The organism is Micrococcus sp. TA1 (genome assembly GCF_014199555.1).
In the GTDB taxonomy this organism is placed as follows: Bacteria; Actinomycetota; Actinomycetes; order Actinomycetales; family Micrococcaceae; genus Citricoccus.
In genome coordinates, this window is the sequence record NZ_JACHNW010000002.1 from 112,971 (window position 1) to 170,641 (window position 57,671).

General features: G+C 66.1%; 42 protein-coding genes and 1 pseudogene (2 of these 43 cut by a window edge). 22 read left to right on the top strand and 21 right to left on the bottom strand.

What is annotated here, in order from left to right; all coding sequences use genetic code 11:
- On the top strand, nt 1-942 hold the 3' portion of the coding sequence (locus tag GGQ69_RS11900; RefSeq protein WP_255459685.1) for an MFS transporter. Its footprint begins 336 nt before the window's first position; only the last 942 of its 1,278 coding nucleotides appear in the window; its start codon lies off the left edge, out of view; the stop codon is at nt 940-942.
- A 118-nt stretch (nt 943-1,060) separates the two neighbouring features.
- The gene (locus tag GGQ69_RS11905) at nt 1,061-1,750 is read left to right on the top strand and encodes an SDR family NAD(P)-dependent oxidoreductase (RefSeq protein ID WP_183528819.1); all 690 of its coding nucleotides are present in this window, start codon (nt 1,061-1,063) and stop codon (nt 1,748-1,750) included.
- A 14-nt stretch (nt 1,751-1,764) separates the two neighbouring features.
- Here the strand turns inward: GGQ69_RS11905 and GGQ69_RS11910 are convergent, their stop codons facing one another.
- The 13 genes from GGQ69_RS11910 to GGQ69_RS11970 all read right to left on the bottom strand — a co-directional run bounded on the left by GGQ69_RS11910 (nt 1,765) and on the right by GGQ69_RS11970 (nt 18,414).
- Nucleotides 1,765-2,886 (bottom strand): Gfo/Idh/MocA family protein, encoded by a 1,122-nt coding sequence (locus GGQ69_RS11910; protein ID WP_183528821.1) that lies wholly within the window; start codon nt 2,884-2,886, stop codon nt 1,765-1,767.
- Between the two features lie 107 nt (nt 2,887-2,993).
- The gene (locus GGQ69_RS11915; protein ID WP_183528823.1) at nt 2,994-4,448 is read right to left on the bottom strand and encodes an MFS transporter; all 1,455 of its coding nucleotides are present in this window, start codon (nt 4,446-4,448) and stop codon (nt 2,994-2,996) included.
- Between the two features lie 226 nt (nt 4,449-4,674).
- Nucleotides 4,675-5,433: an IclR family transcriptional regulator gene (locus tag GGQ69_RS11920; RefSeq protein WP_183528825.1), complete on the bottom strand. Its 759-nt coding sequence runs from the start codon at nt 5,431-5,433 to the stop codon at nt 4,675-4,677.
- Between the two features lie 83 nt (nt 5,434-5,516).
- Entirely contained in the window at nt 5,517-7,274 is a 1,758-nt protein-coding gene (locus GGQ69_RS11925) for an FAD-dependent oxidoreductase (protein WP_183528827.1), read from the bottom strand.
- On the bottom strand, nt 7,271-8,416 hold the full coding sequence (locus GGQ69_RS11930) for an alcohol dehydrogenase catalytic domain-containing protein (RefSeq protein WP_183528829.1): 1,146 nt from the start codon (nt 8,414-8,416) through the stop codon (nt 7,271-7,273). The genes GGQ69_RS11925 and GGQ69_RS11930 overlap by 4 nt, the downstream gene beginning before the upstream one ends.
- 35 nt (nt 8,417-8,451) lie before the next feature.
- The gene (locus GGQ69_RS11935) at nt 8,452-8,772 is read right to left on the bottom strand and encodes a YciI family protein (protein WP_183528831.1); all 321 of its coding nucleotides are present in this window, start codon (nt 8,770-8,772) and stop codon (nt 8,452-8,454) included.
- Between the two features lie 344 nt (nt 8,773-9,116).
- On the bottom strand, nt 9,117-10,190 hold the full coding sequence (locus GGQ69_RS11940; protein WP_183528833.1) for a DMT family transporter: 1,074 nt from the start codon (nt 10,188-10,190) through the stop codon (nt 9,117-9,119).
- An 18-nt stretch (nt 10,191-10,208) separates the two neighbouring features.
- The gene (locus GGQ69_RS11945; RefSeq protein ID WP_183528835.1) at nt 10,209-11,231 is read right to left on the bottom strand and encodes a shikimate dehydrogenase; all 1,023 of its coding nucleotides are present in this window, start codon (nt 11,229-11,231) and stop codon (nt 10,209-10,211) included.
- Complete coding sequence (locus GGQ69_RS11950; RefSeq protein WP_183528837.1) at nt 11,228-13,042, bottom strand: FAD-dependent oxidoreductase; 1,815 nt, start codon at nt 13,040-13,042, stop codon at nt 11,228-11,230. The genes GGQ69_RS11945 and GGQ69_RS11950 overlap by 4 nt, the downstream gene beginning before the upstream one ends.
- 46 nt (nt 13,043-13,088) lie before the next feature.
- A complete protein-coding gene (locus tag GGQ69_RS11955; RefSeq protein ID WP_183528839.1) occupies nt 13,089-14,939 on the bottom strand; it encodes an FAD-dependent oxidoreductase in 1,851 nt (616 codons plus the stop codon).
- 157 nt (nt 14,940-15,096) lie between these two features.
- The gene (locus GGQ69_RS11960) at nt 15,097-15,990 is read right to left on the bottom strand and encodes an aldo/keto reductase (RefSeq protein ID WP_183528841.1); all 894 of its coding nucleotides are present in this window, start codon (nt 15,988-15,990) and stop codon (nt 15,097-15,099) included.
- Nucleotides 15,987-16,838, bottom strand: coding sequence for a sugar phosphate isomerase/epimerase (locus tag GGQ69_RS11965; protein WP_183528844.1), 852 nt, complete (start codon nt 16,836-16,838; stop codon nt 15,987-15,989). Before GGQ69_RS11965 ends, GGQ69_RS11960 begins: the two co-directional genes overlap by 4 nt.
- A gap of 112 nt (nt 16,839-16,950) precedes the next feature.
- Complete coding sequence (locus GGQ69_RS11970) at nt 16,951-18,414, bottom strand: L-lactate permease (protein ID WP_255459688.1); 1,464 nt, start codon at nt 18,412-18,414, stop codon at nt 16,951-16,953.
- Nucleotides 18,415-18,632: 218 nt separating this feature from the next.
- Between GGQ69_RS11970 and GGQ69_RS11975 the strand changes: the two genes are divergently transcribed.
- The gene (locus GGQ69_RS11975; RefSeq protein WP_183528848.1) at nt 18,633-19,253 is read left to right on the top strand and encodes a recombinase family protein; all 621 of its coding nucleotides are present in this window, start codon (nt 18,633-18,635) and stop codon (nt 19,251-19,253) included.
- A 100-nt stretch (nt 19,254-19,353) separates the two neighbouring features.
- On the opposite strand, the gene GGQ69_RS11980 is transcribed toward GGQ69_RS11975, so the two are convergent.
- A complete protein-coding gene (locus GGQ69_RS11980; protein ID WP_183528850.1) occupies nt 19,354-19,944 on the bottom strand; it encodes a hypothetical protein in 591 nt (196 codons plus the stop codon).
- Complete coding sequence (locus tag GGQ69_RS11985) at nt 19,937-21,820, bottom strand: DUF262 domain-containing protein (RefSeq protein WP_183528852.1); 1,884 nt, start codon at nt 21,818-21,820, stop codon at nt 19,937-19,939. Before GGQ69_RS11985 ends, GGQ69_RS11980 begins: the two co-directional genes overlap by 8 nt.
- A 603-nt stretch (nt 21,821-22,423) precedes the next feature.
- On the opposite strand from GGQ69_RS11985, the gene GGQ69_RS11990 reads away from it, so the two are divergent.
- Entirely contained in the window at nt 22,424-23,413 is a 990-nt protein-coding gene (locus GGQ69_RS11990; RefSeq protein ID WP_183528854.1) for an HNH endonuclease signature motif containing protein, read from the top strand.
- Between the two features lie 65 nt (nt 23,414-23,478).
- Here the strand turns inward: GGQ69_RS11990 and GGQ69_RS11995 are convergent, their stop codons facing one another.
- Nucleotides 23,479-24,000, bottom strand: coding sequence for a hypothetical protein (locus tag GGQ69_RS11995; protein ID WP_183528856.1), 522 nt, complete (start codon nt 23,998-24,000; stop codon nt 23,479-23,481).
- A 252-nt stretch (nt 24,001-24,252) separates the two neighbouring features.
- On the opposite strand from GGQ69_RS11995, the gene GGQ69_RS12000 reads away from it, so the two are divergent.
- On the top strand, nt 24,253-25,194 hold the full coding sequence (locus GGQ69_RS12000; protein ID WP_183528858.1) for a ribonuclease HI: 942 nt from the start codon (nt 24,253-24,255) through the stop codon (nt 25,192-25,194).
- Nucleotides 25,195-25,303: 109 nt separating this feature from the next.
- Here the strand turns inward: GGQ69_RS12000 and GGQ69_RS16720 are convergent, their stop codons facing one another.
- Nucleotides 25,304-28,828 (bottom strand): bifunctional RecB family nuclease/DEAD/DEAH box helicase, encoded by a 3,525-nt coding sequence (locus tag GGQ69_RS16720; protein ID WP_183528860.1) that lies wholly within the window; start codon nt 28,826-28,828, stop codon nt 25,304-25,306.
- Between the two features lie 251 nt (nt 28,829-29,079).
- Between GGQ69_RS16720 and GGQ69_RS12010 the strand changes: the two genes are divergently transcribed.
- The 3 genes from GGQ69_RS12010 to GGQ69_RS12020 all read left to right on the top strand — a co-directional run bounded on the left by GGQ69_RS12010 (nt 29,080) and on the right by GGQ69_RS12020 (nt 36,820).
- Nucleotides 29,080-30,177, top strand: coding sequence for a DUF3320 domain-containing protein (locus tag GGQ69_RS12010; RefSeq protein ID WP_183528862.1), 1,098 nt, complete (start codon nt 29,080-29,082; stop codon nt 30,175-30,177).
- Nucleotides 30,178-30,302: 125 nt separating this feature from the next.
- Nucleotides 30,303-33,386, top strand: a complete 3,084-nt coding sequence (locus tag GGQ69_RS12015; protein WP_183528864.1) for a helicase-related protein — start codon at nt 30,303-30,305, stop codon at nt 33,384-33,386.
- Nucleotides 33,383-36,820, top strand: coding sequence for a type ISP restriction/modification enzyme (locus GGQ69_RS12020; protein WP_183528867.1), 3,438 nt, complete (start codon nt 33,383-33,385; stop codon nt 36,818-36,820). Before GGQ69_RS12015 ends, GGQ69_RS12020 begins: the two co-directional genes overlap by 4 nt.
- A 91-nt stretch (nt 36,821-36,911) precedes the next feature.
- Here GGQ69_RS12020 and GGQ69_RS12025 read toward each other — a convergent pair whose 3' ends face one another.
- On the bottom strand, nt 36,912-39,155 hold the full coding sequence (locus GGQ69_RS12025) for a hypothetical protein (RefSeq protein ID WP_183528869.1): 2,244 nt from the start codon (nt 39,153-39,155) through the stop codon (nt 36,912-36,914).
- 226 nt (nt 39,156-39,381) lie between these two features.
- Here GGQ69_RS12025 and GGQ69_RS12030 point away from each other — a divergent pair, with 226 nt between their 5' ends.
- From GGQ69_RS12030 to GGQ69_RS12065, 8 genes are all read left to right on the top strand, one after another.
- Nucleotides 39,382-40,428 (top strand): YhcG family protein, encoded by a 1,047-nt coding sequence (locus GGQ69_RS12030; protein ID WP_183528871.1) that lies wholly within the window; start codon nt 39,382-39,384, stop codon nt 40,426-40,428.
- Between the two features lie 186 nt (nt 40,429-40,614).
- On the top strand, nt 40,615-41,622 hold the full coding sequence (locus GGQ69_RS12035; protein WP_183528873.1) for a nucleotidyltransferase: 1,008 nt from the start codon (nt 40,615-40,617) through the stop codon (nt 41,620-41,622).
- On the top strand, nt 41,619-43,085 hold the full coding sequence (locus GGQ69_RS12040) for a ThiF family adenylyltransferase (RefSeq protein ID WP_183528875.1): 1,467 nt from the start codon (nt 41,619-41,621) through the stop codon (nt 43,083-43,085). The genes GGQ69_RS12035 and GGQ69_RS12040 overlap by 4 nt, the downstream gene beginning before the upstream one ends.
- Nucleotides 43,082-44,884, top strand: coding sequence for an SAVED domain-containing protein (locus GGQ69_RS16895; RefSeq protein WP_183528877.1), 1,803 nt, complete (start codon nt 43,082-43,084; stop codon nt 44,882-44,884). The genes GGQ69_RS12040 and GGQ69_RS16895 overlap by 4 nt, the downstream gene beginning before the upstream one ends.
- A 462-nt stretch (nt 44,885-45,346) precedes the next feature.
- Entirely contained in the window at nt 45,347-46,360 is a 1,014-nt protein-coding gene (locus tag GGQ69_RS12050; RefSeq protein ID WP_370577174.1) for an EcsC family protein, read from the top strand.
- A 136-nt stretch (nt 46,361-46,496) separates the two neighbouring features.
- Nucleotides 46,497-47,501 carry an HNH endonuclease gene (locus tag GGQ69_RS12055; protein WP_183528879.1) on the top strand — a complete coding sequence of 335 codons (1,005 nt, stop codon included), beginning with the start codon at nt 46,497-46,499 and terminating at the stop codon, nt 47,499-47,501.
- A gap of 276 nt (nt 47,502-47,777) precedes the next feature.
- Nucleotides 47,778-48,353: a recombinase family protein gene (locus GGQ69_RS12060; RefSeq protein WP_183528881.1), complete on the top strand. Its 576-nt coding sequence runs from the start codon at nt 47,778-47,780 to the stop codon at nt 48,351-48,353.
- 185 nt (nt 48,354-48,538) lie between these two features.
- Nucleotides 48,539-48,832 carry a hypothetical protein gene (locus GGQ69_RS12065; RefSeq protein WP_183528883.1) on the top strand — a complete coding sequence of 98 codons (294 nt, stop codon included), beginning with the start codon at nt 48,539-48,541 and terminating at the stop codon, nt 48,830-48,832.
- A 53-nt stretch (nt 48,833-48,885) separates the two neighbouring features.
- Here the strand turns inward: GGQ69_RS12065 and GGQ69_RS16265 are convergent.
- Nucleotides 48,886-49,131: pseudogene (locus GGQ69_RS16265) on the bottom strand (transposase); the annotation flags it as partial.
- 143 nt (nt 49,132-49,274) lie between these two features.
- Between GGQ69_RS16265 and GGQ69_RS12075 the strand changes: the two are divergent.
- Both GGQ69_RS12075 and GGQ69_RS12080 read left to right on the top strand, forming a co-directional pair.
- The gene (locus tag GGQ69_RS12075; RefSeq protein ID WP_183528885.1) at nt 49,275-49,949 is read left to right on the top strand and encodes a GntR family transcriptional regulator; all 675 of its coding nucleotides are present in this window, start codon (nt 49,275-49,277) and stop codon (nt 49,947-49,949) included.
- Nucleotides 49,946-51,223 (top strand): MFS transporter, encoded by a 1,278-nt coding sequence (locus GGQ69_RS12080; protein ID WP_370577175.1) that lies wholly within the window; start codon nt 49,946-49,948, stop codon nt 51,221-51,223. Before GGQ69_RS12075 ends, GGQ69_RS12080 begins: the two co-directional genes overlap by 4 nt.
- 48 nt (nt 51,224-51,271) lie before the next feature.
- On the opposite strand, the gene GGQ69_RS12085 is transcribed toward GGQ69_RS12080, so the two are convergent.
- The gene (locus tag GGQ69_RS12085) at nt 51,272-51,697 is read right to left on the bottom strand and encodes an integrase core domain-containing protein (protein ID WP_370577176.1); all 426 of its coding nucleotides are present in this window, start codon (nt 51,695-51,697) and stop codon (nt 51,272-51,274) included.
- Nucleotides 51,698-52,030: 333 nt separating this feature from the next.
- Here GGQ69_RS12085 and GGQ69_RS12090 point away from each other — a divergent pair, with 333 nt between their 5' ends.
- From GGQ69_RS12090 to GGQ69_RS12105, 4 genes are all read left to right on the top strand, one after another.
- The gene (locus tag GGQ69_RS12090; RefSeq protein ID WP_183528888.1) at nt 52,031-53,272 is read left to right on the top strand and encodes a UPF0158 family protein; all 1,242 of its coding nucleotides are present in this window, start codon (nt 52,031-52,033) and stop codon (nt 53,270-53,272) included.
- Nucleotides 53,273-53,466: 194 nt separating this feature from the next.
- Nucleotides 53,467-54,039, top strand: a complete 573-nt coding sequence (locus GGQ69_RS12095; protein WP_183528890.1) for a recombinase family protein — start codon at nt 53,467-53,469, stop codon at nt 54,037-54,039.
- A 393-nt stretch (nt 54,040-54,432) separates the two neighbouring features.
- Nucleotides 54,433-54,846 (top strand): restriction endonuclease, encoded by a 414-nt coding sequence (locus tag GGQ69_RS12100; protein ID WP_255459727.1) that lies wholly within the window; start codon nt 54,433-54,435, stop codon nt 54,844-54,846.
- Nucleotides 54,847-55,403: 557 nt separating this feature from the next.
- Nucleotides 55,404-56,237: an IS5 family transposase gene (locus GGQ69_RS12105; protein ID WP_183528892.1), complete on the top strand. Its 834-nt coding sequence runs from the start codon at nt 55,404-55,406 to the stop codon at nt 56,235-56,237.
- Between the two features lie 87 nt (nt 56,238-56,324).
- Here the strand turns inward: GGQ69_RS12105 and GGQ69_RS12110 are convergent, their stop codons facing one another.
- On the bottom strand, nt 56,325-57,671 hold the 3' portion of the coding sequence (locus tag GGQ69_RS12110; protein ID WP_183528894.1) for a tripartite tricarboxylate transporter permease. 279 nt of this gene lie beyond the right edge of the window; only the last 1,347 of its 1,626 coding nucleotides appear in the window; the start codon falls outside the window, past its right edge — the gene reads right to left on this strand; its stop codon occupies nt 56,325-56,327.

Consider the following 57,671-nt stretch of genomic DNA (forward strand, 5'->3'; position numbering starts at 1 on the left):
GAGTCCCCCGGGGCCGCATCGCTGTCCATGGAGCACGCCCCGGAAGGCCGGCGCGGCTTCTTCGCCTCGTTCACCATGTCCGGAATTATGTTCGGCATCGTGCTAGCCACCCTCGTGTTCATCCCGGTGGCAGCCATGGACGATGAGGCGTTGATGTCTTGGGGCTGGCGCGTCCCGTTCTGGATCTCCATTGTCCTGACCGTCCTCGCCTTCGTCATCCGCCGCACCCTGGAAGAGCCAGAGGTCTTCGAGGAGGTCAAGGATGCTGACGAAGTCGTCAAGGTCCCCATCGTGGAACTGTTCCGCAACCACTGGACTTCAGTGGTGCGCGTGATGTTCGCCGCCACGTTCGCCATGATGAACACCGTGGTCAATGTCTTCGGTCTGGCCTATGCGGTGGAGTACAACGGCATCGAGCGCACTACTATGCTGCTGGCCATCGCGGCGGGTAACTTCGCGGCCGTCCTCACCCAGCCCTTCTACGGGTGGCTCGCGGACCGAATCGGCCGCAAACCCGTCTTCATCGGCGGCGCACTCGGCGCAGGCGTAATGATGTTCGTGTTCTTCAACGCGATCGGCACCGGGAACGTCGCCATGGTCTTCGTCTCCGCGGTCATCCTGTTCGGCGTCTTCTACGCGGCCCCGAACGGCTCATACATGGCCAGCTTCCCGGAGCAGTTCCCGGCCCGGGTGCGCTACTCCGGCATGGCGATCGGCCTCATGCTGGGCCTGTTGGTCTCCGGTTTTGCCCCTGCCCTGGCCCAGTGGATGACCAGCGGCGATTCCGCCAACTGGGGCCCCGTTGCCTGGATGTGTTGCGGTTTCGCGGTGCTCTCGGCCGTGGCCTTCGCCACCGGCCCGGAGACGTACAAGGTTCCTCTGCCGTTCCTTGGACTGAAGAAGCGCGAACTAGCCGATCTCCAGGCCAAGGGCATCTACTGAAATTCCCCGACCCGCAGGAGGGGTAGGGGTTCCCATCCGAGGAGCAGGGGCCGGCCGGGTACGTCCCGGTCGGCCCCTGCGGCCTCCATCCATCACTACTCTGGAGGGTTCCACGACCATGCCTGAACAAGCCCCGAGACGGGCCCTGATTACCGGCGGTGCCAGTGGCATCGGCGCCGCGACGGCCGAGCGGCTCCGCGCGGACGGACTGGTAGTTCTCACCGCCGACCTGGCCCCGGGAGCCGACTTCCGCGTAGACGTTAGCAGCGAGGACTCCGTGAGGCAGCTCGCCCGGGAATGCGGCCCGGTCGATGTCTTGGTCAATTGCGCCGGGACCGTGGGCCCCGGAGCGGACGTCGTGGACACCGACGTCGCGGCCTGGCGCCGGACCTTCGCCGTCAACGTGGACGGGACGTTCCTGATGTGCCGAGCATTCGTACCATCGATGGCCGAACGGGGCTGGGGCCGCATCGTGAACCTCTCCAGCATCGCCGCCAAGGACGGCAACCCGCGCCAGGCCGCCTACTCGGCATCGAAAGCGGCGGTGATCGCCCTGACGAAATCATTGGGCAAGGAGCTCGCCACTACCGGAGTACTCGTCAACGTCGTCGCCCCGGCGGCGGTGAAGACGCCCATGAACGCGGAGACTGCACCGGAAATCCTCGCTCGCTCTCAGGAGATGACGCCTATGAACCGGTTCGGCACCGCCGTCGAGATCGCAGAGCTCATTGCCTGGCTCAGTTCCGAGAAGGTGTCCTTCTCCACCGGAGCGGTCTACGACGCCTCCGGGGGGCGCGCCACTTACTGAGCTGCCCAGTAGCCTCAGAACCTGATCGGACGCCCCGTCCGGGAGGATTCATAGACGGCCAGCAGGATGCGCAGCGACTTGGTGGCCTCCTCGCCGGTGACGGCGGGATCCGCGCCGGTGCGCACCGCGTCCACGAAGTCGGCCACCTGGACCCGGTGCCAGGGGAGCAGCGCTCCGTTAATGGTGGCCAGGTCGGCGTTGGGCGCCAGCGACGACGGCCAAGTCTCCGAGGCGCCAACGCTGTCACCGGTGGCCCAGATGTCCACGCGGCCGTCGGTGCCCTCCGGGAACTCCGTCAGCTGGGCCGTGGCACCGCTGGAGCCCGTGACCCTGATCTGCACTCCAAGGGAGGGGGTCACCGCGGTGGATGCCTGCAGGGTGGCGATCGCCCCGGACGCGAACCGCAGGGTGGCCACCGCGGAGTCCTCCACCTCGATGTGCTCGCCGTGGACGTATGTCGCAGTGTGGCCGTGGACCTCCACCACGTCTCCCATGAACCACTGCAGCAGGTCGATGTAGTGGATGCCCTGGGTCATCAGCACCCCGCCACCGTCGCTGGCCCAGGTGCCGCGCCAGGGGGTGGCGGAGTAGTACTCGGATTCGCGGTGCAGCATGACCGAGCAGTGGCCCAGGATCGGGGTGCCGATCGTGCCGTCGTCGATTGCCGCACGGATCCGTTGGGCGGCGGGCCAGAAACGGCGCTGGAACAGCACGCCGAAGGTCACGCCGGCCTCCCGGCAGGTGGTCACCATGCGCTCGGCGGCGGCGAGGTCGATCGCGATCGGCTTCTCGCACAACACGTGCACGCCGGCAGCGGCAGCCTCGGCGACCACAGCCTCGTGGGTGGGATGCGGGGTGCAGACGGACACAACATCGAGCCCTCGCCCGTCCACGCCCCGCCAGGCCAGCATGTCCGTCACCGAGCCGAACGCGTGGTCGATCTCGTTCGCGATGGCCAGCTGCTGCGCACGCTCGGCATCGATGTCACATAAGGCCACCACCTCCACGTCATGCAGCGCCCGGTAGGCCTCCAGGTGGTTGCGAAAAATCGCGCCGCCGCCGGCGATGCCTACGCGCAAAAGCCCGGTGGCCCCCGGGACGGGATGGGTGGCCTCGGGGGCGGTGGTCGTCGTCATTGATCATGCTCCTCGTGCTTGTGATGGTGGACGTGGGACGCCACCGTGCCGGGAAAATCGGCACGGTGGCAGCCGCGGGCACTGCATTCGGCGGGGTGGCGCCGGCTCTACTGCTTACCGAGCAGTTCGGGGTGCTCCTGGAACGCGCTCCGGGCCCGGGCCGGGCCGAGCTCGGCGGTGGGCACTTTATACGTCTCCCGGGCGGTGGCAATCGCGAGGCAGGAGATTCCCACGGCTAGGGTGACGAACACGGCGACCGGGATCCAGCCCAGGGCTCCCGGCTGGGCGAGGACGGCGGCGATGGTGGGGGCGAAACCAGTGAGGATCAGGCCGATCTGATTGCCCATGGCCATTCCGGTGTAGCGCACCGGGGCGGCGAACATCTCGGGGAAGAACGCCGGCCAGACGCCGTTCCAGCAGGAGTAGAAAATGGACTGGTTAATAAAGGCGAACACGAAGATCAAAATCAGGTCCTGCTCACCGATGGCCCAGAAGAAGCCCCAGATGGAAGCCACGCAGCCGACGGCGCCGATGAACAGGGTGGCCTTGCGACCGATCCGGTCCGCCATCCGGGCGGCCAGCGGGATGCTGACCATGGACAGGCCAACAGTGATGACGTTGATAGTGAGCATCGCAGTTCGGTCAATGCCATGGACGTTGACGGCATACTGCAGTCCATACACGGTCACGATCGTCTGGATGACCGAGAAGAGCGTGATGAACACGATGCGCACGACGTCCTGCCACTGCGTCCTCAGGACCAGCAGGGCGGGCACGTCGGTGCTTGTGCGGTCGATGGCCGCCTCGGCGAGGTATTCACGATGGGCACCGGGCTCGCCGCTGGTTACCATGCCCTCGACCTGCTCCTCGAAGACGGGCGTCTCCTCGAGCTTGGTGCGCACCCAGTAGGCGACGACCAGAACGACCACGGAGACCAGGAAGGGCACCCGCCACCCCCAGCTGGTGAACTGGTCATCGGGCAGCAGGGCGATGGGGATGAAGACCAGGTTGGATAGCACCATGCCGGAGGCGTAGCCCATCATCACGGAGCTGGAGAACTCGGCCCGACGGCGTTGGGGTGCATGCTCCAGCGTCATCGTGGCGGCGCCGGCGGCCTCGGCCCCAGCGGAGAAACCCTGGGCCAGGCGGCACAGCAGCAGCAAAGCAGTGGCCCAGACTCCCACCGCGTCGTAAGTCGGTAGCAGGCCGATGGCCGTCGAGGCCACACCCATGATGACCAACGTGATCATCAACGCGGTGCGACGCCCGATCCGGTCCCCGACGTGCCCCATGACCAGCCCACCGATCGGCCGGGCCAGGTAACCGGCGCCGAACGTCGCCATCGCGGCCACCGTCGCGACCACGGGGTCACCCTCGGGGAAGAACAGGCGGTTGAAGATCAGCGCCGCGGCCGTTCCGTAGATGAAGAAGTCGTAGTACTCCAAGGTGGAACCGAGCCACGAGGCCAGGGCGGCCTTACGCGCCTGTGGCGTAGCCTTGCGCGCGTCCAGCGCGTGAGTGCCGGCCACGTCTCCGGTCGCCGGGAGGGTGGGATCAGCCATGGCCGTCTCCTTGGATGTCTAGGGATTCCAGATGCCCGTGGTTCACTGCCAGTCCGGAACTTTCGGCCTCAGTGTGATGAGCGTTACGAATCATCGTGAGCCACGCGGTGCACGTCTCGCGCCCCGAATCCCATTGAATGAAATCCGCGCGATGTGCTCTGGCGTCAGCTCAGCTCGGTTGCCCACCAGTCCTCGGGCCATTCTCATGGCGTCCGGATCGGTTGGCTCAGAAGGCGTCTGGCTCCGCAAACTTGCCCTGTGATCCCATCTGCCGGGACAGCCCCCGCGCGGCGGCCAGCAGCACGGGCACCTGCACCTTGAGGTCGATCTGGTCCACGGCCGAGACGATCGAGATGGCTCCGAGGACCCGGCCTCCGGGGCCGAGCACGGGTGCAGCAGTCCCGGAGGAGCCTGGGACCAGGACCCCTCGCATATGCACGTAACCGTCCATCCGCGCCTGGGCAAGCCGACGGCGCAAGCCTTCCTCGGTGAGCCCCGAATTACGGGTGACCGGATCCCAGGGTTCGCTGAGGAACCGTTCCTGCATGTGGCGCGGGGAAAACGCCAGGATGGCCAGGCCAGGAGCGGTCGAGAGAACGGGCAGCCGACCGGCGACCTTGGTCAGGTCTGTCGGTACGTCCTGGCTGATGAGCCGCTCCAGGTAGATGATGGTGCGGTCCTCGGGGTCCAAGATGGCCAGGCTGGTGTTCTGGCGCTGGGTGACGTGCACGGCCTCCATGAAAGGCAGCGCCTGCTGACCGAACTCCTGGTAAGACGAGCTGCGCTGGGCCAGCTCCCATAGCACCAGTCCGATGCGGAACTTCCCCTGCGGTGTGCGCCGTAGCAGTCCATGGGTGGTCATGTCCCCCGCCAACCGGTGGGCGGTGGAAAGGGACAAGTCCGCTCGGGCAGCCACCTCGGTGGCCGTCAGTTCCGCATGATCCATGTCGAAGGCGTTCAGGATCCTCACCAGCCGCTCGACCACGGACTCCCCGGAACGCGAGTTCGCCATGATCCCACCATAGTCCGATCGACCCAGCGACATTCACCGGCGCCCGCCCGGTCTGCTCAACCGGCAGACGCCAAGTCGCGGCCCGCGGGGATGGTGTCCGCGGCCGGGGGCTGGACTGGACCAGTCCCGCTGACGATGTGAGTGCCCACCGCAAAGGCGCGGGTAATGGCCGAGCCGATCGTGGCCCCGCCGCCAGGATACGCATCCCTGAATACGGTGGCTGAGCAGTTCCCCGCTGCGTAGAGTCCTCCGAGCGGCTCATCCCGCCAGTCCAGAACCTGACCATCCAGGTCCGTGCGCAATCCACCGGCCGTCCCAAGGGCCCCCGGATGCAACTGCACCGCGTAGAACGGGGCGGTCTCTACCGGGGCCAGGCACGGGTTGGGGGTGTTCGCCGGGTCGCCGAGGTGACGGTCCTGGTCGGTGGCCCCGCGACCGAAGTCGGGATCCTCACCGGTGCGGGCATGCTCGTTGAACCGCCGGAGGGTGTCGACCAGGCCGTTTGGGTCCACGCCGATCCGGTCCGCCAGCCCCGTGACGGTGTCGGCCTGCACCATCCAGGCGGGGGCGTCGGCAGGGCTGGAGAACACCGGGTGTCCGGCCACCGGGTACTTCGCGGCGTACCGGGAGTCCACCACCAGATACGCCGGGATGTTGGCGAAGTCGCCCGAAACCGGATCGACGTTCCCGAACACCCGCGAGAAGTCGTGGTAGTTCAGGGCCTCATTGACGAACCGCCGGCCGGCTCGGTTGACCACGACGCTGCCGGGCAGCGTGGCCTCGACGTTGCCCATCCTGCCGCTGGGCCGGCCGCCGTACTCGGCGCCGTGGGCGGTGAGCACCGGTACACCCCAGATGTCCTGGGTCTCGGCGATCGATGCCCCAGCGGCCAAGCCCAGCCTGAGTCCGTCGCCCTCGTTGGACGGCGCCGAGATGGGCACGATCGGAAAGCGCAGTAGCGTGCCGGTCAGTTGCGGGGACCATTCGAAGCCGCCCGAGGCGATGACGAGGGATCGGGTGCGCACCGTCACCTCATCGCCCACGGTCAGCATCCAGCGGTCGCCCTGGGGCGGCAGATCGGCACCGTCCTCTGCCAGGGAGCCGGCTCCGCCGTGAACGATCCGTTCCAGTCCCGTGGCCGGGGAGGGCGCGGAGATCACGACGCCGGCCTCCCAGGCCGAGGCGATCAGTGCACCGGCCAGCGCCCCGCCCATGGTGCGGATCCCGCGCTGGGCGCGGGCCGCGAGCAGCGCCGGGTCCGGGGCGCCGCCGTGCAGCCGGTCGCGTTCGTCCATGGTGATCCGCGGCAGATAGGTCGGCGGGCGCAGGGCCTGGGCCAGGCCGGGGACTATGGAGGGGTCGAATTCCTGGTGGTCCAGTCCACGACCGCCCGGAGTGGCCCCGGGCCATTCCATGTGATAATCCGGGCGGGCCAGCGGGGCGTACTCCACACGGGTGTAGTCGTCGAGGAAGCGGATCGCCGCGGCGGAGGTCTTCAGGTACCAGGCGATCTCGTGGTCGCTGAGGCGTCCGCGGGTGGCGGCCCGGAGGTAGGCCGCTGCGTCCCGGGCCGTGTCGGTGAAGCCTCGGCTGGGCATGAGGTGGTTGTTCGGCGCCCACATCACGCCGCCGCCGGCGGCGGTGGTGCCTCCGAGCTGTTTGTCCTTCTCCACTATCAGTACCGACTGCCCGGCGTGGGCGGCCACGAGGGCGGCCGTGATCCCGGCGCAACCGGAGCCGATGACCACCACGTCATAACGGTCCGCCAGGTGATGTGCTGGAGTCAGGAGGGTGCGGGTCCGGGGATCCGTCATGCTACTGCTCCTTCGTTGTGGTGGGTGGAGGCTGCGAGAGCGCCTGCGGAGGCAGCTGATCCGGTGGCACCGGCGGCGACGGCGGCGCCTGACCTGTCGTCTGGGGCGTCGGGGAAGTCGATGGCGGCCTTGCCGACCCCGGCGTCCGGGTCGGCAAGTGCGGCGAAGGCCCGGTCGAGCTCATGGAAGCCGAAGCGGTGGGTGATCATCGGGGCGATGACCTGCTGGTATCGGTCCAGCAGATCCAGGGCTTGGCCGATGAGGTTCTGAGAGTTGCGCGAGCCCAGGAGGTCGAGCTCCTTGACCGGCACGGTCCGCAAGGTCAGGCGCAACTCCGCGTCGGAGATCCCCACGCACACCACCCGACCGGCGGTAGCGACCAGGTCCACTCCGGTGGCTACCGAGGCCGGAGCGCCGGTGGCGTCGATGACCAAGGAGGGGCCGTTGCCGTTCGTGAGCGTGGCCAGCCCGGCCTGCTGGGCCGCCGTCGGGAAATTCCCGGGGCTCACCTCCAGGGCGCGATCCGCCCCCATGCCCAGCGCCAGGGCCAACCGGGTTGGATTGACGTCCGCCACGGTGACGTCACAGCCCAGGTCCTTGAGGTAGACCGTGGCGAGCAGGCCGATGGGGCCGGCTCCCGAGACGAGGACCTTCTCTCCGGCCTGCGCCCGACCGCGCTGCACGGCTTGCATCGCGATGGAGATCGGCTCGGACAACGGGGCCAGGCCCAGGTCGACACGGTCCGGGACGCGGTACAGCTTCTCGAGCGGCACGGCCTGCGCGGTGACAAGCGATCCGTCCTCATAGCAGCCATACACGCTCATATGGCGACAAGCGTTGACCCGTCCAACGGAACAGGCATAGCAGGTACCGCAGTAGGACATCGGGCTGATGGCCACCCGGTCCCCGACTCGCCACACGCCGCCCTTGTCCGCGGGGTCCAGCGCCTGGATGGTGCCGGCTGCCTCGTGGCCCTGGATAATGGGCAACTCGGTGGCGTAGTCATCGTCCCAGATGTGCAGGTCGGTGCCACAGAGCGTGACGGCGTGCATGGCGATGACCGCGGTGCCCGGTGCCGGTGTTGGATCGGCAACGTCCCGGTACTCGATGACGCGGCGGGAGGTGGTGACGGCTTGCTGCATGGTGATGGTCTTCCTGATTTTCGGGAGGGGACGGGTCAGGCGGCCTGGGCCGGGTGGCCCTCGGTGCCCGCGGCACCAACCACGCCGAAGGCGAGGTTCCACTGGCGAACCAGACGCTCGGCAATGAAACCCCCGACCTGGAAGGGATCCCCGTCCATCAGCGCTTCCACGTCCGCCACCGAGTCACCGGTGATGACCAGCAGGGCACCCAGCGGGTCGCACTCCGTGAGGCGACCCGAGGCCAGCAGCCGACCCTGCTCGTGCAGGCTGGCCAGGAAGTCCACATGGGCGGAACGGGCCCGCGTCATCGGTTCGGTCTCAGGAACATAGGCGTAGGTAACGGCGTAGAGGGCCATGAGAAACGTCCTTTCGAGGCTCCCGGGTTCTTGAGGGCCCGAGGGTGAAGTGGGTCACCGCCATGATGGTCGGTCGCGCGCACGCCCAGCAGGGCACTTCCCATTCAATGGGCACCGACGGACACGTCCGGTGGGTCCCAGCACGGCAGCAGCGATCCCGGAGGGCTCGGGAGCCGGCACGGCCGCACATGCACGTAGCGGTGTGCCGTCGGGCTTGAGGGAGGCGCCGGCGCCGCGTAGTTCCTACGCGCTCAGGTCGGCGGCTGTGGTCTCATCCACATCCGGTTCGGCCAGTGAACACTCTTGAACGGCGCAGGATGCGGGATACCCGATGGACGGCGTATTCACCGGACGCGGAGATCGCCCTCCTCGGCAATACCACCGTGCGCGTTCTTCACCGCAGCACCTCTCCCGCCCCGGCCGAGCAGGATTATCCGGAGGTTTCCGGCGGAGGCGAGGACGAGAGCCATGATCGTCAGCGCCCCGCCAGTCACGGTCTGCCAGCCGACGAGCACTCCCGGGGTGGGCCACAGGCTGTCCATCACCAGCGCTCCGCTGACCTGTCCGGCCACCAGGCCGAGCGTGTAGAGCAGTGACCCGATGGTCTGGGTCAGCAGCGCCCCGCCGATCACGACCAGCGACCCCAGCAGCCCTCCCGTGTAGTACCACCAATCCCCCGGGCCCAGTGGCAGCCGGACCAGACCCCCGGCCGCTATGGCCGGCCAGGCCACGATCACCAGCGCCAGGGTGCCGGTCAGGTAGTTAAAGAGCACCAGCGGTTCCGGACGTCCCACGGCGGCACTCACTACGCCGTTCATGGCCATCTGAGCCGGCTGGACCAGTCCGCCGGTGAACACGATCAGCAACGGCACGATCAGGCCCAACAGGCCGGTCGTCCCGGCATCGTCCGACACCCACCCGGAACCGCCGTCGACGCGGCCGCCGGCGTCAAAGCGGACCGACAGCGCGAGAAGGACTCCTGCACAGGCAACGAGTATGCCCAGCAACCGGGCCGCTCCGAGCCGCGTCCGGCCTGCCGGGACCCAGCCCGCTGAATCTAGGACCGCTGAGGCGACCATCTGCCCGCCGATGAACACCAGGGAGAAGACGGCGACCCCGATGAGGTCTACCGAGGCGCCCTGGCCAAACACCGCATAGGCACCCAACAAGCCGCTAAACATGAACACCGCTGGGTACCGACCCTTGAGGCCTCCGGACACCATGCGGGCGACCCCTTGACGATTGGCCCGGGTGGCCACGTTGACCCCGATCATCAGGGCCAGGCCGGACCCGAAGGTCACGGCCGCGGCCAGCGCCGCGTCACCCAGCTCGAGCTTCAGGGCGCCCGTCACCCGGGCTTGGATTGCGATCGCCCATCCTCCGGCCAGCGCCAGGATCAGCGAGGCGGACCTTCCCACGCGGGTCTCCTTCGGTATCTATGACAGCTGATGGATGTCGGCGGCGGTTCTGGCGCCGGCTCGCCTGGCCGGCAAGCGCAGGGCACCCCATCCTGCCCCCTCACCCGTGCTGGGCGCTGCCTCCACCGTGCCTGCCGGTCCCCGAAGGCCAGAATCAGTCTGCTGGGCGGCCACCATCTCCAGGAAGTGGCGGCGCATGCGGTCGGCGTCGGCCGGGCGCCCGGTCACCAGCCGGAAGGCGTCCACGGCCTGGCCCACCGCCATGGTGCCGCCGTCCACCACGTCGCAGCCCCGGGCCCGCGCGGTGACGACCAGCTCGGTGTCCACCGGCAGGTAGACCACGTCCGAGACCCACATCCCCGGCCGCAGCCACTCCGCCGCCACCGGCATCCCGGGGTGCAGGTGCATGCCCACGGGCGTGCAGTGCGCGAATCCGGTGGCCCCCGCCAGCGCATCCTGCAGCTCGCCGTGGGACCGGGAGGTCACCCGCTGGCCCGGGAACTGCGCCTGCAGGTCACCGGCCCGGGCGGCGGCCCGGTCGGTGTCGAGGTCGATCAGCACCAGCTCTGCGGCTCCGGCACGCAGCAGGGCGTAGGCCACGGCCGAGCCGGCACCGCCGACGCCGAGCTGCACCACCGCGGCCAGGTCGGCCTCCGGCAGCGTGGCCCGCAGGCCGGTGATGTACCCGGAGAAGTCCGTGTTGTGGCCCACCGAGCGCCCATCGGAGAAGACGACGGTGTTCACGGCCCCGAGGTTGCGGGCGTCCTCGTCCACCTCGTCCAGGTGGGCCATGATCGTCTGCTTGAACGGGTGGGTGACGTTGAACGCGTTGAAGCCCAGCCGGCGGCCGTACTCCAGCAGCCTCGGCGCCTCCCGCTGCGCCTCCTCCCCGGTGTACCCGAGGGCGGCGACGTCCACGGGCCGGTAGAGGTAGTGCAGTCCCTGTTCGCGCCCCTCCCTCTCGTGCATCGGCGGGGTCAGCGACGCGGTGATCCCGTCACCGATGAGTCCGACCAGGTAGGACTCTGCGACTGTGCTCATGCTGTTTCCTTCTGGCCGGAGTACCGCAAGGCCGGGGGCGTGGGCCGATCGGCGTCCTCCGCGGCGTCCGGGCCGGCGGCACCGGTACGGCGGGCGGCGGCGTGTCGGGCGGCCACCCAACCGAACGTCATCCCCGAACCCACCTGTGAGCCGGCTCCGGGATACTCCGAACCCATGACCGAGGCGGCATCGTTGCCGGCGGCGTACAGTCCCGGGATGGCGTCCCCCTCCCCGTCGAGCACCTGGGCTTCCGAATTGACGCGGATGCCGAAGGAGGTGGCCAGCGGTGTCGGGTAGACGGCCATGGCGTAGTACGGCGCCCGCTGGACCGGGCCGATGTTGGGGTTGGGCTCATTCTTGGGATCACCGGCCACCCGACCGAACAGCAGCTCGCCCTTGTGGAAGTCCTCGTCCACGCCGGTCTCGGCAAAACCGTTGTAGCGTCGGACGGTCTCCTCAAGTCCCTCAGGGTCCACGCCGATCTGCTCGGCCAGACCCCGCAGGGTGACGTCCTTGACCAGGTAACCCTCGTCCACGTAGCGCTGCAGGGCGAACTCCGGCAGGTGCGGCATGGTAATCATTCCCAGGCCGTACTTGGCGAGCGTCGCGGCGTCCACCACGAGCCATGCCGGGATGGTCGGGACGGACCGATGGGAGTCATACATGGCCCTCACGAACCGGTGGTAGGACACGGACTCGTCCACGAACCGTCGGCCGGCCGCGTTGACGGCGATCAGTCCGGGCTTGGCGCGGTCCCAGATGTGCGGGAAGACCACGGTGGACCCGTCCCGTCGCCGGCCGATCGAGGACGGGAACCACAGTGCGTTCTCGCCGTTGTCGTTGCCGAGGGCGGCGCCCACGGCCTCGGCCAGCGCCAGGGTGTCCCCGGTAGCACCCTCCCCGGCCCGGGAGTACTGCGGTGTGGGCGTTGGTAGGTACCTCTGGCGCAATTCGGGGTTCTGGGCGAAGCCGCCGGCGGCGAGGACCACGCCCCGACGGGCGCGGATCCGCCGGGGCAGTCCGCGGTGTTCGACCACGGCGCCCGCCACCTCGCCGGAATCGCGCACCAGTTCAATGGTGCGGGCGTTGACCCACAGCTCCCCGCCGCGGTCCTTGAGCTCGTAGAGCATCCGCGCGGTCAGCGCGTTGCCCATGACCAGCCGGGTGCCACGCGGGTACCGGAGCCTGTCCGTGGCCCAGCGCAGGCCCAGGCCCAGCGCGGTGGTGACGGCCTTCGCCGTCTTTCCGGCCTCCTTCGAGAACAGTCCCAGCAGGGTGTTCACCTCCGGCCGGCGCAGCATCATGGTCCCGCCCATCAGCGCGAACTCCGGCACAGGCCGACGCATCCGTGAGAAGTCTGCCGGACCCAACTTGCGGCCGTCGAACGGCTCGGGTTCCAGGGCACGGCCGGTCTTGCCGGTGTCCGGCAACTCGGAGTGGTAGTCCACCACGTTCGGCGAGCGGAGGAACCGCACCCCCAGCCCCTCCATGTACTTCAGCATCTCCGGACCGTTGTCCACGTAGGCCTGGCGCATCTCCTTGGGGGACTTGTCCCCCACCACGGCGTCGAGGTAGGCCTCCACCTTCTCCGCGTCATTGATGATCCCGTCCTCGCGCTGGAAGTGGTTGTTGGGGATCCAGCAGGTGCCGGCGGAGTATGCGGTGGTGCCACCGATGTAATCGGTCTTCTCCAGCACCAGCACGTCCAGGCCCTCGGCGACACCGGTCAGCGCGGCCGACAAGCCTGCCGCCCCGGAACCGAGTACCAACAGGTCAACCTCGTGGTCCCAACCTGCTCGACCCTCGGTCATCGTGTCCATAGCACTGCTCATCTCGTATTGCTCCCGCTCGTCATCGTCAGTACGTGTGCTCTTGCACTCGGTCTGGACAGGTTGGTGCTTGTGTGCCGTCGTCCTCGTACTCGGTCACGCCAGCCAGGTCGCGGCCGGCGATGTAGCCGAAGGCCATGGCCGGGCCGAGGTTGATGCCGCCGGAGGGGTAGTTGCCGCGCATGATCGAGGCGTGGTCGTTGCCCGCGGTGTACAGTCCCGGGACCGGGCGACCGGCGGTGTCGACGACGCGGGCTCGGGTATCCGCGGCGATCCCGGCGAAGGTGCCGAAGGAGCCCGGGCGCACGTGTACCGCGTAGAAGGGACCCTTCTTGATCGGTGCCAGCGAGGGGTTGGGCCCGACCTTCGGGTCGCCACCGTAGCGGTTGAAGGGTGTGGCGCCGCGCTGGAACTGCGGGTCCTCGCCGCGGCGGGCGTTCTCGTTGAACTCGCGCACGGTCTCGACGAGGCCGGTGGGATCGATCCCGCACTTGCCGGCGAGCTCCTCGAGGGTGTCTGCCTTGATGAGGTATCCGGCCTTGATGTAGGGCAGCAACGGCATGGGGATCGGCTTGGCGAAGCCCAGCGGGTACTTGCGGACGAAGGTGGAGTCGGCGATCTGCCAGGACTCCACCGGCTCGCCGTCCGGGGTGGCCTGCAGCAGGCCGTCCACGTAGTCGAAGTAGCCGTTGGCCTCGTTGACGAACCGCCGGCCGTCGCGGCGCACGCCGATGGATCCTGGCTTGGCGCGGTCCATGATGTGCGGGAAGGCGCCCTGGCTCCCGTTCGGGAACGGGACCAGGGACACGGGGCACCAGGCGGCCGGGGAACGCATGTCCGTGTCGAACACGCCGCCGGCGCCCAAGGCCAGGTCCAGGCCGTCGCCGGCGGCCTCCTCCGGGGCCAGGGACCAGTGTTCGTTGCCGGTCGGAGCCTTGGGGAACAGTTGGCGTCGGCGTTCGACGTCGTGCGGGAACCCGCCGGTGGCCAGCACCACGCCGCGGGACGCGCGGACGTAGCGGCCGCCGTCGGGACCGCCCACCAGGGCGCCGGTCACCCGGCCCTCGGTGTTGCGGACCAGCTGTTGGACCGGCGCGTTCACCCGGATGTCCACGCCGAGGTCATCGGCGGATTTCATGAGGCGGCCGGTCAGGGCGGTGCCGTTGACCAAGTGCATGGAGCGGCCCTTGCGCACCATGTCCCACACATGCGGGATGACGCGCCCGGCGGCATAGGCCCATCCCTTCGGGGACCACTGGGAGGCCGAGAGCATGGTGGTGAGGTCCTTGCCGGCCATGATGCCCATGCCGAAGAACGACGTGGGGTAGTACTGTCGACGCATCTTCTTCAGCAGCTCGGGGCGGAACTCGTAGGCATTGACCGGTTTCGGGCCCACCGAGCGGTTGCCAGTGCCGGCTCCGGGCAGGTGGCCGTAGATGTCGTTGATCTTCGCGCCCGTGACGAACTGCATGGCGGTCTTGGTGTGGAAGAAGCCGACCATGTGGGGCACGGCTTCCAGGAAGGCGTCGATCTTCTCAGCCGCGGCCGGGGTGTACCGCTCCCCCAGCACGCCCCGAAGGTAGGTGCGGAATTGCTCTCGGTCCTCGTTCACGCCCTCGGCGCGGGCCAGGGCGGTGCCGGGTGTCCAGGCCCAGCCACCGGACCAGCTGGTGGCTCCGCCGCAGACGGACGCCTTTTCGGCCACCATGACGTTCAGGCCGTGGTAGGCGGCGGTCACGGCGGCCGAGAGGCCGCCGGCTCCGGAGCCGGCCACGAGGACGTCCACGTCCTCCACGGGGACGCCGTTGGCCAGCACCTCGTCCTCGTTCAGGGGCCGCGGGGCGGCGCTGTCCTGCGGTGTCGTCGTCTCCGGGGTCATCGGATCACTCTCGCTTCTGTCGTCTCAGTCGTTTCGCCCGGTCGGTGCCGGGCCCGGGGCATGCCTGGCAGGTCCGTGGTGGCAGAGCCCGCCCGGGCACCGGGCGGGTCAGGAGTGCCCGCACGCCTGGCCGGGGTGGGCGGCGTGGTATCGGTGGTCAGCGGCCGTGCTCGTCGGGGTCCAGCCGCGGTCCGGCACCGGTGTCCAAGCTGTCCAGGGCCTGCATCTCTGCCTCGGTTAGCTCGAACCCGAACACGTCCAGGTTGCTGCGCTGCCGGCCGGCGTCGGCGGACTTGGGCACGGCCACGCGGCCGGACTGCACGTGCCAGCGCAGCAGCGCCTGGGCCGGTGTGATGCCGAGGCGCTCCGCTGGCCCGGTGACCTCGGGCAGGTCGAACAGCTCGCCGCCGCGGCCCAGGGGGCTGTAGGCGACGGTGAGCACGCCGGCATTCCGGTTGGCGGCCAGGACGTGGGGTTGTGCCACGTACGGGTCTACCTGGACCTGGTTCACGGCCGGCACGAGCCCGTCGTCCCGAAGCGTCCGAAGGTGGTGCGGGGTGAAGTTCGAGACGCCCCAGGCCCGAAGCAGCCCGCTCCCCGTGAGCTCGGCCAGAGCCTGTGAGGTCTGCCGGAAGGTTCCCTCCGACTCGGCGCGATGCGGGTTCGGCCAGTGGATGAGGTAGAGGTCCAGGTAGTCCAGGCCCATGCGTTCCAGGGTGGCCTCGAGTCCGGCCCGTACGGTGGCGGTGTCTCCAAAGGTGGCGTTGGTCAGCTTGGAGGTCACGAAGATCTCGGCGCGGGCCAGTCCGCTCTCGCGGACCCCGGCCCCGACCGCGTCCTCGTTACCGTACATCTCCGCGGTGTCCACGTGGCGGTATCCCAGCTGCAGGGCCTGCACGACGGCGGCACGGGCCTCCGTACCCACCAGCGGCCAGGTGCCCAGGCCGATGCGAGGCACGTGCACGGCGTCGGGACCCTGGGGGTCTGGCAGCCCGGTGCCGGACAGGGCGACGGTGGGGGCAGGGGTGGTTGTGGTGATCGGGACGGTCATCGGGCCGCCTCCTCGACGGCGAGCAGGGATCGGGTGGCTCGCATCAGGTGTTGGATCCAGGCGGGCCCGCCCAGGCGCTTGACGGCCTCGTCGTTCGGCACCTCCACGGAGACGGGCAGCAGTGTTCCGGTCCGGGGCGTGTCCGCCAGGCCGGCCTCGATGGCGGCGAGCATGCCGGACAGGTCGAGGTCGCCCTCTCCGGGGGCCAGCCGTGCCGATCGTGACTCGTGCACCAGGCCCTGGCGGTCGGTGGGGCGCACAGCGGGGGCATCGCAGAACTGCACCAGGGGCGCACGGCCCGCGGCGGCGGCCAGCTCCTCCGGCGTCCCGCCGAAGCGGGCCACGTGCAGGGTGTCCACGAGGAGGTCACAACCAGTCTGGACCGCGATTTCGTCTGCGAGGGGGATGGAGTTCACCACCTGGTAGCTAATGGCTTCGAGAGCTGGGGTGATGCCATAGGCCCGTCCGTCCTCGGCCATCTGTGCCAAGGTGTCACGGGCCCGGGAGAGGTCCGTGTCGGCGCAGGCCACGGTCAGCGAGTCGGCTTCCAAGGCCTGTCCGGCCTCGAACATGCGCATCCAGGCCTCACGCTGGTCCGAGCCGTCCAGAAGCAGGAACTCGATGTCCTTGACCACCACGCCGGTGTCGGCCATCCGCGCGAGCGTCTCCGCCAGCAGCGCTGATCCTGGCTGCACGTCGTAGGAGGCCTCCTGGTCGGTCACGGGCCGGACCCGGACGCCGACGAAATCGAAGCCCGCGTCGGCGGCGTACTGCACAAGCTCGGGCGGGGAAGCCGACAGCAGGGAGAGCTGGGCGAGACCGATCAGTCGGCCATCGGATGCAGGCATCTGCGGTATCCGTTCTTCCGGGACGTGAGCGAGGTGACGCCTCTCATGTAACCCGCTTCACAACTGGCACATCACCCGAGATCCCATTGATCGGGATGGAGTGAAAACACGGTCACCCTGGTTGGGCTCCTGGCAGCCAGAGCATGTTGCCGATACCCCACAGCACCAGGCACACCAGCACGAACGGCAGGGTCCGGGCGATCAGGGCCCCGCGGGTCAGGGGCGGTCCCGGGGTGCCCTCCCGTTGGAAGGGGCCGGCGATCCGGTAGGCGAGTTCGACGCGCGCCGGGCTGGCCAGGCAAGCAAGGCCGGCGGCCACGTTCTGCGAGGCCATCATCCACAGCGGATCTGCCCCCAGGACCCTGGCGGCCGCGTCCTGGGTGCCACCGAACATGGCGTTGGCCCCAGTGCCCGAGGCCGTGATGTACCCGCCCAACCCGCCGAGCAATGGCACCAGGAGCAGGTAGCCCTGCCCCAGCCCGGTCAGTGCCGTGGCCAGCGCCTGGGCCAGTCCACCGGCGGAGACCGCGGTGCCCAACACCAGGTACAGACCGGTCGGCACCGCCACCTGCAGCCACATCCGGCGGATCTCTCGGGGCAGGAGCCACCGGTGGTCCCGGTCCATGGACAGCACGACGATGCCGACCAGGGCACCGGTGATGGACCACAATGCCGGTGAGCCCAGCACCGCGCCGAACCCCCCGAGCGGCAGCAGTCCCTCCAAGAGCTGTCCGGTGATGGTGCCCAGCAGCAACACCAGGTACGGCACCAGGGCGCGGGCCGGGATGGGCCCCATCCGGCCCCGGTTGATCACCCCGGCCCAGCCCGCGGACATCACCAGGGTTGCCACCGCACCGGCCACGGCCGTGCCGAAGGCCAGATTGGCGGCCAGCACAAGTACGGACAGCACCACGCCCGAGGCCAGTCCCGTGCCGATCCAGGCGAGGTAGTCAACCGGTCGGGGCCGGGAGCCGCCGGCGGTTGTGGGCAGTCCCCGTCCGGCGATGACCGCGGCCACGGCGCCCGAGCCCAGGAAGGCGATCACGTTCAACACCCCGGAGGCCACGCCCAGATCCTGCAGGGTGACGCCGGCGATCTGGGAGCCCAGTAGCGTGCCAGGACCCATCGATCCCCAGGGGCCCACCATCAGGGCCACCAGTGAGAGCGAGGCGGCCCGCAACGGAGTGAACCCTAGGGACAGCAGCAATGGCAGTCCGATGATCACGGAGACCCCGAATCCGGTGACCGTCTCCATGAACGGCACCACCCCGTGCGCCATGAGCAGCGCCGAGGCCACCGTGGGACCACCGCCGGCCGAGAGCCACCGGGCCAGCTTCTCCTGGGCGCCGGTGCGGTCCATGACGCGGGAGAGCAGGATTCCGCCAGCGATGATCGCCAGCACCTCCACCAGGGTCCAGACGCTCTCGCCCAAGGCCGAGGACAGCTCCGCCACCGGGGTGGAGAACCAGGCCATACCGATCAGCACGGCCGAGACCAGCCCGGCCCCCGGTGCCACCCACGACGGAGCCGGCACGAGCAGCAGGGCCAAGGTCAGCACAATGGGCAGAGCCGCCATGAGTACATCCAACGGCGGCCCACCTCCACACTTCTGTCAGGTTCTCGTCACCGAAAGATGCTACGTGCTGTGGACCCGTCCCAGTTCCTTGGAACTGGGACACTCCCCCGTTGCACTGCCCAAGGACCACGACACGCCATGAATTTCCGTCCCAGAACTGAACCCAAAACGACATCCCAGCACGCTCGTACAAAGTTGACTTTCGGTACAGTGTGGCCATGGAGATTGGGTACGCGCGGGTCTCGACCACGAAACAGGACCTCGACCGGCAGATCGATGCCCTGCGCCAGGAGGGCATCGCGGCCAAGCGGATCTACGTCGACAAGAAATCCGGGGCCAACACCAACCGCCCCGGGCTCCACGCCGCCCTGGACCAGGCCCGGGAGGGCGACGTGATCGTGGTGCACACCCTGGACCGGCTGGGCCGCACCGTGCGGGACACCCTGAATCTCATCCACGACCTGGCCGAGCGCGGCGTGGGCGTGCGGAACCTGGCCGACCCGATCCGGGTCGACTCCTCCAACCCCGAGGACCCGATGTCGCAACTGGCCGTGGTGATGCTCGCCCTGTTCGGCCAGATGGAACGCACCTACGCCATCGAACGCGCCGCCCACGCCCGAGCCGTGGCCACTGCCAAGGGCCGGCGCGTGGGCCGACCCAGCGTGGTCGACCCCAGCAAACTGGCCTATGCCGAGCACCTGCGCCACGAGGGCCACACCATCGCCCAGATCGTGGAGAAAACCGGCATCACCCGCACCACCCTGTACCGGCACTTACCGCCCCGCCCGCCGCAGCCCCTCACTGCCGAGGACCAACACCACAGCCACGCCGACAGGTGAAAGTGTGCACGGTGAGGGATCCTCTAACGTGCTTGCTGTGACTCCCGGGACGAACAGCTAGCCCGGCACGGCTGACGCGGGGTGTGTAGCCGATCGGCATTCACCTGGCCGCCGGAAGGAGGGCTTCGTCGTAGACGGCGTGATGGAGTGACCACCCCTGGGCCAAGTTGTAGCGCACCACCGTCACGTTTCTCAGGGTGTCTTCGCCACGGAATACGTAGGCGTCCAACCAGAGGTCGGTAAGTCCCGGTGGCAGTTGCATCTCGGTTGAAGGCAAGGCCTCGGCGAGGGTGGAGTACAGGAAGTCGTCTTCCCTTCCCAATCCCCAGAGATAGAGGTGGGTTTCGTCGGCGCGCACTGCGCGTAGTTTTGCGAGGTTCGGTTCCATCCAGGGTTCTGCGAGGCGTTTCGATAGTTGCCCTGTGAGGTCGTCCAGGCTGAGGGAGCCGTTTCGGTCAGTAGGTTTCCCTCCACGCCAGGCACGCCTTTCGGCGCCGATCTCCTTGGATGCCTCGCCCGCTGTGACTTCAAGGGCTGCCCGGCGATCGTCCGGGTAGGTCCAGAGTCCGTCGACCATGCCGTCGCCACCGCCGGCATCTGCGTGTTCCACGGTGATCCCGAGAACTTGGCCGACGACGGCGAAGGCGATGGCTTCATCACTCCGGGGTGGTTTTCCGCGCGGGTTACCCATGGGTGGTCTTTGTCCTTGGTCCCGGATGGGGCCAGACCAGGCAGAGTAGTTCGGTGAGTTTGACCGATCGGGCGCGGATAGCGTCTTCGGTCCAGCCGGTGGGGTGCTCGTCGATGATGTCCCGGCTCAGGAGCAGCACGCTGTACTTGTTGAGCAGGGAGCGTTTCCCGAGCCCCCGGTTCTCGCCCGTGGTCTTGAGTTGGGCGGTCTCGGTGTCCGTCCATGGCCGATGGGACAGGGTGCCGTTGAGTTCCGAGGTGACCAGAGTGAGATTGCCGAGGGTGTTGACAAGTTTGTCCCGCGCCGCGGCTTCCTCGGCGGGGCGCCTGGGCTCGGGATCCCAGTGGCTCCGCCAGGCTTGCGGCATGACGTGCTCCACGGACAGCTTGGGTGGGACCGTGACCGCTTCGTGGCGCTGGGTACGCATCTGGAGCTCGATGGCCTCCAGGACTACCCGGAGCCGGGACTGCCGGACGTTGCCGTAGAGCCTGGTCGTCGGCAGCCCTTCCAGCATGTCCGTATCGGTGGGCCATTGGCGCGCGTCGGAGGACTGCGCGGCCAGGTAGTCCCGTACAGCGATTCCTACGTCCTCGACGGGGGTTCCCTCGAGCGTCGACAGGATGGCAACCATCATCTTGTTGACGTCCTTCATGGTGCTGCGCAGCAGAGTGCGCCGCACCACCCAACTTTCAAGGGCGCCCAGGGCAATAGCGATTTGATCACCGGGCACCTTGTGGTTCTTCGACAGCATCCACAGCAGCAGTGGAGTGGTCGAAGCCAGCTCCAGGGCTTCGACCACGCGCCCGTAAAACTTTCCCTCAATAGTGTCCTTGGACAACTGGGCGAAGTTTCGGAAGGTGTCGGCGTCCTGGCGGAGCTCCCCGAGCAGCTTCTCCGCCGATGCGGCATCAGTCATCAGTGGCTTCGCATAGGAAACAAACACACGGAAGACCTCGTCGGTCAGGACCTCTTCACGCCGGCGCATCGTCAACCAGTACTGCAGGAAGATATCGATCCGGGACCGGGTGTGCCGTCCCTGGGTAATCTCACCTCTCCACCAGGTCTCGTCGAAGTCGGTCCAGTACTGCTCCGGCCAAGACTCCACGTCGGCGTGGACCTGCTCGCCGCTCTGGAAGATCCAGTTCTTGATCAGGTCGGCTTTTAGGAGGGGCGTACCCCGGTCGTTGAGGGTCTCGAAGATGACCTGGTCGTCGTCATGACCAGCCAAGTTGATCGCGACAACATACAGCCGAGACTGGACCACATCGGCCAAGGCAGAGGCGCGTGCTTTCTCGTCGCCGACAACCTTCTCGTCCTCGTCCACAACACCGTCAAGCCACTTTCCGACTTCGGTACGGAAGAAGCTATGCGCCTCAACGATCCGATGCTCACCCGGCGGGGGGTCGTCGCCGTCCATGGCGGACTCGAATGCCGCCCGGTCCGTACGCGACGGCCAAAGCTTGAACCGTTCCGGCTTGCCGGCAAACCGCTTGGCCTGGTTGAGGATCAGTTCCTCGATGGCCTCGGCTTCATCCTCGTGGCCGCGCTCCAGGATGGCTTCGTGAACGGCGTCGAGCATGATCTGTAATGTGGTGCTGCGTTGCTGGCCATCGATGACCGACTGGCGCGTCACATCACCGGCGACCGCAGACTTAAGTTTGAACACCACCGCCCCCAGGAAGTGACCACCCAGTTCTTCGAGTGCGGTTTCGTCGCCTCCGGCGTGGACAACCTTTTCGGCTACGCGTCGCACGTCCTGCCACAGGGGTTGCCATTGTTCGTCCCGCGTCCAGACATAGGGACGCTGAAACGCCGGAATCTCGTAGTGCACGGTCGTTCCGAACAACTCGCGCGGATTCAGTGCATCAGCCTTCATTGGCAGGTCCCCCTCGGCCGTAACATTCAATCAGACTAGTCAGAGCGTACGGCGCGGCCGGGCATGTCAACGGAAGGGACTGCATCCCCTTCGAGGAAGCAGAAGAGCCGTTCGAGCTCCCGCAGACTACTGCGGTCACCTCGGTCATTTTTTGCATGCTTCGCTCCTATCACTGACTTCTATCACTTAGTGCGGTCCGATGGTGGCTGGATTGATCTTCAGGGCGTCGAAGCCAAAAGGTCCTCGATCGGACCAGCAACTCAGCGGGACACTAAAGTGGCACGGCTCAGGAGAGGCCATCCCCGGGTTCGAAGTACTACGGGTCTCCGCTCGCTTTCGCGCAGTGATGGAGCTGCAGCGCGGACTCAGTCCTCGAACGAGTCTCTGGGAGATCTGGCGCTTCACGAGCAGCTCTTCTTCGTGTGTGTGGCCACTTCAGACGCCGAATCGACCTTCTCCGCAAGCTGCTTATCCCGTCCGTGCCAACGGTCAGAATGAGTACTCAAGACGCGGACGGCCGGGGCATCCCTCAGGATGGGGAAGTCCGCCGTTGTCGCTCACGTGCCCGTCTTGGCCTGATTCGCTTCCCTCGAGAGGATCACCATGTCTGCCTTCCTGCTCACCGTCAGTAACAGCTGGCTACGTCAAGAATCCCTCCGTCGAGATCTCCTCCTCCGGAACACTGCGAACTTCGAACGTGGAGAGGAGTTGGCATCGTTCCCATGGACCGTGCGGCACGAGGCTGAGATGACCGCAGGTGACGTCGTCTACCTCCTTCTCCAAGGAACGGGTTCTCGAGGCATCATTGCCAGCGGCCGGGTCATCAGCGGCGATCTGAAGACGGAGAATCACTGGCATCAGCCGGGAGACGAGGTCACCACCGTGGACATCCACTGGGATACGACTGTCCTGCCGGACGAGGCTTTGGGCACCGAGTTCCTCCGGGACAAGTACCCGCGGACGAACTGGACTCCCCGAGCCAACAGCACGGAGGTTGCCGCCCGTGAAGAGGACGACCTCGCCGAAGAATGGTCAACCCGACTCATCCGATTGGGCCATCGGGTCCACCGAACACGACGGCGCCGTCGTTCCATGGACCTCGCCCGGAAGACGCCTAAGACTTACGACACCTCAGTCGTCATTGCCAGGAGTCACATGCGGGCCTATCGCTGGGACCTCCTGAATATCCACCCACCCTTCTGCGCCTACTGCGGCATCGAGGACGTCAACGTCCTCGATGCTGTTCACCTGGTGCCCCTCGCGCTCGGCGGGGAGTCTACGCCGGCGAACGGTCGGCTGCTTTGCGCCAACCACCACAGGGCTTTCGTCCAGGGCACCCTGAAGTGGGACGGGGATTGTTTCGTCGTATCGGCTCCGTGGATCCAAGTCCCCCCGCCGGAGGCAGACACCTACATGGCGGGGCAGGTCACCATCGCCTTGGGCTGCATCATGCAGGAACGAGGCGATGACCCACTGAACAGGTCCGACATCCCGGTCCCACTGACGCTGAGCGCGTTCGTGGATCTCTGCTGCGAGTTGAAGCTGAGCCCGCCTGATGTCCTGGATCAGGCCTTGGGGGTCATCATTGACTGAGCCCGCCGAGGCCCGGGACGGTGGCCACGTCGAGAGTCGGCGACGGTGCGCGGCCATCCTTGGCGTCACCGTCCGTAAATGTGCAGCGCCGCCCCGTAGCCCATCGGAAGACCCTGGCCGATCGCCCAGCTGGACAGGACCTCGATGATGGCCGCGGTCGTCATCTCCTGCACTGGGGCCGTGCCGGTGTCGGGGGTATTGACCGCGGCATCAGCTTCCTTGCCCATCCCGATCCGCCAGTTGTACGTCCCATCGAGCTGCAGCGCCGCCAACTCGAGGTGATAGATGCCCTTCTCGATCAGCATGGTCTGGGCGTAGCGGGTCACCGGCTGGTCGTCTTCAAGATGCAGGGTGTCACCCGGTGACTGGAGTGCCTTCACCAGATTCACGATCTGCTCGGGGCCCTCCAGAAGAGTCCAGCCGCTGAAGCGGCCATCGATCTTGGTCTCCCACCACAACTGGGTAGGACCACTGGCCTGGGTCATGACCTCGACCCGCTCCCGGGGAAGCCCTCCATCGATGGCGTCGATCTCGACCGATCCCGCCGTGGCTTCCTGTCCCACTTCAATAACTGATGACCTCACCATGCTGAACCTCCAAAACCTCGCGCTGACTACGGACCATAGGAGTGCAGGCTAAGGGCGGCCGCGGACGCGCTAAGCGCATTTCCAGCGACCCCGGAGCAGGCACAACCCTCGACGCACCCCTTCGCTTCACCGGTCTATCGTGTCCGACCCTGTCCCTACCCTGACGAACACCGATGCAGAACCGACAGGAGGCACCGGAAGCAATAACCCGTATCCATCCCCGTCCGCACCGTCTCACCAGGAGGTCCTCCCATGACGCACCCCAAGCCCTGTCCCCCCGCCCGCCGGCTGCAGAACAGCATCGACGCCGCGGCGAACCGCTCGGGGGTGACCGTTCGGGTGGTGAACCGCCAGGGAATGGTCTTCTGGTCGGTGGCCCGGACCGAGGGTTGTGACCTCCACGGGGTGCTGTCCGGGGTGATGGTCGATGGTGAGGCCGGGCCGCAGCGCGGCATCCTCCACGATCGTCTCGACCGTGCCGTCCGACGGGTCCGGGCCGACGCGGCCGAGGCCGTGTACTGCGCCGAGGAGACCGGCATGGTGCCGTCCACGCTGCAAACGGCCCTGGGCGTTCGGGGCCACCAGACGACGTCGGACTATCCCCCGGCCCACGGTTTGGTGGCCACCGGGGCAGCCATCCAGGTCCAGTTGCGGTCCTTCTATCGCCGGGTGGAGGTGTCCACGGATGCCTCCGCCGGCAAGCGAGGGTGGATCGGAGCAGGGTGGATGATCGACTTCGGGCAGGGCAGCCGGCTGCGGCTGGGCCAGCAGGCGCGCCGCGGCGGCAGCATCCTCGAGGCCGAGCTCCGTGCCATCCTCCTGGGCGTCCAGGACGCCACCCGGCGTATCCCCCACCATCTGGTCAACTCCTGCGAACTGGTGGTCCGCTCGGACAGCAAGTGGGCACTGCGCATGATCACCCAGCCCGGGTGGTCTCCGCTGGGTGCGTCGAGGGCGGCCGTCGAGCAGGCGGCACTGATCCGCACCGTGGTCCGGGGCCTGATGGTTGATTTCACCTGGGTCAAGGGCCACGACGGTGACCGCGGGAACGAGACCGCGGACCGCCTGGCGCTGATGTCCCGGCGCCACGCCGAGCTGGGACTGCCGACCGAGGTCCTCGAAGCCAAGGTTGAAGCCCTGCGCCTGGAGCTGCAGGAAGCCGGGACGGCCGTCCAGCACGCCCTGGCCGCATAGAACTCCACGGGTGTCCGCCGGCGACGAGCAGTGGCTGCGCCCCACCGAGTCGACGGCTCCGGCGGTGTCCGGATAGCTGGCGTGCGGTCATTACCTCCGTGTGGAGGGGTTACCGCACACTCATCACATCAGCGCCTTGCGTCAGGCGCGCGAAGGCGCTCAGCTCGGCCAGGCCCTGGGGCGTGTTCGGCAGGTGGTCCAGCAAGGCCGGGGAGCACACCAGGTAGGCCTTCCACTTGGCCCGGGAGATTGAGACGTTCAGCCGGTTGCGCATCAGCAGGAACCCGAGCCCACGGGGCACCTCCGCCGCGGAGGAGGCGGCCAGTGAGGTGATCGAGATGACCGCCTCCTGGCCCTGGAACTTGTCCACCGTCCCCGCCCGGACCTCGGTCAGCCCCGCCTCATCCAAGGCCCGTCGGATGGCCTGGACCTGGGCGTTGTACGGCGTCACCACGATGACATCGTCCTGACCAATCTGATGCTGCTGGTCGCCGTCGACCCACGTCTGTCCCAGGTGGTCGCAGATGATCTGCACGACCCGGTCCGCTTCCTCGGGGGACGCGGTGACGTTGCCGCGGTGCTCCACGAATACCGTCTGCAGCCCCGGCTCAACGCCGTGGAGCTCACGGTCCCGGGTGTTCTCGTGGGAGCCCAGTTGACCCTCGTAGGACAGCTCGGACACCGGTCGGGTCACGGCGGCGTCCATTCGGCGGGATTGGGCCAGGAAGTAGCCGTACTCTGTGGGCAGCACGTCGTGTCCGGCGCTGAGAAACCCCAGGGCGGAGGTCTCCACCGGTTCCGGATGGCTGCCCTGGCTGACCTGGGGCAGCTGCTGCGGGTCACCGAACAGCATGAGGTTTTTGGCGCACGCTCCGGCGGCGATGGTGTTGGCGAGGCAGTACTGGCCGGCCTCGTCCACGATGAGCAGGTCCACCATGTGCCCCTTGTTGGCGAGCTGGGAGAACAGCCAAGCCGTCCCGCCGATCACACACCCCTCCGGGTGGTCGGCCAGGAAGTCGGGGCCCTTGGAGTTCGTGAACACCTCGATTACACCCTGCGGCGTGCGCCGGTCCTCAGGCTGGGCCTTGCCGACCAGCATCGGGTCCAAGCCGTGGCCGATCACGTCGTCGAGGACGTTGTCGACCACCTTGTGGGACTGCGCGACGACGCCCACTGTCCACCCGTGCTCCCGTACCAAGCGGATGATGGTGTGGGCGGCCAGGTACGTCTTTCCGGTCCCGGGCGGGCCTTGGACCGCCAGGTAGCTGCCGTCCAGTCGCAGGGCCGAATCGGTCACCGCGCTCACGTAGTCCTCACCGACCAGGGGAGCCAATCCCCCGCCGCGCAGTCGGGACGGTCGCCGACACAGCAGATCACCCAGGGGGTCATCGGGCAGGGCGTCGTGGGTGACGGCTGCGCGCACCCACCCTTCGATGGCCGCCTGCAGGCCTCGGCTGTCCGGGGGTGGGCCGGGCGTCAGGGTGTCCGGCAGGACGTCATGGGTCTGCGGATGCTTCGTGGTGGTCTTCTCGGTGACCCGGACGGTGGCCGGCGTGGCGTTGGTGATAGTGGCGGACAGGCAATCGCGCATGCCCGACTCGGGTCCGTACATCAGGTGAGGCCCCGGGAAGTCATAGACCAGATACGCGCTGCCCTCCCCCGGTGTGCTGCCTTCCGACCACTGCCCCCGCAGGATCAGGTCACGGCTGAAGGTCCGTGACTTCGGTTTCTCCTTCGACCAGTCCCGGGCAACCTCGGCGAACTCGACATGGAACACGTTGCGGTGATTGGCCCACTCATCCGCGGGTTCACTCAGGCGCGTGAAGTGCTCCCACCAAAAGCTCTTCTCTTCACGTTCGTGGTAACGCAGTGCCGCCCCGGCCAGTCCCCAGCCCCGCTGGTCATCAGACCGGTCCGGGTCGATGGGATCACCGGCGTGGGCGAGCACTGCCGCCTCCAGGTCGGCACGCTCCTGGGCGCGTTCCTCGCGCGCCTCACGTGCCGCGCGTTCCTTCGCGGTGTCCTCCTGGAGCGCGGGAGCCGGCACCGTGCCCGCCCCGCCGAGGTCCTCAGTGTCTGTCAGGGTGCCATGGTCCGCGGCCACGCTCCGTAGCCAGTCCCTGAGCTTGAGGGTGGAGAGGCAGTCGTACTCGTTGTAGTCGGCGATCTCCTGAAGGAGCGTTTCTGCCTCTGCCGTTTCGCCGGCGTCGCGCAGCTGGACGTACTGGGCGTACTGGTCCACGCTGTCCGCGGCGTTCGTGACCCCCTGACGCTGCTCCCCGGCCATGTGCAAGGCCTCCACCTTCTTGATGGAGTACGACGCGGTGCCCAACTGCAGGGCTCCCCCGACCACGCCGTAGAGGTCCACCAGGACCCTGTCCCGCAGCAGCGTGTCCACCCGGTCCTCCGCGACCCCGTGCCGCTGGGCGATCGAGGACAAGTGGGTCCGCTCGTAGCTGGCGTAGTGATAGATGTGCATCTCCGGGAACCTGTGTCGGCGCTCCTCCACGTAGTCCAGGAAGTCCAGCAGCGCCTGGCGCTCCTCAGCGAGGTCGTGGGCCCAGAACGCCCGGAACTCACCCTGCGCATCCACCAACCCGAACAGGTAGTCCAGGCCCCACGTCTTACCGTCCGGGGTCCACATCGGGTCGCCTTCAAAGTCGAAGAAGATGTCCCCCTCGCTCGGCGCCGGCAGCGCGGCCAGCAGCTGGGCGTCGACCACCCTGAACTGCGGCACCTCCAGTCCTTCACTGGCGATCTGCAAGGAAGCCTGGCCGGACAGCTTCTCCATGGTCCGCCGCGGCACCCCACCGGTGGGCTGCCCGGGCTCCCAGGCGGCGACGTCATCGATGGTGCACAGCCCCACCCACCGCAGCTTGGCCCGCTGAGAGGCCCGCAGGTTGTACACCTGCCACATGTCCCGGTGCTCGGCGATCTCCGCCGCGCAATCGTCACAGGAACCGCACCGGGAGTACCGCTCGTCCTCCCAGCCCACCGCGGCGGTATCAGCGAGCCGCGCTTCGACCAGCAGGGCGAGGCGCTGCCGGCGCAGCGCGTACATCGGCTCAATGTCCTTGAGCCGGTGGGTGCTGACGTTCCGGTCGCCGAGGATGAGCTCCACCTCCTCGTCCACCGGGACGCCCAGTCGGCGCAGCTGGCTGGCGTAGGCAGCCAGCTGCAACAACGCCGTGACCTTGGCGCTGCGGGCCAGCTTCGTGTCCTGAACCCGGTAGCGCCCATCCGGGCCGCGCACGATGAAGTCCGCAAACCCGACGAAGGGCAGACCGTGGTCATCCTCCGCGGCAAACGTCGCCTGAAAGACAACGTCAGCCCCGGCGTTGAAGGCGCCCATCGTCGCCTTCACTGCGGCCGCCACCGACTCGGGATCCCGCACATCCGGACGATCGATTCGCGCCACGCGGCGTACGCCGTCGTCGTAGCGTTCCAGGACCTGCGCCTCGTGGACGTCACCCAGTTCGGCTGCCCGCTCCAGCATGGCGTCCTCGGCGCGCTCCAGCAGGGTAATACGGCCCAGCTTCTCGTCGAGTCGCCGCAGCCAGGAGAACTCACAGGCCGTGGCGGCGGTCAAGTCACTGGCACTGGTGACGACTCGATCCTGGTGGTCAATGAACACGGCGGAACCCCTCGGCAGGCGATGACAATGCCTTCATCCTGCCCGATGCCAGGGACACCTCACCACCAAAAGCCCTGGTCACAGAAAAATCGGGCGCCTATCCCGTCCGGACCATCTGGTTGACTACTGCTCGTCGACGACGACGGCCGGTCCTGGGCCACTCGGTGTCGACACCCGTCTCAATGCTGGCAACCCCACCGGGCGTTGCCGCATAGAAACCCACACCTGTATCCCCACAGATTGGAAAGTCGATGACCCTTTCTCCCCGCGAGTCCGCCGCCCGTGGCCTCCAGCTCCTCGCCGACCGGCTGGAGCCCATCATCTCTCGCACCCTGGCTCCCGACCTGGATGGTTTGTCCTGGACCGTGCTGCTGACGGAGATCGACCGCCTCAAGGGCAAGGTCCCGCACACGTACACCCGCAACGACGTGCAAGCGCAGCTACGCGTGCTGACCGAGCGACTGGGAAATATCGGCTACCCCTTCGACGACCACACCCGGACCGTCTCCACTCTGGGTGGTGAACTGCGGATCGCACGCAACCGCATCTCGCACATGGACGACCTCACCCTCCTCGACGCCTGGCGAACCCTAGACTTCATCGTCCGGCTGCTCGCCCACTTCGACGACTCAGAAGGAAGCGCCGAAGCGGAATCCATGCGGGACAGCATCCTACGGCTGACGTCCCCCGGTGCTGAGCTGACGTCGGTTGAAGATGAAGTGGACGAGGAGGCGGCGGAAACGGGCCCGGGCGAGCCCGAGGTCGTCCCCGACCCGGAGGTGTACCGCCGAGCCGAGACGGTACAGGACCGACCCCGGACCTCCCTGCGCGACGAGCGTCTGGAGTTCGAGCCGTGGACCGTGGTCCTCGCTGGCGACGTCAGTGCTCTGGACGGCATCCGTCGCCAGGAGAACCGGGAGCTGGTCCGGTCGGTGATCGAGGAGATCGTCGCTCAGGAGGGGCCCATCCAGATGGAGCGCCTGGCCCGGTTGACTGGTCGGGCCTTCGGCCTGGGACGCGTTGAGTCCAAGCGCGTCAACCAAATCAAACACCAGGTCAAAGGCACCGAGCTCACCGTGGACGGTGACGGATGGGTCTGGCCGGTCGACATGGACCCGGAGAACTGGGAGGAATTCCGCCCCAGCTCCAGCGGGGTGGATCGCCCCTTCGACGCGATCGCACCACAGGAAGTCGCCAACGCCTCTCAATTCCTGCGTGACAGCCATCCCGAGGACACCGAGGACGAACACCGTCGTCGAGTACTGCAGACCTTCGGCAAAAAGCGCATGACCACCAAAGTGCGCCAGCACCTGGATCGCTCTCTGGACACGATGGTGTTCGTGGGCTGATGAGGGAATTAGAGGAGAAGTCCTCATGGTTCACGGAGGCCATGAGGACTTACTCATCTAGTCGGGAACTCACGCTCGACTTCCCTCGTAGAGTTCAAACGCAGGAAGCGAATAGAAGGAAGCACGTGGCGACACCAGAGCAATTCATCGTCGACAACACCGCTGAGGACTGGAAGGCACTCGAGTACGTCCGAGAATGGTGCGACATCAGTACAGCTATCGACATCGCCACCGGCCACTTTGAGATCGGGGCGTTCCTCGCCCTCGACGGTGCGTGGCAAAAGGTCGACAAGATCCGATTGCTCATCGGCGGCGAGACGAGCCGCACGACCGCCGACGCAATCGCGACGGCACTGGACACCTCGATCGCGGTCGAGCGCCAGACCGGCGATTCATTCCTGACTGGAATCGAGGCGGTCGTCGACGGGATTCGCAGGAACAAAATCGAGATTCGCGTCTATAAGCCGAAGAAGTTCCATGCCAAGGCCTATATCACCCACGGCAAGCTGAAAGTGGTCGGCTCTGCCGCGCTGGTTGGATCGTCTAACTTCACCCGCCCCGGTCTGACGCAGAACATCGAGCTAAATGTGAAGTTCCAGGGGCCGGAAGTCGTCGACCTTCAGGCCTGGTATGAGAAGCACTGGGAGGAGGCAACGCCGGTCAATGAGGACCTTCTTGCGGTGCTGGAGCACAATGCCCGTGCTTTCACACCGTTTGAGGTATATGCCAAGGCTCTCCACGCCCTAACCGCCAATATCGACTCCACAGACAAGAGCTGGGAAGAGTCGGAGTCGGTCATCTACCCAATGCTCGCGCCCTACCAGCAGGAGGCGTTTCACGCACTGATCGAAATGTCGCGGCGATGGAATGGCGGCTTCCTCACCGACGGCGTCGGTCTCGGCAAGACGTTCGTCGGTTTGATGCTCACCGAGTACTACGCCGTGCGGCACCGCAAGAACGTACTGATCATGGCAACCAAGACGGGTCAAGACGCGGTCTGGAACCCCGAGCTGAAGGAGAGGCTGCCCGAGCTGTTCGGCCAGTTCTCGAACGTGCTATTGCGTGCGCACACGGACCTTACGACCAACAAAGGCGCCGAGGAGATCGAGCACTTGGCGAAACGCGCCGACGTGATCATCATCGACGAGGCGCACAACTTTCGGAACCACGGCAAAGCCCCTACCGAGGACAACCCGTGGGGGTCCCGCTGGTGGCGCATGCAGGAGATCTGCAAGGACAAGACCGTCTACCTACTCACGGCCACGCCGATCAACAACACCTTCTTCGACCTCGTCCATCAGGCTGAGCTATTCACCGGCGTCGACGCGGATGACCACTTTGCGAGCATCGGCATCAACAGCCTGCGAAAGTACACCGTAGAGCTCGAGAAACCGTTCAGGAGCAGCATCCCGGACCACGCTGCCATTACTACGCTGATGGCTAAGGACAAGCTGTTTCAATCAATCATCCACCAGAACAGCCGCAAGTACGCCGTAGAAAGTTCAAAGGTTGCTGGCGGCTCCGACGTAATCTTCCCCGATACCCAAGTACCGCGTGTGGTGGAGTATGACTTCGGAGCACTCTACTCCCCTCTTTTCACCGAGATGCAGAATGCCTTTAGCCGTGCCACCCCCCTCTTCGTTCTGCCCATGTACTACCCTCTGGCCTTCTCGAATAGTGAGGACGTCGACACGGTAGCGGAGAATCGGCAACGCCAGGTCGTTGCCCTGATTCGCACGATCTTCCTCAAGCGGTTTGAGTCCAGCCTCGCCGCGTTCGCCGGCTCGTGCCTTGACCTCTCGGCCAAGGTACTGCACTGGCTCGATGTCAATACCAAGATCGATCCCGCTCAGATGAGCAGGCTGGCCGACTGGCGAGCCCACAACGAGTCCACGCTGAAGGCCATCCACGACCGGTACCGCTCCAACCTCGACGAGGTCTGGCACGCGGAAGACCTCACTGAAGAGGAGCTCAATGAGCTGGAATACAACCTGGTCGGCGGAGACTACAAATTTGAGGAGATGCTCGACTCCGCGTTCGAAGACCTCGACCAGTTAAAGCGATTCATGGATTTGATCCTTAACGGAGCCGGATACGACGACAAGTACCTCCGCCTCCGTGACCTCCTGCATGGGCCTTCCAAGGAAGGGAAGAAGACGCTAGACAAGTCGGTATTCACGCCGGAGTTCCGGACCGACAAGGTCATCGTTTTCACAGAGTTCGCTGACACCGCTCGCTACCTCGAAGATAGATTGAGGAGCGACGGCCTCACCGACGTCGACCGAATCGATGGCACCCGCGGCAATGACCGCTATACGATGATTAAGCGTTTCGCGCCCTTCTACAACAAAGTGTCGGCAGAAGACCGCAAGAAGCACTCGCCGTTGCGTGTGCTTATCTCGACGGATGTGCTGAGCGAGGGGGTGAACCTTCAGGACGGCACGCTGCTCGTTAATTACGACATTCACTGGAATCCTGTGCGCCTCATGCAGCGCATCGGCCGCGTTGACCGCCGCATGAACCCTGCCATTGAGGCCGAGCTCATCAAGGAGAAACCGTCCGCCAAAAAGTCCCGCGGACACATCCAGATACGGAACTTCGTGCCGCCAGCCGAGATCGAGGTTCTGCTCGCCCTGTACAACCGCGTGCAGAACAAGACCCTAATGATCTCGACCACCCTCGGCATCCCCGGCGGCAAGCTATTTGACGAGTCCGACATCTTCGACGACGTCAAAGTGTTCCAAGCCTTTAAAGACGAGTACAACGGCGACATTGCCCCGATTGAAGAACTCCGCCTCAAGTGGCTCCAGCTCGCCAAGGATAACCCGGGTCTGGAGGACCTCGTCGAGCGATTGCCCGAAGGCATCTCGGCTGCGACATCAGGTAAGCCGTCTGGTGTGTTCACCTGCCGACGTGTCCCAATCCTGACCAAGATCGATGATGACGCCGACCCCAAGTGGACCTTGGAACCGGGTGAGGTCGAGTGGGCACTGCGTACCCCCCACGGGGTTGAGAGAGCCCTGCACGCCATCGATACCGCGATCTCGGCCGAGCCAACAGACCAGGCCGCGGGGTTCAGCGATCGGTCCAGCCTCCAGGCATCGTTGCGCGAATTCGAGCGTGACGAAACCAAACGTCTGCGCAAGGAGACCCAGTTGCCGCTTGATGCCCCGACGCCGAAGACGATCTGCTGGGTGGAGGTTCGATGAACGCCAACAAAGATCACATCCGAAGGCTGATCCAAGCTGCTCCCAAGTCGGCCGACCATCTACTCGACCTGTTGCTCAATGGACTCGACTGGCCCATCCCTGACGACCTTTCATGGGGTGACATCCAACTCGAGTGGGAACCCGAAGAGCTACACCTCGACCCGGAAAAAGTCGCCAAGCTCAAACAGATCTCACAAATCCCCCCACTGACGACGAACCAAAACTTTGGGGTCTTTGTACTTGACTTTGAGGGCGGACGCCTTCCTGTTGGCGCCATCCGTCGGCTCGTCCAGAGGCTCGTCAAGAACGAGCGGGCCCGCAAAGGCAGCGGCACCCACGCGCAGTGGTCCCTCAACGACCTGCTTTTCTTCTGCCTCTCCGCGGGGCAAGACAAGCTGCTGCACGTCGTTAACTTCCGCGAGAAGGACGGCAAACGTGTGCTTCGAGTCCTCTCCTGGAACGCCCAGCTCACGAACGCCCGCCTCGATCTGCTGGTACGACGCGGCATCCCAGATTTGTTGTGGTCCCCTGTCGAAGGACCCAAAATCGTCATCGACCCGTCCTACGGGAAGGGCTTCCACGGCTACCGCGAGGGCATCAAATCTGCAGCCACGCTCTCGCGAAGAATGGCCGAAGTCGCCCAAGACGTGCGGGACGAGGTCCGCGCGCTCTACGAGGTGGAAACTGACGAGGGACCGATCCGAGCGCTCTTCGACGATGTCCGAAACCAGTTACTGGGAGACCTGACACCGGAACGTTTCGCCGACGTCTACGCCCAAACCATGGTCTACGGACTTCTCACCGCGCGAATCGCACATCCTGAGGAGTTCAAGGTAGAGCAATCCGTCTCGGCACTAAAATTCGACAACGAGTTCCTCGATGCTATCTACTCACGCTTCCGCAACGACTCAGACGGAATCATCGACGTGGACGAGTTGGGCCTCAATGAGCTTGCCGAAGAGCTAGCCGCGACCGACGTCGACGAACTGCTCGCCGACTTCGGTGCCGACAATCAGCGCGACGATCCAGTGGTCTACTTCTACGAAGAGTTCCTCGCCCAATACGATCCTGATCAGCGCCGCGACCTGGGCGCCTTCTACACCCCGCTCCCTGTCGTCCGCTACATAATTAAGACGGTCGACGACGCCCTCAAATCATTCGGCCTGCCGCTAGGTGTGGCCGACTCGACGACGTGGGCTGAGTATGTCGAGACATACCCCGAGATCGACATCCCCAAGCGCGCAAAGCCTCATGACCCCGTGGTTTCCATGTTCGATCCTGCCAATGGCACGGGAACCTTCCTCGTCGAGTGGCTTCGTCAAGCCCGCCGCAACGCTGGCGAGGCTGGCGAGGCCGCCGCCCTTGCGCACGCGTCAGCTTGCGAGATCTCACTGGCCTCGTACGCCGTCAGCCACCTCAAAGTTTCGCTCGATATCTCCGAATCGCTCCGAGAGAAAGCCCGCCTGCCGATCTACCTCGGTGACACTCTCGGCGCGAAGCACGATCACGTCATCGCGGAACTAGCTGACCCAATCAGCACTGAAGGCGCTCATGCCGACGAGGTCAAATATGAATGGAACCACAACGTACTAATCGGCAACCCGCCGTATGACCGCGTCGAGAGCACCGGCACTGGGGGCCACATCACGGCGCTGCAGGACGGCACGTCGCGCTCACTGTTCGACGACATCTTTGACGACGCGAAGAAGCACGTCATCTTCAGCGCCCACGCCAGCGTCTACAACCTGTACGTCTACTTCTGGCGCTGGGCCATCTGGAAGGTCTTCGAGGAGAATTCCGGCCCGGCCGTTGTCTCGATGATCACCGCGTCATCATGGCTTGATGGCCCGGGTTTCCTTGGGCTGCGGCGCCTCGCCCGCGAGGTGGCAGACGAGATCGTCGTCGTGAACCTGCACGGCGACAACAAGGGCACTCGCAAGGACGAAAACGTCTTCAATATCGAATCGCCGGTTGCCATAGTGACACTGATCCGTCGCGCCAATGGCGACCGCCGAAAGCCTGCTGCTGTTCGGTATGCGAGTTACAGGGGAATCCGAGCAGAGAAACTAGCCGCCCTCACGGACTTGGCCTCAGGTCGGATCAAGCTCACCACAGTCGAAGCGAGCTCCGATTGGCACGCGCCATTCATCCCTGATTCAGGGGGCGCAGATTGGGCGGCATACCCAAGGATCGTGGACCTCTTCCCACTGCAGCAACCGGGCATGATGATCAATCGAACGTGGCCTGCTGCTCCAGACCGCGCCACGTTAACTGAGCGTTGGAAGGCGTTCGTCGCCACGAAAACTCCAGACGAACGAGCCCACTACTACGTAACCCCAAGTACAGGTCGGCGGATCACCACAAAGGTCCCCGGTCTCGTTCCACTGGCCCAACTTGACGCACACGAATCCCACCGGCCGATCGTGCGCTTCGGTATGAGGTCATTTGACCGTCAGTGGATATTTAGCGACCCGCGCTTGATTGCACTGGAGCGCCCCGCGCTCTGGGCCTCCCTGTCCGACAAGCAGGTCTTCCTTACGACGATGACGACAACCAGTCTCGGCAGCGGTCCCGCAGCAACGCTGACGACCGCAGTCCCCGACAAGCACCACTTCAGAGGTTCATACGGCGGCAAGGATGTCATTCCGCTTTACCGCGATTCCAACGGCACACCCAACGTCGATCCAAGGCTGCTCTCTGTCTTGACGGAGCGACATAGGGAAACCAACAAGAACGCGGACACCGTCACCATCGAGCGACTCTTCGCCTACACCTTCGGCGTCCTAGCAGGCACCGACTACACCACCCGCTTCCACGAGGCGTTAGAGACCGCCGGCCCGAGAGTCCCGATCACTGCTGATCCCGAAATATTCACCCGCATGGAGCAGCACGGCTCACGACTGATCTGGCTGCAAACATTCGGTGAGCGGTTCGGTACAGGAAAGCTACCGACGGTGGGGATCGAGTGGACGGCAGAACCAACGCGCTTGCCCGATACCAGGTCTGACATCGCCTATGACGAAAACACCGAGACTCTACGAGTGGCCGACGGCACATTGGTAGGTGTGCCTCCAGCAGCCTGGACGTTCGAGGTCAGTGGCATGGAGGTCATTCCCAAGTGGCTGGGCTACCGCATGACCAAGCCGGCAGGCCGTGCCGCTTCAAGTAGTTCTCCTCTCGACCAGCTCCGTCCGACAGCGTGGTCGTCAGAATGGAGCACCGAACTTGTAGAGATTGTCACTGTCCTCAAGGAAACCTTGGAGATGATTCCTACCGGCGTCGACATCCTGGATGAAATCATCGCCGGCCCCCTCCTTGCCGCCGAAGAGCTCCCAAGTGCCCCTGCCTCGCTCCGGCAGCCACCAAAGACACGGAAAACGCAGGCGACCGAAAATGCTTCGCTATTCGACGACGGCACGTTTCCCGGCATGTAGGGCGAGATGATCTTCTAATTGCTTTTCAATGGGCCTATTTCAGCGGGCGCTATGCGGGGCAGGGGTGTCTCCTAAGCCGTGACGGATTGGGTTATTCGAGGTCGCCCTGGAGTTCTCGAACAACCTCATTCACGGCGGCGGCAACGTCCCGTAGGAAGCGGTTTTGGTCCGGCGAAGCGCTGACTGTTGGGATGGGCGCGCCCCGGTCGTATACCTCGTTGGCGATGATTCGAGCGCGCTCAAAGGTAGAGCCGGGTCCCTTTTGCAGATAGGCCTCGAGCCAGCCACGTCGGACTTCATCGCGTAGGCGTCGCTGGGTCAGCTCCACGAGACGGTTGGTGACGGCGTTCGACAGCGCGTCGAGGGTTGCCTGCTTCTGGTCTTCGTCCGGTTCGCCGGCCGACCAGCGTTCGGGACGTTGCAGCATCAGGTAGACCTGCATCTGTAGGTGGTAACGGAGATCGGCAACCGGCTTGAGGTTGTCATACTCGTCGTTCCACCCCTCTGCTAGTCGCCGGCTTAGCGCCTTCACTCGCGTCCAGTGCTCTTTTGGAGCCTCCGGGTTGTTCTCCAGGCCCAGGAGACCGCGCCAGCGTACGTGGAAGGTCTTTGCGGCCTCCGTGACGGCCAAGGAAAGGTTCATCTTGTTGAAGACTGGACGTGACGGTCCTGCTTCGGTGGCCCGCTCAGGGTGGGTCAGCAACTGGAGCAGCTTATCCAACTGCTCGATAGTCCGGGACCCGGTTCGCTTCTTGGCGTCAAGTTGGTCTTGGATGCCTCCGACGAAGAAGCCGGCCTGGTCGAGGCGTCGACGCAGCACCCGCTCGGCAGCCGGTCCGAGCTCATCACCGATCGCTTTGAAGACGTTCTCGACGGACGCCAGCACGTGCTGCTCTCGGTCTGGGAAGGTCGGCAAGTTGGGACCCTTGACCTGGTCGAAGTGTGTGAAACAGAAGTGCAGCTTGTTGGCGTTGCCGGAGACAGCGATGCCCTTGAGTGCGGCCACCGGAGCGGCCTGCATGGGCTGAGCGGCATTGTCCACAAGAACAACTGCGTCGACTTCTTGCAACTGATTCGCGACGTGCGTGGAGAGTGTGGCCACCGACTTCGGCGTGTGTCCCAGCCCCTCTCCGTCAACGAGCACGAGGCGTACGGGTTCGGACGCCCAGGGCGGCTGGAAGGGTCCCATCACGCGGATGCCGTTGACGAGCGGCGTGAGGAGTCGCCCGAACAGTGGTGCGAAGTTGCTGGAAAAACGGGTGACCACCTTGATAAAGGCAGCTCGATCATCGCACTCCCATGTCCACGTGGTCGGCCAGCCCTGGCGGTTCCGCCGAAGCTCTCCGGTGTCGAGGGTTGCAAATCGCTTTTCGATCTCATCGATCAGCGAATCCACAATTTCGTGGAACTCATCGGACTGGCGAAGGTCGCTGTCCAGGTTCTCCTCGATCAGTTCTTCCAGGACTCGTTCGTCCTCCTCAACGTCCGTGAATGCCTCGATGATGGCATCGGTGTGGCGCGCTACGACGGCCTTTACCCCCTCGACGGCGTCAGTGATGACGGCCACGGTTGCTGCCAGGTCCACGGAGCCGTACTCGGTGGGGTCAATGTCGTCGAGCTCGTCGTCGTCGACGAACTCTGCCTCGTCGGTCGCGGCCGAACCTCGACCAAGCACGTAGCTGAAGCGAAAGCGTTGGTTCACATGGTCGAGTAGCCGGCGGCGGATTTCGTCGTCCGGGCGCTTCCGGAAGACGGCCAGCGCGGCCTCTGACACGTTCTCCGTGAGGTAGTCGATGACCTCGTCGCGTGGGACAAAGGTGACGACCGCGCGGTAGGGGCCATCCTCGGCCGTGATTAGCTCGGTGTCGGCCACCGTGGTTTTAGCAGTCGACGTAGACGGGAAGCGTTCCGTGGCAGGGTCGGTACCGAGGACCTGACGTACCACCGTTGTCTTGCCTGCGCCGGTAGTCCCCAGCATCAGCACGGTCCGGTAGCCATCTTCTGAACCCGGTAGCGGCAGTAACTTGTCGCGCAGCTCTACGAAGTTCACCTGGGACGTTTCGAGGCCCTCGTAGAAGATCTCCACAACACGCGAATCAAAACGGCTCAGCGCGTTCGTGCGGGCGGTCGCCTCCCACAGTGCGGGAGTGCGAAGGATCTCGTTGAGCTGGTCAACCAGCTGTGTGGCCACCGCCTCGTCCGAGGTGCCCAGGCCGCGCCGGATACGGCGACCCGTTTTCCCGGTGGCAAGGTCCAGGCGAGCGGGGTGACGGAAGATCACCGTCCAGGCCTCGCGTCCCTGATTGCGGCTCTTGCTTGCCGTGTAGTGTCCCATACCCGCCATCCTGTTGTTCCTGGGGTGTACCGAAGAGCATACGGATCGCGTCAAGGCTCTGACAAGGGGCAAGTGGCCCGTGGTGTCAGCGCTCAAACGCCGATAACGGCGCATACGACAGCTGACGTTGTGGCGCCCGCGGCAGGATCCAGCCGGTCCAGGCGTCCCAATCGTCCAGACGGCGTCTGAACAATTGGGACCGGGAGCCCACCCCTAGGGTGGAGGCATGACCTCATTGGAGCCGGACCTGCCAGGCGATTACGCCGCGACCCTCACCGCGCTGAAGGACCTCGTGGGGAACGCCCAGTACCGGGCGCAGCGCGCGGTGAACACCGCCATGATCGAGCTCTACTGGAACATTGGGCGCACCATTGCGGACCGGCAGAGTAGCGAGCCGTGGGGTAGCAAGGTACTGGAGCGGTTGGCGCAGGACTTGCGGAACGAGTTCCCCCACATGAAGGGATTCTCCCGGACCAATCTGTACAACATGCGGGCCTTCGCCCAAGCCTGGAACGGCCCGGAACCAATTGTCCAGACACCGTCTGGACAATTGAGCTGGAGCCACAACGTCGCCCTGCTGAACAAGCTCGACGACCACCAACTCAGGGTCTGGTACGCCTCCAGGGCCGTCCAACATGGCTGGTCGGTGTCCGTGCTCGAACACCAAATCCTCACCGGTCTCCACACCCGCAGCGGCGCTGCCCCGAACAACCTCGAGGCCAGACTCCCCGGGGAGGGCACCGACCTGGCCCGGGCCATTGCCAAGGACCCGCTGGTCCTCGACTTCCTCGGGCTGACCGAAGAAGCCCAGGAGCATGCCATCGAGGAGGCCATGACGCTGCGCATGGCCCAAACGCTGGCCGAGTTCGGACCCGGCTTCGCCTTCGTCGGCCGGCAATACCACCTGGACGTCGACGGCGATGACTTCTTCATCGACCTGCTGCTCTTCCACATCCCCTCCGACCGCTACGTCGTGGTCGAGCTGAAGGCCGGCAAGTTTAAGCCTGAGCACCTGGGCCAGCTGAACTTCTACGTCGCGGCCGTCGATGACATGCTCCGGCTGCCCCGGCAGACGGCCACCGTCGGGATCCTCGTCTGTGGCTCTCGGAACGAACGCACCGTGCGCTACGCCCTGGACGGCTCGGCCCAGCCCCTGGCCGTGGCGTCCTACACCTACGAGGCACTGCCGGTCGAAGAACAGTCGGCGCTTCCCTCACCGGCCGCCATCGCCGCAGCCCTCGAGCACGATCCCTCCACCCCTGGTGACGCGTAGCGTCCGACCCATGCCTGCGCTCTCTCCGAGCCCGTCCGCGAATGCCGGCAACAGCGCATACGTCTGTGAAGCACCACCCCAATTAACGTCCTTGCGTCACCGTTTCGTCAGGGCCCGCCTTAAGTTGTCCGTGGCGTGCAGCAGTCTTAGAGATTCGACCTAGTCAGCGCCAGAGTGGAGGGCCCGATGGCTTATTTGAGACAGCAGTTCAAGGATGCACTGAGCTCCATCGAGCCCAGCAAGGACAAGGCCAACGCGCAGGAGGCCCACCGGCTGGTGCGCGACGTCCTGGAAGCGGACTCGAAGCTCCTGGAGTATGGCGCCAGCCCGGTGCTGATTGGCTCCTACAAGCGCAATGTCTCGATCAAGCGCATCAAGGACGTGGATGTCTTCGTCCGCCTCCCCGACGTCCCGAGCGATGTCACGTCCCAAGACATCCTGGACCGGTTTTTCAAGGTGCTGCATGCGGAGTTCGGCTCCGACGCCGACGGACACCGACGCACCAAGCGCCAGGACCGGAGCCTTCAAATCTCCTTCCCGGAGTACGACCTCTACGTCGACGCGGTGCCTGCCCGGCCATCCGGTGACGACGGGTCGTGGGAAATCCCGCAGAAGGGCAACGAGGACCAGTGGGTGCGCACCAACCCGGAGGAACTGACCACGCTCTCGAGCCAGATGAACGCCGCTCATGACGACTACTACGTGCCGACCGTTAAGCTGCTCCGTCAGACGCGCCGCGCCCTGCTCGGCTCGAAAAAGCCAGGCGGATTCTTCATCGAGATGGCGACCTACCAGGCGTTCAGGAGCGGGGCCGTTTCGGGTACTGACCACGCGGAGTACTACGTCTCCGCGCTCCGGGAGATCAGCAAGATTGTCAACGACTTCGTGACCAACGGCGTTGGAGTCAATGACCCCACGCTGCCTGGCAACACCATCCGCATTCGCGCCACCGACGAGGAGCTGGATGCCGCCCGCACCCGCTTCGCGGACGCCGCCACCACCGCGAGAGAAGCGCTCGACGAGGAGGACGAAGGCCAAGCCGCCCTGGCATTCCGAAAGCTGCTGGGCAAGAACGGCGACGGTGAGACCGTCTTCCCGATGCCCCCCGGGTTCAACGAGGACGGCACCAAGCGCGCATCCGTACTCTCCGCCGGGGCGCGCGTCGTGCCCGCAGGGAAGCGGACCTTCGGGTGAGCCTGAGCGGGTACGACGACCACGTCGCCTACTCACGACAACACTTCGAAGAGGGCCTGATCCGCGCCGGTTTCGTCGAGACGGACACGGCATGGCGAGGGCCGGTCTTGCACTCCGGTGGCGCGACTGAAGTTTTGATCGACCTGCGACCCCGTTTCCCTTTCCAGCTACCCCGGGTCACGCCGGTCGTTCAGGATGCAGTGCCGTGGTCGTGGCATCGCGAGTTGAATGGTTCCCTGTGCCTGGTCGCCGAGGACGACCGAGACGGAATGTGGTGGGTGGACGCCGCCGCGTTCCTGGAGCACGTCACCGCATGGTTCGAGCAAGCGCATGCCGGCTGGCCCGAGGACCGTCCTGACCTGGATCTCGACCGGTACTTCGAGCTTTCTACTGACAGGCGCCTGTACCTCTACGGGGACCTCGCCCCGTACCGCAACTGCTTCGTGCGCTTCCGTCCGTCCACCAACGACACGATGCGGATGAGCCGCGGTACCCGTCCGCCGAAGACCTCCAAGCACAGTAAGGACCGTTTCGGATACGTGGCAGACCTCGGCGACGTCGTCGTGCCGCCGCGAACGTGGGATGACATCTCCTCGCGGATCGACCCCGGTATGAACCTGGACCGCCAGATTCACCAACGGGCGGTCGCCATCGTGGTGCTGATGTATCGGCGCGGCGCCCAGGATGGGGTCATCGTGCTGGAGGTCAGGCCGAGAGGGGATGGCGGTTTCACGGTCGCCCGTCTGCGTTCGGGCGCGGATACCGAGGCGGCCAGGTCTGCTCGCAGAGGCCTCCTGGCGCCGGAACTGCGGAGGTGCCGTGTCGGGATCGTCGGTGCCGGCGCCCTGGGCTCGTTCATCGCCGACACGCTCGCGCGTTCCGGCGTCCATCACCTCACCCTTGTTGATGACGATGTCGTCATGCCCGGGAATCTCGTCCGCCATCTCGTCGGCCCGGAGGCCGTGGGCCTGTCGAAGGTCGAAGCGGTCAAGCGGCACCTCGTCACACGCAACGGGGTCCCGGCCCGCGGAATCGAGGTACGCGAAGTGACGCTCACCTCAAGCGCCGACGCCGTTGACCTCCTCAGGAACCACGACCTCGTGGTGAACGCCACCGCCGACTTCGCCACCACCGCCCTCCTCCACGTCACCGCGGCCTCGCTGGGAACGCGGCTGCTCTCCGCGGCGCTCCAGAACGACGGCGCCACCTACCGCATCGATGTCCTCCCACCGATCGACGGAGCCGCCATCCTCCCGCCCTCGACGATCGACGCCGACAGACAGGCGCCGGAACTCTTCGAGGCAGGCTGCGGGGCTCCCCTCTCCCCCACCCCTCCCCACGCAGTGATCGAGGCAGCCGCAGCCACGGCCCGCCACGCCATCGGACTCCTCGTGGACCGTCCCCTCCACCCCGCCGGGGAAACACGGTCCCTGCACCCCGCATCAGAAGAGAGCCACCCGTGACCCAGCCACCGCCAACAATCGCGCTCCGCAAGGACGCCCACGACACCATCGCCTCCGAGACCGCGAAACACCTGCCGCGGGAGACCGGCGGGATCCTTCTGGGATACCGCGAAGGCGCCGACATCGCCGTTACCCATGCCCTCGTCGTCGACGGGCCGGGGGCTTCGGCTCGTCGTTACGTTCGCGACGACGTTAGGGCAAACCAGCTCCTCAACGAGTTCCTGGCGCAGCGAGCAGCCGACGACCCGATAGGTTACATCGGCGAATGGCACAGCCATCCCGCTCCTTCCGGGCCAAGCGCCACCGACATCGCAGCCCTCCGCGCAACCGCCAAGGCCAGCTCCGATCCGATAGCGCTACTTGTTCACGCCCCCGGCGGGCCGGGGCCATTCTTCGGGTCGATCGCCCGGCGCCAACGCTTCGGCCGCATCACCACCCAGGAAGCCAAAGTCTCCCTGCCGCCATCCAGGTTCAAGCCGCTGGGCCCGCTACCTGAGCGTGCTGTTCACGGTGATGGCCCCGTATTCATCTCCTACCGGCAGACAGATGGCACCATCCGGGCCAACTCGCTCCAGAACCTGCTCCGGGCCGCCGGACTGGTCGTGTGGAGGGACCACACCGATTTGCGCCCCGGCACGACGACCGATCGCCTCGAGCAAGCCCTCACCCAAGGCCTTTCAGCCGCCGTGCTTATCGTGACGCCCGACATCATCGACAGCGAGATCGTACGAGAACGCGAGCTCCCCCGCCTGCTCCAACTCGACGACGACCCCGCGTTCAGCCTCTGCATCGCCAATGACATCGCCAGATCGGAAAGCGACTCGAAGTGCGACTACGACGCCCCGGACCGGCTATTAAGACTCGCGCCCACCCGGACACTGGCCGACAAGAAACAGAGCAACATGCTCGACCCGGCCGGCGAGATCCAGATCGTGCGAGACCTGCTCATGCACCGTATCGAGCAACGCAAACCTGAGATCCGCACGGAGGGCCGGACCTTCACGATCCGCGTTCAAAGCAGGCCCGCTCCGTTCGCCATCGACGCGGACGACGACGACTTGCACATCCGCCTCCAAGCCGCCGACGAGGGAGGCCTCCCCTCCCGCGCTGCACTGGAGCTCCTGCGATCAACGCTTCCATTGACCGGCGATGCCGTGCATGCCGCCGGCGCAAAAACCGTGCGCATCACCGGCGGAGCTCACCTGTCGATTGCCCTTGCGCTCGGAGCGGCCCTGTCCGAAACCAGGATCGGCAACGTCGAGGTGGTCGATGTCCGCGATCAGCCATGGACCTCTGCTTCCGGCGACGACCCGTTGACCCACGAACCCCACACCGAATTGCTCCATCTCGATGAGCCCCAGAGCACCGCAACCCGCGACCGGGTTGCCGTCTTCGTGAGCCTGACCTCGAACCCCGATCACACGGCCTTCGACCGCCTGCTTCACGAACATCCGGGTCGCTTCAGCAGGGCAGCCGTGGTGTCGCTCTCGGGAGAAGATCGGATAGACCCGCGAGAAGCCGCCCGCCTCAGCACAGCCGTCGCACAAGAGATCAGGCGTCTCGCGGCCAGCAGCGGACGCGCCGAGGTGCATCTCGTCTTCCACGGCCCCTACGCGATGGCCGTGCTCATCGGCCGCCATCTCAACACCTTGCGCACCGTCGTCTACGAATGGGACAACGCGAGGGACGACATTCCGAGATACAGGCCCGCGTTCGTGCTCCAACCCGGTGTCACGGGCGGCCCGATCACCGAAGTCCTCATCGACCCCCTGAGTACTGACACGTCATCCGGTCATTAACATCTACCCACCCTGCAGCGCCGCCCGCCCACCGTCTCCGCGCCTTGCTGGGTTGCGAGGCCAACACCAGCTAGTCCTAGAAGTACTGCAACCCACGAAGGAGACCAATATGGCAGCGAAGGGTTTGACGTCGCTACGGAACGTCGCTCACGGCCGCACATCGTCCCCCTGATCGACTCCCGAGTCCATCAGTTCTACGGAACGAAGCGACCAGAAGAGCTCCGGAAGGCACTGTGGGAGGACATCGCCTGGATGGCCTCCCTTGCCGCCACCAAGACCACCCCGGATGGGAAGCCCCTTACCCTCGTACGTCTGGCCGACATCCTGATCTGGACACCCTGAACCGACGCGTCGACGGCCGGAAAATCCGCTTCAGATATCGACTTCTGGACAGCGGCTCCAACCGCGGTTCAGCCGGTAGTGCATCATGAACTCACTGGTCACAGTCGAAATGGAGCCTCAGTGAGTACTTACGCCGACCCCCTCATCAACGAGGCCACCCAGATGAGCGAATATGAGGGCAAGGTGTGGGACAGGCTCAACGAGCATTGGCAACGCCGCAATAACCGCCGCGGACTGCCGAACTGGGCGAGCACCGCACTCAGCCGCACCGGGGAGGTCGCGAGCAATGCCACGAGCCGGGTCGTGGAGGCCGTACCGGAGGTAGTGCTGGAACCGATCCGCCGGGCCAGCGACGCAGTTGCTGACAAGGCCGCGCGGCCAGCACTCGAAGCAGCGGCGTCCCTGCTCGAGCTGGTCAACGACTGGGCCCAGGAGCTCAACGACCCGATGAGCGTCGAGAAGCTCGCCCGCAAACGTGGCGTCGAACTCAACGATTTCACCGACCTGCGGCAACAGGACCTCAAGGTCTGCGACCGGCTGTTAACCGGCAACACCCTTACGTGGCGCACCGCCGGCGCTCTCGAAGGCGGCGCTATGGGTCTACTGGCGTTGGTTCCCGTGGCCGGCATCCCCCTCGCGCTAACGGCGGATGTCCTCGTCATCCAGGTCCTGAGCACGTCGATCGCATCGCGCATCGCCTACTCCTATGGATACGACGCCAAAGACCCCGATGAGCAGGATTTCATCCAGCGACTAGTCCGTCGGTCCTTCATGGCGCAAGCGGCCAAAGCCAAGCCGATGCGAGATGCCGCACGAGCTGCGGGCGCCGTTAAGGGGCGGATCAGATGGTCGGATAAGCTCCGTGCTGACCACCGCCTTCTGGCTGCTCTCGAGAAGTTGATGCAGCAACTGGGACCGGCCGGAGCTAGGGTGCCGGTCCAGAACGTCGCCAAGGTCGTGCCCTACGTGGGCGTCCTCATCGGCGCCGGTATGAATTCCGCGATCCTCGGCAATGTGGCCGCTGACGCCCAAAGATACTGCCAGACCAGATTCCTTTGCGAAAAGTACGGGCTGCCCCTGCCGACCGCCCTGGCCACTGACCCCGACGACGATCTCCAGACCGACGTCACTTGAATGACGAGCACTGATCCCTGATGCAAGCCACAGACAGAAGGCCCTGCCGGCTGACGCCCATAACCCAACCCTCGTGTCTAAGTGCCCGAGGTCCAGGCTCAACTCTGAAGTCAAATCCTGCTGATTGGAGAATCCGTTGCCATACCTGATCGCAATTGGGGTTGTTATTGCCCTGTTCGCGCTCCTGATCGAGTACTGGTACGTCACCCTGCCCATCGCCTTGCTGATTGCAGCCTGGGTGATACTCCCCGGCGTGATTCGACACATTCGCAAGGAGCGGTACTTCTCCAGCGAGGAATTTCAAAGCAAGAAAGCCGAGCTCGCTTCGTTCGTTGCCGAACACAATGAGATCGCAAAGTACACGTCCGAGATACGTAGTCGAGGATCCTTCCAGCTCGGCGCCTCCTCCACCGGAGCTCACGCACACTTGGCGAAGTTCGAGAACACGAGCACCCACAAATATCGCCGCGACCGCAACGAAGCGGACTACAACTCCTCGAACGTACATAACTGCTCGCTGCAGATCGTCCGCAGCGCCAAGGCCGATCCCCTCAAGTACCTGATGAAGTACTTCAATATCAAGGCCGAGGAAACACGCCTCATCGAAGTAGAAGGCCTCGGCGAGGAGATAGCTCGTCTCGAGAATGCGATCAGCAACCTCAAGCAACGCGAGGCGAGTATCACCACTTCATTCGAGCCTCCCGAGTTCATCCTGCAGTACTACAAGGATGAATTCATGGAGCACGTAGGAGTCAATCTCTCCCCCATCCGCGTTCCCTATCCTGTCTATACCTTCGAGTACGTCAGCGACGGTGGGAATAGCTCGCAGCGAACGACCATCGAGTTAAACACCGAGATGATCGACACCCTCGCTGAGACGCTTTCGGAGAAAATCCGGTACAAGAAGAGCGCCGCAGGTCAGCGCGCGCTGATGACAGCCAGACTGCGACGCCTCATCAAGGAACGCGACAACCACACCTGCCGGTACTGCTCGGTATCGATCATTGAAGAGCCTCACCTCCTCCTCGAAGTGGATCACATCGTTCCGGTCTCAAAGGGCGGACTCTCCACACCCGAGAATCTGCAGACCCTGTGCTGGAAATGCAACCGCACCAAATCCAACAAGGTCTTGCCCGTCTAGATCGGCGAGGTGAGAACTCCCGTCGTGCTCTAGTAGTCATGTCCGCCTCACGAGGAGGGGCGGTAGTCACGCCTGGGCGGGCACGTGTCTCATAAACCCTTCCTTTGATGCGACGCCGGACTGGGTCTCTCGACAGCACCCGCCGGTCGATCCGACCTCCCGGGATTCCCGGGAGATTCGCCGTCGCCGCTACGGCGGCATTTGTCTCGTTCGCCTGTCTCATTTGCTATCGTCTCAACTATCTGAAACCTGTCGAGTTGATGAGACGAGGCCTGGATGGCAAGCCTGGGATACGCGCGCGTGAGCACGGTCGAGCAGAACGCGGACCTGCAGACTCGCGCACTGAAGGACGCAGGGTGCCTTAAGGTCTACACCGACCACGGTGTCAGCGGCACCAAGGCCAAGCGGCCCCAGCTGGACAAGCTGCTCGAACACGCCCGCCGCGGGGACGAGCTGGTGGTGTGGAAGCTGGACCGGCTCGGGCGCAACACCCGGCAACTGCTGGACCTCATCGACCACCTCGAATCCGAGGGCGTCCACTTCAGGTCCCTGACCGAGGGGATCGCCACCACCGGGCCGATGGGCAAGGCCATGCTCACCGTCATGTCCGCCTTCGCCCAGCTCGAACGCGACCAGCTGGCTGAGCGCACCAAGGCTGGTATGGCCGCCGCCGCGGCCCGAGGCCGCAGGGGCGGCCGGCCGGCCGTCACCGCCGAGGCCGAGAAGGTCCGGCAAGCCGGTCAGTACCGGCATGCCGGGCTCACCCCACCGGAGATCGGCAAGCTGCTCGGGGTCAGTCGGGCCACCGTGTACCGCTACCTGGCCCTGAGCGCCGACGGAGCCACCGACTAGGCTTCCCCCGGCGTGCCCCCTCGGGCCCAGGCGGAAAGGGAGAATGGCATGGGGCGGATCGAGCTCCCCACGATCATCGGTTCACTGGTGAAATACCTCCCGGCCCCGAGCGGGCAAGTCCTCGTACTCACACCGGCCGGGTGGGACCCGCGGGCCCGGGCCTTCACCGGCCCCGATGGTGCGGGGTGCCCCACGACGCCGAACGCGGCGAGCCCCGTCTCGAGGTATTCGGCGATGCTCGGGTGGCACGGACAGGCGCCCGCGCGGTGTGGGTGGATCCGCTTCCTGCATCCGGTCGACCCCGCCGGGCGTTGCGCCGGCCCGGTCCGGTCGTGGTGCTGGACTGCGCCGTGTACGCCTACTGCCCGAACTGCCTCAACGGCAAGGGCGGTGGCGGCTGCTGGCTGCACCCGGTCCTCGGGATCCGTCCCCGCGCCATCGAACACCACGGCGTCGAGCTCGTTCCCGGCCGACCCTGACTCATCCCCGGACCCCAGGGCGGACCCTCCAGCGTGGCCACTTATGAGGCTCTTCACACTCCAGGGTGTAGACGCGGCCCGAATCCACCGGGCTCCCGCCATGACCGGGCGATGTAGTTAGTGAGGGTCCGGAACCCCAGGGCGGAGTCGCGCAAGTGCGCGAGTCGGTCCTTGATGGCGTCGGTGGGTCCGTTGGAAGCGTCCGAGTGGTGGAAGCAGTCCAAAATGTCTGTCGTCCGCTTCCTCAAGGTCCGCCTCAGCGCGGCCACCTCGGGCGAATTCTTCGCTGACCCACCCGAGTGACACCACCGGTTACATCCCCATGTGCGAAAAGCCCACAAACCACCGCGCCCACCCGGGGCAGTTCCGACGCGGCTGGGACCGGCTGGGGCAGCGCACCCAGATGCATGCATCAATGTATGCAAGACGTACGATGGGGTGTATGACCGACCGCATCCTGTTGCCGTGGCACGATCCGGCTCCCCGTTCCGTGGCGCTGCGCTTGGCCGCCACGGTCGCGCAGCAGATCGTGGAGGGCCGGCGCGCGGCCGGGGACCTGGTGACCGAGGCGCAACTCGTCGAGGCCTTCGGTGTCAGCCGCACCCCGGCCCGGGAGGCCATGGTGCAGTTGCAGTCCTGGGGGCTGGTGCGGTTGGCCCCGAAGAAGGGTGGCGTCGTCACGGTGGTCTCCCCCACCGAACGGCGGGACCTGCTGGACGTGCGGGCCACCCTGGAGATCCGCAGCGTCCAGGTCGTGGCCGGTTCCGCGGCCGACCGGACGTCGCTGGCGGCGACCCTGCGCGCCAGCCTGGACGCGCAGCAACGCGCCCTGGACGCCGGGGACCTGCTGGACTTCGCCGGGGAGGACTTCGGGTTCCATTTGAGGATTATCGAGGCTGGTGGCAACGCCGTGGTGGCGGAGATGGCCTCGGCCCTGGGCCCGCGGTTCGCCCGGCTGACCCATCTGGCGGTCAGCGGCGGGGGTGCGGCCGCCCGCCTGTTCCGCGCGGAGCACGAGGCGCTGATCGGGCCCATCGAGGCCGGGGATCCCGCCGCCTTCGCCGCCGCCGTGCGCGAGCACCTGCGTTCCGCCCATTTCCCGGAGGAGCTGGCGTGAGCCACAGGAACCCCGGGCGTTGGGGTGCGGCCGGGCCCGCCGCGCCTAGCGGTGGCGCCTGCTGGTTGCGGGTGGCCCCGGCGGTGTTCGTCCTGGCTTGGGGCGGTAACCACTTCACCCCGCTGCTGCACCTGTACGAGGAGCTGGGCCACTATGCCCCGTGGCAGGCCAACCTGTTGCTCGGGCTGTACGTCGTGGGCCTGGCCCCGGGCCTGATGGTGGCGGCCGCGGTCTCGGACCGTCGCGGCCGCAAGCCCGTGCTGCTGACCGGGTTGGCCGCCGCGGCCGCCGGCAGCGTCCTGTTGGCGGTGGGTCTGCACTCGTTGGTGCTGCTGGGCGCCGGCCGGTTGCTCGCCGGCCTGGGCGTCGGGGCGGCCATGTCGGTGGGCGGTAGCTGGATTAAGGAGCTGTCCACCGCCCCGTATGACCAGCACGCCCCGGCCGGGGCGGGGGCGCGCCGGCCCTCGCTCACGCTGACCCTGGGCTTCGCGATCGGCGCCGGCGTCACCGGCTGCCTCGCCCAGTGGGGACCGGCCCCGGCCCAGACTCCCTATGCCGTGCACCTGGCCCTGGCGGCCGCGGCCCTGCTGCCCCTGCTCACAGCCCCCGAGACCCGCACTGCCGCGGGCCACGGCGCCCGGGGCGTGGACGGACCCTGGTGGACCGACCTGCGCGTGCCGGCGGTGGCCGACCGCCGGTTCACCCGGATCGTGCTGCCGGCCGCGCCGTGGGTCTTCGCGGCCGCCGGGGTGGCGTACGCGGTCATGCCGGCCGTGGTGGCCCCGAAGCTCGGTGAGTGGGCCACGGCCTATGCGACCGCGCTGAGCGTCGTGACCCTGGGCTGCGGCGCGCTCGTCCAACCGTTCGTGGCCCGGATCGACCGGCGCACCCGTGGCCGCGCGCTGTCCATCGGCCTGGCGGTTATGTCCCTGGGCATGGTCCTGGCCGTGGTGGCCTGCCTGCTGCGCCAACCGGTCTTCGCCCTCGCCGTGGCGGTGGTCCTGGGTCTGGCCTACGGAACGACCGTCGTGGCGGGGCTGGCGCACGTGCAGGCGATCGCCACGCCCCGGGACCTGGCCGGGCTCACCGGCGTCTTCTACGCGCTGGCCTACTCCGGCTTCCTGCTGCCCACCCTGCTGGCCGTGCTGCTGCCGGTGGCCCCCTACGCCGCTTCGCTCACCGCGGTCGCCGGGGTCTGCCTGCTGTGCCTGGCCGTGGTCGCCGGCGGGCTCTGGCGACCACGGCGAGCCGGTCCGGCCGGGGAACCGGCCTAAATATAACTCCCCGGGTGGCGGTGAACGCGGGCCAAGCGGCCCTGGCCGCTAATACCGGTGTGCGTCGCTGGGGACTGTCGTGGCAGAGCCAGTCCAAGTAGGTCCGGGCGCGATCAACATCGGAGCCGTCAGACGGTGGTAGGCCCACTCGGTGGCCAGGGTGCGGTTGAAACGCTCCACCTTGCCGTTGGTCTGGGGCCGGTAGGGGCGGGTGCGTTTGTATTTGACCTGCACCCCCAGGGCCTGACCGAAGTCACGGGATCGGTAACAGGCACCGACATCAGTCATCACCGTGGCAGCCGTGAGACCAGTCTCGACAAAGAAGATGTGAGCCCGAAGCCATAAGAGCGCCGAGGTATGGCCGTGCTCGCCCTCCAGGATCTCCGAGCAGGCCAGACGGAGCACTCGGACCTCTCGCAAAGGCAGTAGCCAGTGATGTTCCTGACATCGACGCGTCAATGGCTGCACCCTCATGTGTCAAGAGCCCGCTAACGACGCATACGACGACTGTCGTCGCCTCGCCTGCAGCAGGTTCCATCCGGGCCAAGCGTCCCAATGGTCCAGGGGGCGTCTGGACAATCAGATCCCCGCGCGCACGACTTCTCCACCTCCTGCCGTCAGCATGGGTTTCAGCCGGCGACTGGAAACCGCAGAGATAAGCGAAGGAATTTCTGCAGGGTCATCGCGAGGACACCCGATCGGTCACCCGGCGGCGTCCCCCACGGGGATCCCCTCGGGGCGGGGGCGCCGTCCATTGTCGTCCCGGCGGGCCTGCCAGGGCGCGGCCGGGTGTGTCATCCTCGGGGTATGGCGCGGACCTGGTTATCGGTGACGGTGGAACTGCTGGGCGGGGGCGGCCAAGAGCTGTGGCCCTGGCCCGGGCGGATCTTCGCGGTCGGACCCTCGCACACCTTCGGGGACCTGGCCGAGGCGATCAATGACGCCTTCGCCCGGTGGGACCGGTCCCACCTGTCGGTGTTCACCCTGGCCGACGGCCGGATCATCACCGACGAAGACACAGGGGCAGAGTTCGCAACCATGGGCGCCGGGCCGGTGCTCGTGCCCCTGGACATCGCCACCACGAAGGTCGCCCGGACCCTGGAGCCCGGTGCCGAGTTCCAGTTCACCTTCGACCTGGGCGATAACTGGACCCACCGGTGCGTGCTCGGTGAACAGAAGATCGACCCGATGGAGGTGCTGGGAATCCGCCCCACGGTGCCTTTGCCGTACTTCGGCTGGGGCACCATCCCGGACCAGTACGGGCGCCGCTGGGCCCAGGACGACGGGGAAAGCCGCCCCCCGCGCCGACCAAGCCAGCCACACCCAATGCGGCTACACACCTGGCCAGCACAATCCCAGCTGCCCGAGTTGGATCTGGCCGAGGTGCGCCGGGTGATCGCCGGCTCGGATGCGGCCGGGTTCCTGGCCGCAATAACCGGACGCGACATCGAGGACGCGCTGCAACAGGTGGGGACCGGGATCCCGATGGCCGTGGAACAACGCCGCGACCAGGCCGAGCCGGTGGCGCTGTCGGTGATCAACCGGCTCACCATGCGGGCCGGGCCCGGCGACGAGGTCCTGGCCGAAGACCTACTGGCCGCCCTGCGCCGCGAGCCGCCGGCCGAGCCCGTGCTGCCGGTGGATCTGGAGACGCTCGCCGCCGTCCTCGAAACCGATCCCGGGACCTCGACTGGGGGCTGGCTCGAGGTGCGCACCGGGCAGGTGTACACCGACGAGGACACCGACCCGGCCCTCGTCGGCCAGGACGCCGCCATCGAGGTGGAGGACGACCCGGACCGGTGGCTCCGGTTGGAGCCCACCGGTTCACGGGAGGGCTGGGCGGGCATGGCCACCTTCGCCGCCCGGCAACACGACCACACCCTGCGCGCCCGGCTGGAACGGGCCATCCAGGGCACCGGTGCCTTCGGCCGGTTCCGCGACCTCGTCCACGACGAGAACCTCACCGACCAGTGGTCCGCCTTCTGCACCGACCGCCGAATCGGCCGCGCCCGCGCCTTCCTCGCCGACCACCACCTCCGCGCGGACTGAGGTCCCCGACCCGGTCAGCGCCAGCGCACGACCGTGACACCTGCTGCCGCCACCGATGCGCCTGTACGGAAACGATCGTTCGCGACACGTTCCTGACGTCCACTAAAAAGTCGCATGACCCGCCGACTCACTGTGTAACGATTGCCGTGTACGCGGCAATGTAACGCGCACCCCCGTGCTGATACGTTGTAGGGATGCGAATCGGATATGGGCGGGTCTCCACCCGCGACCAGCACCCCGAGGCCCAGTACGACGCCCTGATCGCGGCAGGGTGCGAACAGGTGTTCCTCGACACCGCCTCGGGCACGCTCGCCCGCCGACCAGAACTCGACAAGGCACTGCTCTCGGCCAACCGGCCCGGGGACCAACTCGTGGTCACCAAGCTGGACCGGCTCGGACGATCCCTGGAGAACCTCATCGAGTTGTCCAAAACACTGCAAGACCGTGGTGTGGACCTGGTGGTCCTGGACCAGGGCATCGACACCTCCACCGCCCTGGGGCGAATGTTCTTCCAGATCATCGGCGCAATCGCCGAGTTCGAACACGCCCTGATGTCTGAACGCACCCGCGACGGACTCGCCGCTGCCCGCGCACGCGGGCGAACCGGCGGGCAGAAACCCAAACTCGGCCCACGCCAGGTCAAACTCGCCCGCGAAATGTATGAGGAAAAGGACGCCGAGGGCAAACGCGCCCACACCGTCGAGCAGATCGCCCGCGAATTCGGCGTCACCCGCCCCACCATCTACCGGCACCTGTCCAAGCCTTAAACGAGGAGCCCTGCACTCCGCAACGGCCATCCAAGGGCATCCATATGGCACCCCGCCATTAGGACGGACCACCAGACCGGCCTACGGGACGCTGGCCGAGGGGTGCCGACGCCGATCCACGTCAACCGAGGGCGTGTCCGCTGGGGGCTTTCTTAACGATCACCCCTACGCCCAGGGACGGCACCGCTGCCAAGCGAGCAAAGAAGACGGCCATTTAGCGGTCAAATCCACACTTCCGCCTCCCTTTTGAGAACAGGACTCCTGAGCACGAGCATGGTTCGTGCATAGGACTATTGAGCAGACAGGGTTCAGAAGTCGACGGCACTACCCGCAAAATTACCGGCCTGGGAGTGCCGTCGGGCTCTGAAACTGACAGTTCGCCAGGAGCACGACCTGACCTGGCTGGTATCCGAGATCCTCGAAGCCCACGGGTTTGTCTGTCAGGTCTCCCCGCCCGGCCCGAACGGTGGGGTGGACATCCTCGCCGGGAAGGGCCCGCTGGGCATGGGCGCTCCCATCGTGGTCGTGAAGGTCAAGTCCCAGGCCGGGCCGGTGGACACCAAGGTGGTGCGGGTCCTGCACTCCGCGTGGGAGTGGCACAAGGCCGACCAGGCACTGCTGGTGGCCCGGGGTGGAGTGAACGGGCCGGCCAAGCAGCAGATTCGCAGCGACTCGAAGTTCCGGATATGGGACGGGGCCACCCTGATGGCCGAACTGTTCTACGCCTACGATGACCTGCCACTGGAGACAAAGCGCAGGATTCCACTCACCCAGGCGTGGGTGCTCGACGAGGACGCCATCAGCTGAAGCGATGAAGACCCCGACCGGAACGGACCCGGCCGGGGTCTTTCTGCTCGAGGCGTCCCATCAGTTGCTTCTCGCAGACGCCCCCGTCATCACCCCTGTCGTCGCGGCAGGCGCACTTCGGGTCCACGCCCTTCTGGCGTGAATCGCAGAGACAAGTGGCGAAATTCCACAGGCCTAGCTGACCGATCGTGCTCAATCATGCACCCGCGAGCAACCCTCCTCAGATCGGCGACTACGACCTGCGGATGTTCACGGATCCGGAGCAGATGCCGGACGAACTCCTCCGCCTGGACGACCGCCACGGCCTCTCACGCCTGCTGGCTGGGTTCGCGAGGCCCCGTTCATCGGGACCTCACGAAAAAGCTTCTCGGACCTAGCTTTCGATCCCGATCCCCGGGCCGAGTACGCTCCCGTGGCCCCGGACGCCCGGGCTGCCATGACACCAGTACTCAAGCCCCAAGATGTTGGGGATGTTGCCACCTGAGGCGACTCTAAGTAAGTGTTGGGAAAGTGCTGGTGGCCCTTCCGGGTGCGGGGCCCTGGGGTGAGACTGGGGCATGGGCTCTTCTTCCCCGCGCCCGTATCCTTCGGATCTGACCGATGAGCAGTGGGCGCTGATCGAACCGATGGTGCCGGTCAAACCCGGCGGTCGTCCCGCCAAGCATCCGCGCCGGCGGATCGTGGAGGCGATCCTGTACCTGGACCGCACCGGATGCTCCTGGCGATCCCTGCCGCACGACTTCCCGCCCTGGGACACCGTCTACTGGTACTTCCAGCGCTGGAACGCCGAGGGCACCACCGACCGGATCCATGACGCGCTGCGCGCCGCGGTGCGCCACGGCGCCGGGCGCGATCCGCTGGCCTCGGCGGGGATCGTGGATTCTCAGTCGGTCAAGGGCGCCGACACCGTCGGGGCCGACTCGCGCGGCTATGACACCGGCAAGAAGATCAACGGCCGCAAACGCCACCTCGTCACCGACACCCTGGGGATGCTGGTCGTCGTGCTGGTCAGCACCGCGGCGCTGCAGGACCGCGACGGCGGACGCCTGGTGCTGGACCGGGCCCGGATGGCGATGCCCTCGATCGCGCTGGTCTGGGCCGATGGGGGTTACGCCGGCAAGTTGGTCGCCTTTGCCGCGTGCTACCTGCACATCGGGCTGGAGATCGTGCGCAAGCCGGTCGGCCAGCACACCTTCGAGGTGCTGCCGCGGCGCTGGGTCATCGAGCGCACCCTGTCCTGGCTGGTGCGCTGCCGACGGCTGGCCCGGGACTACGAACGCTTGCCCGAACACTCCGAAGCGATGATCAAGTGGGCCATGATCGGACTGATGACCCGCCGCCTGGCCCCGACCCCCGGGCGCCGACCATGGCAACCACACGCCACGAAATGATCTCTTTCCCAACACTTACTAAGACTGTGAAAAGCCGGGGTGAGGCGCCTCTGGCACCTCACCCCGGCTGCGTAGAGATCAAGCCGACTACACCCGGCTGCTCTCCCGCTCCTCGGTCACCGCCCCCTCCGACGGGCCGGCCGGGCCGGCGTCGGGACCGATCCCTTCGCCGCCCTGCGGACCGGAACCATCACCACCGGCAACCCCAGCGGCCTTCTCCCGCCGGTGCCGCAGGTGCTGCATCGCGGACACCGCCAGGGCCAGCACCAGCACCGAGTACAGGATCACCGTCACCGGGCTGGAGACCAGGATGGACGGGTCCCCCTCGGACACGGTCAGCGCCCGGCGCAGCTCGGTCTCGGCCAGCGGGCCCAGCACCACGGCGATCAGCACGGGGGCCAGCGGGAACTGGTAGCGGCGCATGATGAACCCGAGCAGGCCCACGGCCAGCACCACCCACAGGTCCAGGGTGGCCGAGCTGATCGCGTACACGCCCAGCATGGACAGCACCGTGATCCCGGCGTACAGGTAGTGCCGCGGGATGTAGAGCATCTTGGCCCACAGCACCGCGAACTGCATGTTGAGGATGACCAGCACCACCAGGCCAATGAACAGCGAGGCCAGCAGGGTCCACACCAGGTCCCCGCTGCGCTCGAAGAGCAGCGGGCCGGGTTGCATGCCGTACTGCTGGAAGGCTGCCAGCATGATCGCCGCCGTCGCCGAGGTCGGCAGGCCCAGGGCCAGCAGGGCGCCCATCGCGGTGCCGGCGGTCGCGTTGCCAGCGGCCTCCGGGGCGGCCACGCCCTTGATCGAGCCGACGGTGCCGAACTCGGCATCGCCGCGGCGCTTGGCCAGCTTCTTCTCCGTGCCGTAGGCCAGGAACGTCGGGACCTCGGAGCCGCCGGCGGGGATGATGCCGAAGGGCACGCCGAACGCGGTGCCGCGCAACCAGGCCGGCAGGGCCCGGCGGAAGTCCCTGCGGTCCAGGCGGGCCCGGCCGTTGGGCTCGATCTTCGTCGCGGACGGGTCCCGGTGGATCCTGCCGGCGATGTGCAGCACCTCGCCCAGGGCCAGCAGGCCCACGGTGATGACCACGATCGAGATGCCGTCGAACAGCTGGGGCAGACCCAGGGTGTAGCGCACGGTGCCCGAGGGCCCGTCCACGCCCACCATGGCCAGCACCAGGCCGATGCCCAGGGCGGCCACGCCCTTGATCACGGACTCGGAGACCACGGAGGAGATCGCCAGGAAGGCGAACACGGCCAGGGCGAAGTACTCGGCCGGGCCGAAGGCGGTGGCCATCTTCACCAGGGTGGGGGCGAAGAACACGACGAGCGTGGTGGCGATCAACCCGCCGATGAACGCTCCCACGGCGGCGGTGGCCAGGGCCTTGGCGGCCCGGCCGTCCTTGGCCATCCGGTGGCCCTCGAAGGT

Bases quoted from the DNA above. Each gene is read 5' to 3' on its own strand.
- GGQ69_RS12095 (WP_183528890.1), top strand. From the start codon at position 53,467: ATGCGAATCGGATATGGGCGGGTCTCCACCCGCGACCAGCACCCCGAG.
- GGQ69_RS11910 (WP_183528821.1), bottom strand. From the start codon at position 2,886: ATGACGACGACCACCGCCCCCGAGGCCACCCATCCCGTCCCGGGGGCC.
- GGQ69_RS12010 (WP_183528862.1), top strand. From the start codon at position 29,080: ATGACCCTTTCTCCCCGCGAGTCCGCCGCCCGTGGCCTCCAGCTCCTC.
- GGQ69_RS11975 (WP_183528848.1), top strand. From the start codon at position 18,633: ATGGAGATTGGGTACGCGCGGGTCTCGACCACGAAACAGGACCTCGAC.
- GGQ69_RS12060 (WP_183528881.1), top strand. From the start codon at position 47,778: ATGGCAAGCCTGGGATACGCGCGCGTGAGCACGGTCGAGCAGAACGCG.
- GGQ69_RS11950 (WP_183528837.1), bottom strand. From the start codon at position 13,042: ATGACCGAGGGTCGAGCAGGTTGGGACCACGAGGTTGACCTGTTGGTA.
- GGQ69_RS12035 (WP_183528873.1), top strand. From the start codon at position 40,615: ATGGCTTATTTGAGACAGCAGTTCAAGGATGCACTGAGCTCCATCGAG.
- GGQ69_RS12000 (WP_183528858.1), top strand. From the start codon at position 24,253: ATGACGCACCCCAAGCCCTGTCCCCCCGCCCGCCGGCTGCAGAACAGC.
- GGQ69_RS11915 (WP_183528823.1), bottom strand. From the start codon at position 4,448: ATGGCTGATCCCACCCTCCCGGCGACCGGAGACGTGGCCGGCACTCAC.
- GGQ69_RS11965 (WP_183528844.1), bottom strand. From the start codon at position 16,838: ATGCCTGCATCCGATGGCCGACTGATCGGTCTCGCCCAGCTCTCCCTG.
- GGQ69_RS12020 (WP_183528867.1), top strand. From the start codon at position 33,383: ATGAACGCCAACAAAGATCACATCCGAAGGCTGATCCAAGCTGCTCCC.
- GGQ69_RS11905 (WP_183528819.1), top strand. From the start codon at position 1,061: ATGCCTGAACAAGCCCCGAGACGGGCCCTGATTACCGGCGGTGCCAGT.
- GGQ69_RS11955 (WP_183528839.1), bottom strand. From the start codon at position 14,939: ATGACCCCGGAGACGACGACACCGCAGGACAGCGCCGCCCCGCGGCCC.
- GGQ69_RS12030 (WP_183528871.1), top strand. From the start codon at position 39,382: ATGACCTCATTGGAGCCGGACCTGCCAGGCGATTACGCCGCGACCCTC.
- GGQ69_RS12025 (WP_183528869.1), bottom strand. From the start codon at position 39,155: ATGGGACACTACACGGCAAGCAAGAGCCGCAATCAGGGACGCGAGGCC.
- GGQ69_RS11990 (WP_183528854.1), top strand. From the start codon at position 22,424: ATGTCTGCCTTCCTGCTCACCGTCAGTAACAGCTGGCTACGTCAAGAA.
- GGQ69_RS11945 (WP_183528835.1), bottom strand. From the start codon at position 11,231: ATGAGCACAGTCGCAGAGTCCTACCTGGTCGGACTCATCGGTGACGGG.
- GGQ69_RS12085 (WP_370577176.1), bottom strand. From the start codon at position 51,697: ATGAGGGTGCAGCCATTGACGCGTCGATGTCAGGAACATCACTGGCTA.
- GGQ69_RS11960 (WP_183528841.1), bottom strand. From the start codon at position 15,990: ATGACCGTCCCGATCACCACAACCACCCCTGCCCCCACCGTCGCCCTG.
- GGQ69_RS11925 (WP_183528827.1), bottom strand. From the start codon at position 7,274: ATGACGGATCCCCGGACCCGCACCCTCCTGACTCCAGCACATCACCTG.
- GGQ69_RS12075 (WP_183528885.1), top strand. From the start codon at position 49,275: ATGACCGACCGCATCCTGTTGCCGTGGCACGATCCGGCTCCCCGTTCC.
- GGQ69_RS11980 (WP_183528850.1), bottom strand. From the start codon at position 19,944: ATGGGTAACCCGCGCGGAAAACCACCCCGGAGTGATGAAGCCATCGCC.
- GGQ69_RS11995 (WP_183528856.1), bottom strand. From the start codon at position 24,000: ATGGTGAGGTCATCAGTTATTGAAGTGGGACAGGAAGCCACGGCGGGA.
- GGQ69_RS11970 (WP_255459688.1), bottom strand. From the start codon at position 18,414: ATGGCGGCTCTGCCCATTGTGCTGACCTTGGCCCTGCTGCTCGTGCCG.
- GGQ69_RS11985 (WP_183528852.1), bottom strand. From the start codon at position 21,820: ATGAAGGCTGATGCACTGAATCCGCGCGAGTTGTTCGGAACGACCGTG.
- GGQ69_RS11935 (WP_183528831.1), bottom strand. From the start codon at position 8,772: ATGGCCCTCTACGCCGTTACCTACGCCTATGTTCCTGAGACCGAACCG.
- GGQ69_RS12105 (WP_183528892.1), top strand. From the start codon at position 55,404: ATGGGCTCTTCTTCCCCGCGCCCGTATCCTTCGGATCTGACCGATGAG.
- GGQ69_RS11930 (WP_183528829.1), bottom strand. From the start codon at position 8,416: ATGCAGCAAGCCGTCACCACCTCCCGCCGCGTCATCGAGTACCGGGAC.
- GGQ69_RS12090 (WP_183528888.1), top strand. From the start codon at position 52,031: ATGGCGCGGACCTGGTTATCGGTGACGGTGGAACTGCTGGGCGGGGGC.